Annotated in this window: 42 protein-coding genes and 1 other RNA gene (1 of these 43 running past the window's edge); 30 read left to right on the top strand and 13 right to left on the bottom strand. The window is 70.6% G+C overall.

Annotated elements, in window-relative coordinates; all coding sequences use genetic code 11:
* The 5 genes from mtrB to ACIP8W_RS27660 all read left to right on the top strand — a co-directional run.
* Positions 1–1,858 carry the 3' portion of an MtrAB system histidine kinase MtrB gene (mtrB, locus tag ACIP8W_RS27680; RefSeq protein ID WP_401952170.1) on the top strand. The gene continues 182 nt to the left of window position 1, outside the view, so 1,858 of the gene's 2,040 nt are visible here — the last part of the coding sequence; its start codon lies beyond the left edge, outside the window; its stop codon occupies positions 1,856–1,858.
* Positions 1,848–3,689, top strand: a complete 1,842-nt coding sequence (locus tag ACIP8W_RS27675; protein WP_401952173.1) for an LpqB family beta-propeller domain-containing protein — start codon at positions 1,848–1,850, stop codon at positions 3,687–3,689. Before mtrB ends, ACIP8W_RS27675 begins: the two co-directional genes overlap by 11 nt.
* 104 nt (positions 3,690–3,793) lie before the next feature.
* The gene (locus ACIP8W_RS27670) at positions 3,794–4,516 is read left to right on the top strand and encodes a ComF family protein (protein ID WP_402205046.1); all 723 of its coding nucleotides are present in this window, start codon (positions 3,794–3,796) and stop codon (positions 4,514–4,516) included.
* A gap of 327 nt (positions 4,517–4,843) precedes the next feature.
* Positions 4,844–5,533 (top strand): ribosome hibernation-promoting factor, HPF/YfiA family, encoded by a 690-nt coding sequence (gene hpf, locus ACIP8W_RS27665; protein WP_401952179.1) that lies wholly within the window; start codon positions 4,844–4,846, stop codon positions 5,531–5,533.
* A 209-nt stretch (positions 5,534–5,742) separates the two neighbouring features.
* Complete coding sequence (locus ACIP8W_RS27660) at positions 5,743–6,486, top strand: response regulator (protein ID WP_401952182.1); 744 nt, start codon at positions 5,743–5,745, stop codon at positions 6,484–6,486.
* Between the two features lie 56 nt (positions 6,487–6,542).
* On the opposite strand, the gene ACIP8W_RS27655 is transcribed toward ACIP8W_RS27660, so the two are convergent.
* Together ACIP8W_RS27655 and ACIP8W_RS27650 are read right to left on the bottom strand one after the other, a co-directional pair.
* On the bottom strand, positions 6,543–7,739 hold the full coding sequence (locus tag ACIP8W_RS27655; protein WP_402205044.1) for a winged helix-turn-helix domain-containing protein: 1,197 nt from the start codon (positions 7,737–7,739) through the stop codon (positions 6,543–6,545).
* Positions 7,740–7,809: 70 nt separating this feature from the next.
* Positions 7,810–8,382, bottom strand: a complete 573-nt coding sequence (locus tag ACIP8W_RS27650; protein WP_401952187.1) for a GNAT family N-acetyltransferase — start codon at positions 8,380–8,382, stop codon at positions 7,810–7,812.
* A gap of 240 nt (positions 8,383–8,622) precedes the next feature.
* Here ACIP8W_RS27650 and secA point away from each other — a divergent pair, with 240 nt between their 5' ends.
* Positions 8,623–11,448, top strand: coding sequence for a preprotein translocase subunit SecA (gene secA / locus ACIP8W_RS27645; RefSeq protein ID WP_401952189.1), 2,826 nt, complete (start codon positions 8,623–8,625; stop codon positions 11,446–11,448).
* 123 nt (positions 11,449–11,571) lie between these two features.
* Here secA and ACIP8W_RS27640 read toward each other — a convergent pair whose 3' ends face one another.
* A complete protein-coding gene (locus tag ACIP8W_RS27640) occupies positions 11,572–11,997 on the bottom strand; it encodes an Rv3235 family protein (RefSeq protein WP_401952813.1) in 426 nt (141 codons plus the stop codon).
* Between the two features lie 384 nt (positions 11,998–12,381).
* Between ACIP8W_RS27640 and ACIP8W_RS27635 the strand changes: the two genes are divergently transcribed.
* Together ACIP8W_RS27635 and ACIP8W_RS27630 are read left to right on the top strand one after the other, a co-directional pair.
* Complete coding sequence (locus ACIP8W_RS27635; protein WP_401952192.1) at positions 12,382–12,885, top strand: DUF6912 family protein; 504 nt, start codon at positions 12,382–12,384, stop codon at positions 12,883–12,885.
* 35 nt (positions 12,886–12,920) lie between these two features.
* Entirely contained in the window at positions 12,921–13,592 is a 672-nt protein-coding gene (locus tag ACIP8W_RS27630; protein WP_402150183.1) for an HAD family hydrolase, read from the top strand.
* 110 nt (positions 13,593–13,702) lie between these two features.
* Here the strand turns inward: ACIP8W_RS27630 and ACIP8W_RS27625 are convergent, their stop codons facing one another.
* The gene (locus ACIP8W_RS27625; RefSeq protein ID WP_401952198.1) at positions 13,703–14,260 is read right to left on the bottom strand and encodes a DJ-1/PfpI family protein; all 558 of its coding nucleotides are present in this window, start codon (positions 14,258–14,260) and stop codon (positions 13,703–13,705) included.
* Between the two features lie 538 nt (positions 14,261–14,798).
* On the opposite strand from ACIP8W_RS27625, the gene ACIP8W_RS27620 reads away from it, so the two are divergent.
* Complete coding sequence (locus ACIP8W_RS27620) at positions 14,799–19,715, top strand: NAD-glutamate dehydrogenase (protein WP_402150181.1); 4,917 nt, start codon at positions 14,799–14,801, stop codon at positions 19,713–19,715.
* A gap of 126 nt (positions 19,716–19,841) precedes the next feature.
* On the opposite strand, the gene ACIP8W_RS27615 is transcribed toward ACIP8W_RS27620, so the two are convergent.
* Together ACIP8W_RS27615 and ACIP8W_RS27610 are read right to left on the bottom strand one after the other, a co-directional pair.
* Complete coding sequence (locus tag ACIP8W_RS27615) at positions 19,842–20,570, bottom strand: ABC transporter ATP-binding protein (RefSeq protein WP_401952816.1); 729 nt, start codon at positions 20,568–20,570, stop codon at positions 19,842–19,844.
* Positions 20,571–20,703: 133 nt separating this feature from the next.
* Positions 20,704–21,624: an ABC transporter permease gene (locus ACIP8W_RS27610; RefSeq protein WP_401952203.1), complete on the bottom strand. Its 921-nt coding sequence runs from the start codon at positions 21,622–21,624 to the stop codon at positions 20,704–20,706.
* 196 nt (positions 21,625–21,820) lie between these two features.
* Here ACIP8W_RS27610 and ACIP8W_RS27605 point away from each other — a divergent pair, with 196 nt between their 5' ends.
* Entirely contained in the window at positions 21,821–22,456 is a 636-nt protein-coding gene (locus tag ACIP8W_RS27605; RefSeq protein WP_401952205.1) for a TetR/AcrR family transcriptional regulator, read from the top strand.
* A 59-nt stretch (positions 22,457–22,515) separates the two neighbouring features.
* Here the strand turns inward: ACIP8W_RS27605 and ACIP8W_RS27600 are convergent, their stop codons facing one another.
* The 4 genes from ACIP8W_RS27600 to ACIP8W_RS27585 all read right to left on the bottom strand — a co-directional run bounded on the left by ACIP8W_RS27600 (position 22,516) and on the right by ACIP8W_RS27585 (position 30,073).
* Entirely contained in the window at positions 22,516–23,397 is an 882-nt protein-coding gene (locus ACIP8W_RS27600; RefSeq protein ID WP_401952208.1) for a carbohydrate ABC transporter permease, read from the bottom strand.
* Entirely contained in the window at positions 23,394–24,797 is a 1,404-nt protein-coding gene (locus ACIP8W_RS27595) for a carbohydrate ABC transporter permease (protein WP_401952211.1), read from the bottom strand. Before ACIP8W_RS27595 ends, ACIP8W_RS27600 begins: the two co-directional genes overlap by 4 nt.
* A gap of 4 nt (positions 24,798–24,801) precedes the next feature.
* Entirely contained in the window at positions 24,802–26,127 is a 1,326-nt protein-coding gene (locus ACIP8W_RS27590) for an ABC transporter substrate-binding protein (RefSeq protein WP_401952214.1), read from the bottom strand.
* Positions 26,128–26,470: 343 nt separating this feature from the next.
* Complete coding sequence (locus tag ACIP8W_RS27585) at positions 26,471–30,073, bottom strand: FtsK/SpoIIIE domain-containing protein (RefSeq protein WP_402205039.1); 3,603 nt, start codon at positions 30,071–30,073, stop codon at positions 26,471–26,473.
* A gap of 541 nt (positions 30,074–30,614) precedes the next feature.
* Here ACIP8W_RS27585 and ACIP8W_RS27580 point away from each other — a divergent pair.
* From ACIP8W_RS27580 to ACIP8W_RS27565, 4 genes are all read left to right on the top strand, one after another.
* Positions 30,615–32,345: a serine/threonine-protein kinase gene (locus tag ACIP8W_RS27580; RefSeq protein ID WP_402205037.1), complete on the top strand. Its 1,731-nt coding sequence runs from the start codon at positions 30,615–30,617 to the stop codon at positions 32,343–32,345.
* Between the two features lie 141 nt (positions 32,346–32,486).
* Positions 32,487–33,677, top strand: coding sequence for a serine/threonine-protein kinase (locus ACIP8W_RS27575; protein WP_402205035.1), 1,191 nt, complete (start codon positions 32,487–32,489; stop codon positions 33,675–33,677).
* Between the two features lie 72 nt (positions 33,678–33,749).
* Positions 33,750–34,856: a peptide chain release factor 2 gene (prfB, locus tag ACIP8W_RS27570; protein ID WP_401952225.1), complete on the top strand. Its 1,107-nt coding sequence runs from the start codon at positions 33,750–33,752 to the stop codon at positions 34,854–34,856.
* 272 nt (positions 34,857–35,128) lie between these two features.
* Entirely contained in the window at positions 35,129–35,962 is an 834-nt protein-coding gene (locus ACIP8W_RS27565; protein ID WP_402205034.1) for a hypothetical protein, read from the top strand.
* Between the two features lie 126 nt (positions 35,963–36,088).
* Here ACIP8W_RS27565 and ACIP8W_RS27560 read toward each other — a convergent pair whose 3' ends face one another.
* On the bottom strand, positions 36,089–36,292 hold the full coding sequence (locus ACIP8W_RS27560; RefSeq protein ID WP_401952230.1) for a hypothetical protein: 204 nt from the start codon (positions 36,290–36,292) through the stop codon (positions 36,089–36,091).
* Positions 36,293–36,578: 286 nt separating this feature from the next.
* Between ACIP8W_RS27560 and ftsE the strand changes: the two genes are divergently transcribed.
* From ftsE to ACIP8W_RS27510, 10 genes are all read left to right on the top strand, one after another.
* On the top strand, positions 36,579–37,268 hold the full coding sequence (ftsE, locus tag ACIP8W_RS27555) for a cell division ATP-binding protein FtsE (protein WP_401952232.1): 690 nt from the start codon (positions 36,579–36,581) through the stop codon (positions 37,266–37,268).
* Positions 37,269–37,305: 37 nt separating this feature from the next.
* Positions 37,306–38,223 carry a permease-like cell division protein FtsX gene (gene ftsX / locus ACIP8W_RS27550; protein ID WP_402205032.1) on the top strand — a complete coding sequence of 306 codons (918 nt, stop codon included), beginning with the start codon at positions 37,306–37,308 and terminating at the stop codon, positions 38,221–38,223.
* A gap of 67 nt (positions 38,224–38,290) precedes the next feature.
* Positions 38,291–39,508: a S41 family peptidase gene (locus ACIP8W_RS27545; RefSeq protein WP_402205030.1), complete on the top strand. Its 1,218-nt coding sequence runs from the start codon at positions 38,291–38,293 to the stop codon at positions 39,506–39,508.
* Positions 39,509–39,542: 34 nt separating this feature from the next.
* Positions 39,543–40,022, top strand: coding sequence for an SsrA-binding protein SmpB (gene smpB, locus ACIP8W_RS27540; RefSeq protein WP_401952241.1), 480 nt, complete (start codon positions 39,543–39,545; stop codon positions 40,020–40,022).
* A 201-nt stretch (positions 40,023–40,223) separates the two neighbouring features.
* Positions 40,224–40,610, top strand: a transfer-messenger RNA (tmRNA) gene (ssrA, locus tag ACIP8W_RS27535).
* 402 nt (positions 40,611–41,012) lie between these two features.
* Positions 41,013–41,738, top strand: a complete 726-nt coding sequence (locus ACIP8W_RS27530; protein WP_401952243.1) for a hypothetical protein — start codon at positions 41,013–41,015, stop codon at positions 41,736–41,738.
* A 62-nt stretch (positions 41,739–41,800) separates the two neighbouring features.
* Entirely contained in the window at positions 41,801–43,942 is a 2,142-nt protein-coding gene (locus ACIP8W_RS27525) for a bifunctional polysaccharide deacetylase/glycosyltransferase family 2 protein (RefSeq protein WP_401952246.1), read from the top strand.
* Between the two features lie 38 nt (positions 43,943–43,980).
* Complete coding sequence (locus ACIP8W_RS27520; protein ID WP_402205049.1) at positions 43,981–45,273, top strand: acyltransferase; 1,293 nt, start codon at positions 43,981–43,983, stop codon at positions 45,271–45,273.
* A 268-nt stretch (positions 45,274–45,541) separates the two neighbouring features.
* A complete protein-coding gene (locus ACIP8W_RS27515; protein WP_401952248.1) occupies positions 45,542–46,921 on the top strand; it encodes a nitrate/nitrite transporter in 1,380 nt (459 codons plus the stop codon).
* A gap of 119 nt (positions 46,922–47,040) precedes the next feature.
* Positions 47,041–48,183, top strand: a complete 1,143-nt coding sequence (locus ACIP8W_RS27510; RefSeq protein ID WP_402205027.1) for a uroporphyrinogen-III synthase — start codon at positions 47,041–47,043, stop codon at positions 48,181–48,183.
* A 110-nt stretch (positions 48,184–48,293) separates the two neighbouring features.
* Here ACIP8W_RS27510 and ACIP8W_RS27505 read toward each other — a convergent pair whose 3' ends face one another.
* Together ACIP8W_RS27505 and ACIP8W_RS27500 are read right to left on the bottom strand one after the other, a co-directional pair.
* Positions 48,294–48,485, bottom strand: a complete 192-nt coding sequence (locus ACIP8W_RS27505; protein WP_401952252.1) for a hypothetical protein — start codon at positions 48,483–48,485, stop codon at positions 48,294–48,296.
* 22 nt (positions 48,486–48,507) lie between these two features.
* Entirely contained in the window at positions 48,508–49,356 is an 849-nt protein-coding gene (locus tag ACIP8W_RS27500) for a helix-turn-helix domain-containing protein (protein WP_401952254.1), read from the bottom strand.
* Between the two features lie 273 nt (positions 49,357–49,629).
* Between ACIP8W_RS27500 and ACIP8W_RS27495 the strand changes: the two genes are divergently transcribed.
* The 6 genes from ACIP8W_RS27495 (at position 49,630) to ACIP8W_RS27470 (ending at position 57,573) form a co-directional block, all read left to right on the top strand.
* The gene (locus tag ACIP8W_RS27495; RefSeq protein ID WP_401952257.1) at positions 49,630–50,142 is read left to right on the top strand and encodes an ATP-binding protein; all 513 of its coding nucleotides are present in this window, start codon (positions 49,630–49,632) and stop codon (positions 50,140–50,142) included.
* A gap of 179 nt (positions 50,143–50,321) precedes the next feature.
* Positions 50,322–50,987, top strand: coding sequence for an FG-GAP repeat domain-containing protein (locus tag ACIP8W_RS27490; RefSeq protein ID WP_402205024.1), 666 nt, complete (start codon positions 50,322–50,324; stop codon positions 50,985–50,987).
* 713 nt (positions 50,988–51,700) lie between these two features.
* Positions 51,701–52,297, top strand: coding sequence for a sigma-70 family RNA polymerase sigma factor (locus ACIP8W_RS27485; RefSeq protein WP_401952263.1), 597 nt, complete (start codon positions 51,701–51,703; stop codon positions 52,295–52,297).
* On the top strand, positions 52,294–53,118 hold the full coding sequence (locus ACIP8W_RS27480) for an anti-sigma factor family protein (RefSeq protein ID WP_401952266.1): 825 nt from the start codon (positions 52,294–52,296) through the stop codon (positions 53,116–53,118). The genes ACIP8W_RS27485 and ACIP8W_RS27480 overlap by 4 nt, the downstream gene beginning before the upstream one ends.
* A gap of 62 nt (positions 53,119–53,180) precedes the next feature.
* On the top strand, positions 53,181–55,664 hold the full coding sequence (locus ACIP8W_RS27475; protein WP_402205021.1) for a HelD family protein: 2,484 nt from the start codon (positions 53,181–53,183) through the stop codon (positions 55,662–55,664).
* Between the two features lie 502 nt (positions 55,665–56,166).
* Entirely contained in the window at positions 56,167–57,573 is a 1,407-nt protein-coding gene (locus ACIP8W_RS27470; protein ID WP_401952271.1) for an NAD-dependent malic enzyme, read from the top strand.
* The last annotated feature ends 98 nt before the right edge of the window (positions 57,574–57,671 follow it).

Genomic DNA, 57,671 nt, shown 5'->3' with positions numbered 1-57,671 from the left:
GCTGTGGCGGCGCAATATCCAGCTGCGGATCATCGCGACCACGCTGCTGATGTCGCTCGGGGTGGTGCTGCTGCTGGGGTTCGTCGTCATCGGGCAGGTGCGCAACGGTCTTCTGGAGGCCAAGGAGAAGGCGGCCCAGAGCCAGGCGGCCGGTGGCTTCACCGTGGCGAAGGAGAAGGCCGACGCGCCCGCGGCGCTCGGCGGCCGGGAGGGCGACGGCACGGGCGGCCGGGCGAGGAACTCGGTCAACTGGCGATCCGATCTGGTCGAGCAGCTCGCCAGCGGCGGCCCCGGGGCCTTCAACGTGGTGGCGCTGAGCCCCGATTCGGTGGACGCGGCGTCCACCAGCCGTGCGCCACGGGTCTCGGGCGGGGTGGACTTCTCCAGCGTGCCCGTGGACCTGCGGTCGGCGGTCGCGGACGGCACCGGCACGTTCGAGAGATACGCGCAGATCCGGTACACCGGGGCCACCGAGGACCGGGAGCCGGAGCCGGGGCTGATCGTCGGCAAGCGGCTGAACGATGTCGACGGCAACCCGTACGAGCTGTACTACCTCTTCCCGCTGACGCAGGAGGAGCAGTCGCTGAACCTGGTCAAGGGCACGCTCGCCACGGCGGGGCTGTTCGTGGTCGTCCTGCTCGGGGCCATCGCCTGGCTGGTGGTGCGGCAGGTCGTCACGCCCGTACGGATGGCGGCGGGTATCGCCGAGCGACTGTCCACCGGCCGTCTCCAGGAGCGGATGAAGGTCACCGGCGAGGACGACATCGCCCGGCTCGGTGAGGCTTTCAACAAGATGGCACAGAACCTCCAGCTCAAGATCCAGCAGCTGGAGGAGCTGTCGAGGATGCAGCGGCGCTTCGTCTCCGACGTCTCGCACGAGCTGCGTACGCCGCTGACGACCGTACGGATGGCGGCCGACGTCATCCACGACGCGCGCAGTGACTTCGATCCGGTGACGGCGCGGTCGGCGGAACTGCTCGGCGATCAGCTCGACCGTTTCGAATCGCTGCTGTCGGATCTGCTGGAGATCAGCCGGTTCGACGCGGGCGCGGCGGCGCTGGAGGCCGAGCCGATAGATCTGCGGCAGGTCGTGCGCCGGGTGATCGGCGGCGCGGAGCCGCTGGCCGAGCGCAAGGGGACCCGGATCCGGGTCATCGGGGACGAACAGCCGGTGGTCGCGGAGGCCGATGCCCGCCGGGTCGAGCGGGTGCTCCGCAACCTCGTGGTCAACGCCGTCGAGCACGGTGAGGGCCGGGACGTCGTCGTACGGCTGGCGGTGGCGGGTGGCGCGGTCGCGGTCGCGGTACGCGACTACGGCGTGGGGCTCAAGCCGGGCGAGGCGACCCGGGTGTTCAACCGTTTCTGGCGGGCCGATCCGGCGCGTGCCCGTACGACCGGGGGCACCGGGCTCGGGCTGTCCATCGCGGTCGAGGACGCGCGGCTGCACGGCGGCTGGCTCCAGGCGTGGGGCGAGCCGGGCGGCGGCTCCCAGTTCCGGCTGACACTGCCGCGTACGGCGGACGAGGCGCTGCGGGGCTCGCCCATACCGTTGGAGCCCGAGGACTCCCGGCGCAACCGCGAGCGGGCCGAGGCCGAGGGGCTCAAGGAGAGCGAGCACCGGCTGGCGAGCGTGCCCGTCCAGCTCGGGGCGGACCGTTCCGCGCTGACCGGACCGTCCGGGGTGCCCGCCCCGCCGCGTGCGGCGGCGGTGGATCCGGCGGCGCTGCCCGGCAGCGGCGCCCGGGTCGTGGCACGGACCTCGGGGGAGAGGCCCCCCGAGAGCGGGGGCGACGACAGCGAATCCAAGGACATCGCGGGCCCGGCTCCGCGGCGGGAGGACACGATCCGTGGGCGCTGACCGCCGTTACGGTCTGGTACGAGGGGCGCGGGTGTCGGCGGTGCCGGCGGCTCTCGCCGTGCTGCTGGCGGGGTGCGCGTCGATCCCCGACAGCGGCGATGTGGAGCCGGTGAAGGCGTCGCCGCAGGGCGAGTCCCAGGTGCGGGTGTACGCCGTACCACCGAGGGACAAGGCACAGCCCGACGAGATCGTCGACGGCTTCCTGGAGGCGATGACCAGTGATGACCCGGACTTCGCGATGGCCAGGAAGTATCTGACGAAGAACGCGTCCGCGTTCTGGCAGCCGGGGGCCGGTACGGCGGTGCTGCGCGCCGCGCCCGATCCCTCGGGCCCCAAGGAGGCCATCGCTTCGGGGGCGGGGCTCACTTATCCGCTGTACGGCGACCAGATCGCCGATGTGGACTCCGCGCACGCCTATGAGCCGATCGAGCCGACCAAATACGACGGCGATATCCATCTGGTGCGGGAGACCATCGGGGGTACCAAGGAGTGGCGTATCGACAGCCTGCCGCAGGGACTGGTGCTCGGTGAGTCGGACTTCCAGCGCAATTACCGTTCCGTCAATAAGTATTACTTCGCCTCCGGTGAGAACTGGCTGGTCGCGGACCCCGTCTATATCCGTCAGCGCATAGACCCCACGACCCGGATGGATCCGGTCACCCAGGCGGTCAAGGTGCTGCTCGACGGGCCGACGAGCTGGCTGAAGCCGGTGGTGGATTCGCCGTTCCCGGCCGGTACGGCGCTTCAGAAGGGCGTCACCTCACTGGAGTTCGACGACCGGAACGCGCTGAAGGTGCCGCTGAACGAGAAGGCGTCGAAGGCGGGGCGCGCCCAGTGCCGGAAGATGGCCGCGCAACTGCTCTTCACGCTGCGGGATCTGACGTCCACCCCGGTCGGACAGGTGGAGCTGCTGGCGGACGGCTCCTCGCTCTGTGCGCTGAGCGGGGACCAGGCCGAGGAGTTCGCGCCCGACCGTACGACCGGACGCCCCGTCAACCCGTACTTCGTGGACGACCGCGGACGGCTGGCGCTGCTTCAGGCGGGCGGTGGCGAGACCGCCGGCCGGATGCATGTCATCGGTCCGTTCGGTACGGGCTCGGTGAAGCTCGGGGCGGTCGCGGTGGCGCGCGACGAGAAGCACGCGGCGGGCGTCACGGACGACTCGAAGTCGCTCTACGCGGCGTCGATCCTCTCGGAGAGCGAGCTGGGCGAGCCGCTGGTGACCAGTGAGGGCAAGGGTGCCGAGAACCGGCTGTCCGCGCCGAGCTGGGACGGGCACGGCGATCTGTGGATCGCCGACCGTGATCCGGCCGCGCCGCGTCTGCTGCGGTTCGCGGATGGCGTAGGACCGGCACAGACGGTCACGGTCGAGGGGCTGGACGGCGCGCACGTCAAGGCGTTGCGGATGTCCGCCGACGGGGTGCGGATCGCGCTGCTGCTGACGAAGGGCGGGCGGACCACCTTGCAGATGGGCCGGGTCGAGCGGCGGACCACGGCGACCGGCCAGAAGGTGTCCGTCACGGCGCTCCAGTCGGTGGCCCCGCAGATGGAGACGGTGACAGCGGTGTCCTGGGCCGGGCCGAGCAGGCTCGTGGTGGTCGGCAAGGAGACGGGCGGTGTGCAGCAGGTGCGCTACCTCCAGACCGACGGGTCGACCTCGGCCGCGAGCGTGCTGCCCGGACTGAACCAGGTCACGGCGATCGCGGCGGCGGACGACGACCGGCAGCCGCTGGTGGCGGATTCGCAGGACGCCGGGATCGTGCGGCTGCCCACCGGGGCGAACTGGCAGACGATGGTCGAGGCGGGGACATCACCGGTCTACCCCGGCTGACCGGGAATCCGGCGGTAATCAGGCGTACCACCCGGTCACAGGTTCGTCGCGACGAGTTTTCCACAGGGGTGGCCCGGTGGGGCCGACATTGGCACAGTGTGACCATGCGGGCGTGGTGGCGGGAGATCACCGGGTTGGTGCTGCCGGTGGCCTGTGGCGGCTGCGGCAGCCCCAGGACACCCTTGTGCAAAGACTGTGGCAGAGCGCTGTACGGCACCTGGCCGTGCCGGGTGCGGCCGGTGCCCGAGCCGGCCGGGCTGCCGGCGGTGTACGCGGCGGCGCCGTACGAGGACGCGGTACGCGCCGTCCTGCTGGCGCACAAGGAGCGCGGCGCGCTGGGCATGGCCGGTCCGCTGGGATGCGCCCTGGCGGGGGCGGTGCGGGCCGCCGCGCCGCCGGGTACGGGGGTCGGCCCGCTGCTGCTCGTACCGGTGCCGTCGACCCGGCGCACGGTCGGGGCGCGCGGGCACGACGCCGTCCGCCGGATCGCGCTGGCCGCCGCCGGTGAGCTGCGGCGGGCGGGCCGGCAGTGCCGGGTCCTGCCGGTGCTGCGGCAGCGGCGCGTGGTGGCCGACCAGGCCGGTCTGGGCGCCCGCCAGCGGCTCGTGAACCTGTCGGGGGCGCTGGAGGTCGCCGTCGGGGGCGCGCGGCTCCTGGCGGGCGGCAGGGTGGTGCTGGTGGACGATCTGATGACCACCGGGGCCTCGCTGGTCGAGGCGGCACGGGCGGTACGGGCCGCCACGGGCCCCGGCATTTCCGGGTTCGTCCAGGTGAGCGCCGCCGTGATCGCCGCTCCGGCGCTCTCTTTCGAAATTAACCGGAACTGATTAACCGGAACTGACCGGGACCGCGCATCGTTGCAGCTAGACAGGGCAGGAGAACAGCGGAACAGAGGTACCTACCGGTAGCGGGTGCCGACACCCGCCTCGGAGGTCTATGTTCGGTTATGAGGAATGGCGTGAGCCATGACTCGATGAATGCACTGCTGCGCTCCGGCGGTTTTCAGACCTTGATGTTCGGAGGGATGGGGATCTCGCCGATGGGGGAGGAGGAGGTGAAAGTCGCCAAGTCCGAGGCTCCGGTGATAACCGGGGTCTGGTGCAACAGGGAGTAACTCCGCAGCGAGGCGGAGTCATCCGGGAACGGAGTTCTGCGTGGACATCGTCGTCAAGGGCCGCAAGACAGAGGTACCCGAGCGGTTCCGCAAGCACGTGGCCGAGAAGCTGAAGCTGGAGAAGATCCAGAAGCTCGACGCCAAGGTGATCAGCCTCGACGTCGAGGTGTCCAAGGAACACAACCCGAGGCAGGCCGACCGGAGCGACCGGGTGGAGATCACGCTCCATTCCCGGGGACCGGTGATCCGCGCGGAGGCGGCTGCCGCCGATCCGTACGCGGCGCTCGACCTGGCCACCGGAAAGTTGGAGGCGCGGCTGCGCAAGCAGCACGAGAAGCGCTACAGCCGACGGGGCAACGGCCGGCTGTCGGCAGCGGAGGTCGCCGATGTCGTTCCCGGCGTGGCCCGGTTGAACGCGAACGGCGGTACCGAGGCGGAGGAGACCGCCGAGGCGGTTCCCACCACCAGGGTCGGCTCTCTCGAGGTGCAGGGCGAAGGACCCCTGGTGGTCCGTGAGAAGACCCATGTCGCCGCCCCGATGACGCTCGATCAGGCGCTCTACGAGATGGAGTTGGTCGGCCACGACTTCTATCTGTTCGTCGACTCCGACACCAAGGAACCCAGCGTCGTCTACCGGCGCCACGCCTACGACTACGGCGTCATTCATCTGAGGACGGACCCGTTCGCGGGCTCGGAGGCGGGCGGCGCCGGCGGCGCTCTCGGCGGCTGAGACCCGAAGAGGAAACAGTCCGGAATCCATGCTCCCGCGGTGCCCCTGAGCGGCCTTCGTGCCCTCGGGGGCGCCGCCCTGCGGGTCCGAGCACCCCCGATCCGCCGTCCGGGCATGAAATCATGGGGTCGCAAGCCAACAGGTGGTCTGCGAAGTGCGGTTGGCCGGCTCTCAGGAATTCGGGCCCGCGGCCTTCAGGGGAGGGAACGATGGCGGACAGCTTCGGGCCGGTGTGTCACGCGGACGACGCCGACGACACGACCGTCGGCGCGGAACGCGGCGGCTCCGGGAAGGAGCCGATCCGGGTCCTTGTCGTGGACGACCACGCGCTCTTCCGCCGTGGGCTGGAGATCGTCCTCGCACAGGAGGAGGACATCCAGGTCGTCGGAGAGGCGGGTGACGGCGCGGAAGCCGTCGACAAGGCCGCCGATCTGCTGCCGGACATCGTGCTGATGGATGTGCGGATGCCCAAGCGCGGTGGGATCGAGGCCTGCACCTCCATCAAGGAGGTGGCCCCCAGCGCCAAGATCATAATGCTGACGATCAGTGATGAGGAGGCCGACCTCTACGACGCGATCAAGGCGGGCGCCACCGGCTATCTCCTCAAGGAGATCTCCACCGACGAGGTGGCCACCGCGATCCGCGCCGTGGCCGACGGGCAGTCACAGATCAGCCCGTCCATGGCGTCCAAGCTCCTGACCGAGTTCAAGTCGATGATCCAGCGCACCGACGAGCGCAGGCTCGTGCCGGCGCCCCGGCTGACCGAGCGCGAGCTGGAGGTCCTCAAGCTGGTGGCCACCGGGATGAACAACCGCGATATCGCCAAGGAGCTGTTCATCTCCGAGAACACCGTGAAGAACCATGTGCGCAACATCCTGGAGAAGCTCCAGCTGCACTCCAGGATGGAAGCGGTGGTCTACGCGATGCGGGAGAAGATCCTGGAGATCCGCTGACTGGTTGACCGGCTCGACGGCTGACGCGGGCGAGCCGGGGAGCGCGCCCGGACGCCTCAGAGCGAGGCGAGCGCCTCGGCCAGCGGTCCGCGCAGCTCCGGCGCGTCGACCCGCTCCACCCGTACGTCCGAGCAGCCGACCCACTCCGCGGCCTCCCGCAGCGCCCGCGCCATCGGGCCCACGGCCCCGGGGGTCTCCAGGGACACCTGCTTGGCCACCAGGGTCTTCCCCTCGCGCGCCGGGTCGACGCGGCCCAGCAGCCTGCCGCCGGACAGCAGCGGCATCGCGAAGTAGCCGTACACCCGCTTGGGCTTGGGGAGGTACGCCTCCAGGCGGTGGGTGAAGCCGAAGATCCGCTCGGTGCGGGCGCGCTCCCAGATGAGGGAGTCGAACGGGGACAGCAGTGTCGTACGGTGACGTCCCTTCGGGGCGGTCGCCAGCGCCTCCGGATCGGCCCAGGCGGACTTGGCCCACCCTTCGACCGTCACCGGCACCAGGCCCGACTCCGCGATCGCCGCGTCGACCTGCTCGCCCCTGAGCCGGTGGTAGTCCGCTATGTCGGCGCGGGTGCCGACGCCGAGCGCGCGGCCCGCGAGCCGGACGAGACGGCGCACGCACTCCATGTCGTCCAGGTCGTCGCGGAGGAGGGCGTCCGGGATGGCGCGCTCCGCGAGGTCGTAGACCCGCTTCCAGCCGCGCCTGCCGGTGCACACGACCTCGCCGTACATCAGCGCGCGCTCGACGGCGACCTTCGCCTCGGACCAGTCCCACCACGGGCCGCCGTTCTTGGCGCCGCCCAGCTCCGTGGCGGTCAGGGGGCCTTCCGTACGCAACTGCTTGATCACCGCTTCGTACGCGCCGTCCGCCAGCTCGTGGTGCCAGCTCGGGCGGGCGCGGTAGGCGCGGCGGCGGAAGGCGAAGTGCGGCCACTCCTCGACGGGCAGGACGCAGGCCGCGTGCGACCAGTACTCGAAGGCGTGCGGGTCCTTCACGGACGACCCGGCGGGCGCGGGCGTCCAGTACGCCTCCTCGACCGGTCTGCGGCCGACCGCGCCCAGGCGCGCGTACGGAATCAGCTCGTGGGACCGCGCCAGCACCGAGATCGTGTCCAGCTGGACGGCGCCGAGGTGGCGCAGCACGCCCCGGACCCCGCCGCGCCGGTCCGGGGCGCCCATGAATCCCTGGGCGCGCAGCGCTATGCGGCGGGCCTCGTCGGCGGACAGGTCGGCGGTGGAAGGCGGCGCGGTCGTCATGGTCGGCACGATAGACGGCGGCACTGACAATCGGCCCCGAGCAGCGGGTGACCTGCGATGACGCGCCCGCTCAGGCCGGGGCGGGCAGATACGGATGGGTGCCGGGCAGCCCCAGATCGTGCGGCAGCAGCCCGCCGATCCAGCAGTCACGCACCGTGCCGCGGTGGAGCAGCCCGCCGCGCAGGGTGCCCTCCACCACGAAGCCGGCCTTCTCCGCGACGGCCCGCGAGCCCAGGTTGCCCGCCTCGGCGCGCCACTCCACCCGTACCGCGTCCAGGGTGGTGAAGGCCCAGTGCGAGACCGCCCTGACGGCCTCGGTCATATAGCCGCGCCCCCGGTGCTCCCTGGCCGTCCAGTAGCCGACCTCCCAGGTGCCGGAGCGGGGGAACTGGAGCGAGACCGAGGCGATCAGGGGCCCGCCGCCGAGCGGTCGTACACCGAAGGTGTACGCGGTGTCGCCGCGCCAGCCGTCCGGGACCAGCCGTTCGACGTAGTCCTCGGCGTGTCGGCGTCGGTACGGGGACGGCACCGTGGTCCAGCGCTGGGTGTCGGGGTCCTGACAGGCCGCGTACACGGTGTCGATGTCGTCGGAGGCGGGGACGCGCAGCAGCAGGCGCTCGGTGGTGAGGGTGACCGGTTCCATGAGGGGATTGTCGTGAGCCCGGTCGCGCACGACGAGTGGTTTTCCCGTCCCCCCGGCACCTTCCGCGGGTTCCGCGCGTTCTTGATACGGGTGCCAGCGGGGCCCGCGTGGCAGCGGCCTCCCGGCGTGGGCGCGTCCTCGCTTACGATGGCCGTTGCGGTGGGGCCCGCCTGCCGTGCCCGCGCCCGTGTCCGTACACGACCCACGTGCCAGGCCCGACCGGCAAGGAGACCAGCCTCAGTGTCCGTCTTCCACAAGCTCATGCGTGCAGGCGAAGGTAAGGTCCTGCGCAAACTGCACCGCATCGCGGACCAGGTCAACTCCATCGAAGAGGATTTCGTCAACCTCTCCGACGCCGAGTTGAGGGCCCTCACCGCCGAGTACAAAGAGCGGTACGCCGACGGTGAGAGCCTGGACGACCTGCTCCCCGAGGCCTTCGCGACCGTCCGTGAGGCGGCCAAGCGCGTCCTCGGCCAGCGTCACTACGACGTCCAGCTGATGGGTGGCGCCGCGCTGCACCTCGGCTATGTCGCCGAGATGAAGACCGGTGAGGGCAAGACCCTCGTCGGCACGCTGCCCGCGTACCTCAACGCGCTGTCCGGCAAGGGCGTCCACCTGATCACGGTGAACGACTACCTGGCCGAGCGCGACTCCGAGATGATGGGCCGGGTCCACAGCTTCCTGGACCTCAAGGTCGGCTGCATCCTGGCGAACATGTCGCCCGCGCAGCGCCGCGAGATGTACGCGTGCGACATCACGTACGGGACGAACAACGAGTTCGGTTTCGACTACCTGCGCGACAACATGGCGTGGTCCCAGGACGAGCTGGTCCAGCGCGGCCACAACTTCGCGATCGTCGACGAGGTCGACTCGATCCTGGTCGACGAGGCCCGTACCCCGCTGATCATCTCCGGCCCCGCCGACCAGGCGACCAAGTGGTACGGCGACTTCGCCAAGCTGGTCACCCGGCTGACCAAGGGCGAGGCCGGCAACCAGCTCAAGGGCATCGAGGAGACCGGCGACTACGAGGTCGACGAGAAGAAGCGCACCGTCGCCATCCACGAGTCGGGTGTCGCCAAGGTCGAGGACTGGCTGGGCATCGACAACCTGTACGAGTCGGTGAACACCCCGCTCGTCGGTTACCTGAACAACGCGATCAAGGCCAAGGAGCTGTTCAAGAACGACAAGGACTATGTCGTCATCGACGGCGAAGTCATGATCGTCGACGAGCACACCGGCCGTATCCTCGCGGGCCGCCGCTACAACGAGGGCATGCACCAGGCGATCGAGGCGAAGGAAGGGGTGGACATCAAGGACGAGAACCAGACCCTCGCCACGATCACCCTCCAGAACTTCTTCCGCCTCTACGGCAAGCTCTCCGGCATGACCGGTACGGCGATGACCGAGGCCGCCGAGTTCCACCAGATCTACAAGCTGGGCGTCGTGCCGATCCCGACGAACCGGCCGATGCAGCGCGCGGACCAGTCCGACCTGATCTACCGCACCGAGGTCGCCAAGTTCGCGGCGGTCGTCGACGACATCGCGGAGAAGCACGAGAAGGGCCAGCCGATCCTGGTCGGCACCACCTCGGTCGAGAAGTCCGAGTACCTGTCGCAGCAGCTCAGCAAGCGTGGCGTCCAGCACGAGGTGCTCAACGCCAAGCAGCACGACCGGGAGGCGACGATCGTCGCCCAGGCCGGCCGCAAGGGCGCTGTCACCGTCGCCACGAACATGGCGGGACGCGGTACGGACATCAAGCTCGGTGGCAACCCCGACGACCTGGCGGAGGCGGAGCTGCGCCAGCGCGGCCTCGACCCCATCGAGCACGTCGAGGAGTGGGCGGCGGCGCTGCCCGCCGCGATGGAGAAGGCCGAGCAGGCCGTCAAGGCGGAGTTCGAAGAGGTCAAGGAGCTCGGCGGGCTCTATGTCCTGGGCACCGAGCGCCACGAGTCGCGCCGCATCGACAACCAGCTGCGCGGCCGTTCCGGACGCCAGGGCGACCCGGGCGAGTCCCGCTTCTACCTGTCGCTCGGTGACGATCTGATGCGCCTGTTCAAGGCCCAGATGGTCGAGCGTGTCATGGCGATGGCCAACGTGCCGGACGATGTCCCGATCGAGAACAAGATGGTCACGCGCGCCATCGCCTCCGCCCAGTCGCAGGTCGAGCAGCAGAACTTCGAGACCCGCAAGAACGTCCTGAAGTACGACGAGGTCCTCAACCGCCAGCGCGAGGTCATCTACGGCGAGCGCCGCCGCGTCCTGGAGGGCGAGGACCTCCAGGAGCAGGTGCGCCACTTCATGGACGACACGATCGACGCGTACATCCAGGCCGAGACCGTCGAGGGCTTCGCCGAGGAGTGGGACCTCGACCGGCTGTGGGGCGCCTTCAAGCAGCTCTACCCGACGAAGGTCACCGTCGAGGAGCTGGAGGACACGGCGGGCGACCGCGCGGGGATCACCGCCGAATTCATCGCGGAGTCCATCAAGGACGACATCTACGCGCAGTACGAGGAGCGGGAGAACCAGCTCGGCTCGGACATCATGCGCGAGCTGGAGCGGCGCGTGGTGCTGTCCGTGCTGGACCGCAAGTGGCGTGAGCACCTCTACGAGATGGACTATCTCCAGGAGGGCATCGGCCTGCGTGCCATGGCGCAGAAGGACCCGCTGGTCGAGTACCAGCGCGAGGGCTTCGACATGTTCAACGCCATGATGGAGGGCATCAAGGAGGAGTCCGTCGGCTACCTGTTCAACCTGGAGGTCCAGGTCGAGCAGCAGGTCGAGGAGGTGCCGGTGCAGGACGCCGCGGAGCGTACGTCGCTGGAGAAGGGCGACGCGGTGCCCGCCGTCACGGCGCGTCCGGAGATCCGCGCGAAGGGGCTCGACGCCCCGCAGCGGCCCGACCGGCTGCACTTCTCCGCTCCCACGGTGGACGGGGAGGGCGGCATCGTCGAGGGCGACTTCCAGAACGCGGACGGGCCGACACGGTCCACGTCGGACGGTATGACGCGCGCCGAGCGCCGGAAGGCCCAGAAGGGCACGACCACCGGGCGTCGCCGCAAGAAGTAGACGCGGCTGGACAGCCGGACAGCGGTACGGGCCGGGGCGCGCGCTTTCACAGCGTGCGCCCCGGCCCGTACGCGTTTCCATCCGTCTCCTTTCGCCTGTGGCCCTCGGCCCGGGGGCCTTCGTTCAGGTGTCGGCGGGGATCCGTTCGCCGCCCAGCTCCACGGCGGCGCAGCGCCAGCGCTGGTCGGCGCTCAGCTCCAGCCGGAAGGCCATGGCGCGCACCTGTTCGCCCGCCGCGATGCTGGCGGCGGCCTCGACCACGCCGGGACGCGGCTGGAAGCCGCGGCAGGTGCGGACGACGGGCCGGGCGCCCCTGGCCCTGAACGGGGTGCCCGGTGCGAGGTGGACGAGCTGTTCGTACGCCTCTCCCACGGTCTGGCCGAGCATCCAGTGCACCGGGCGGTCGCCGCTGAGGACGGCCAGGAGCCGTTCCGCGAAGAGCTGGTGCGGCGGGAGGTACGGGCGCCGCCGCGGGCGTGCGGCGGGGGGCCTGCGCTGGTCCCGGCGGCCGGGCGGCCCGGCCGTGGCGGCGGTCCTGCTGGCCGCGATGGTCCTGGCGGCGGCCCGGTCCTTCGCCGTGGCGGTGGGAGTGGCGGTGGGAGTCGTGGTGGGAGTCGTGGTGGTGGGAGTGGTGGCCGTGACGTTCGTTTGCACGCAGATCGCCCCCGTTCTGCCCGTCCGGTCCGATACCGGTCGGTAACTTGTGTTGGGGGATCTTTTACGGGCCCTTGGGGGACCGCCGCAAGACGGGTGCGCGGACGGTGCGCGGAACGCCGGAATCACCTATCCGAGTGAAGAAGGGGCGGTACGAGGCCCGACGTCGGGGCCGGGCGCGGTTCGGGGTGGACGCCGGGGGCTGCGATGAGCGTCACCCCGAAGAGGGACTCCCGCACGTATCCTTGGGTGCTCTCCTCCTACGAAAGCGGCCATCCCATGCGCGTCTACGTCCCCCTGACCCTTCCCGGTCTCGCAGAGGCGCACAAGACGGGGGAAGTGGGCCCCGGACCGCTGATCGCGTACGCGGTGACCCCCGGGCTGCGCGAGTGGTACGTCTCCGACGACATCGAGGAGCTGGAGTACGCGGCGCTCAACCGCGCGGCGGCCGCCTCGCTGCGGCTGCTCGCCGCCGATCCGGGCGCCGGACGGCGCAGGGTCGTCGTCGCGGCCGACGTACCGGACCGGGAAGCGGTGGCCGACCCGGACCGCGGGCCGGACTCGGCCGGGCTCGGTGAGGTGCGTATCGCCTCGGCGATCACGCTGGCCGAAGCCGCCGCCGTGCACGTCGACTCCGACGAGGCCGAGGGTGACGTGTCGGCCGCGGCGGACGCGCTGGGGGCCGCGGACCACGGGGACGACGACGCCCAGTTCACGGTCGACGGCGCCGAGGACCACGAGCTGCTCTGGTACGGGATCCAGGAGATCCCGAACCTGATCTGAGCCCGTTGTCGGACCCGGCCGGTACGGTTTCGGGCATGGGGAAGCACACCACGCATCTGGTCTGGGACTGGAACGGGACCATCCTCGATGACATCCAGGCGGTCATCGGGGCGACCAACGCCGCCTTCGCGGACATCGGCCTGGAGCCCATCACGCTGGACCGCTACCGCGAGCTGTACCGCGTGCCGATCCCGCGGTTCTACGAGCGGCTGATGGGCCGTCTGCCGAGCGACGACGAGTGGGCCGTCATGGACGCGGCCTTCCACCGGCACTACACCGAGCGACGGGTCGGCTGCGGGCTGACGGCGGGCGTCGAGGAGCTGCTCACGCAGTGGGCGCTGGACGGCGGGAGCCAGTCGCTGCTGAGCATGTACGCCCACGAGGAGCTGGTGCCCGTGGTGCGGACGTTCGGGATCGAGCGCCACTTCGTCCGGATCGACGGGCGTACGGGCCCCTCCGGCGGCAGCAAGGCGCTCCATCTGGAGCGCCATCTGACCGAGCTGGCGGCGGCGGGCGGAATAGCCCCCGGCCGTACGGTGGTGATCGGCGACGCGGTCGACGACGCGGTGGCGGCGGCGCATGTCGGCGCGCGGGCGGTGCTCTACACCGGCGGCTCGAACAGCAGGGCCAGTCTGGAGGCGGTCGGCGTCCCGGTGGTCGACAGCCTCGCGGAAGCGGTCGCGACGGCGCGGGAGCTGACCTCCTGACCCGGCCCGGGGGCCCGATCCGACCCGACCCGGGCAGGCGGGCCGGGCGGGCGGGACGCGGCCCGAGCCCCGCCCACTCCCGCCCCGCCCGCGCCCGCCCGGACGCGGCGTCAGCCCGCCGCGCGCAGCACCTTCAGGAACTCGCGCATCCAGGCCGAGTGGTCGGGCCAGGCGCGGGCGGAGACCAGGGCGCCGTCGACCACCACCTCCGTGTCCTCGAAGGCCGCGCCCGCCGTCTGCATATCGATCTCCAGGGCCGGATAGGCCGTGACCCTGCGCCCGGCCAGCCCGCCGATCGCGGCCGTCAGCAGGGGGCCGTGACAGATCTGGGCCACCGGCTTGTCGGCGTCGAAGAAGGATTTGAGGATCTTGCGCAGCTCCGGGTCGCCGCGCAGATATTCGGGGGCGCGCCCGCCGGGGATCACCACGGCGGCGTACTGCCCCGGCTCGACCTCGGAGAACGCCAGGTCGGCGGGGAAGGTGTAACCGGGCTTCTCGGTGTAGGTGTCGAAGCCCGGCTCGAAGTCATGGACCACGAACCGGAGCGTCTTGCGGGAGGGAGCCGCGATATGGACCTCGTACCCCTCCTCGCGCAGGCGTTGGTACGGATAGAGGACTTCGAGGGATTCGGCGGCGTCGCCGGTGACGATCAGGATCTTGGCTGTCATGGCTTCTCCGGGAGATATCGGCCGGCCGGGGTGGGCCGGAAGCAGGAGCGGTGCCGGATACGGCTGTGTGACTTCTTGATGACGTCTGGCTTTCGAGGGCGGCGTGGACCGGGGCGAGCGGAACGCGCCGGTCTGTCCGCTTCGGCCAGTCTGCCGCCGTATGGCCGCCGCTGTACGGGCCCGTGGAGGTCTCACACGTACGTGTCACTGTCCGGAGCGTCCAAAGTGTCCAACTCGCGGCCGCGTTCCACGCCGAACCGGCTCGTGACGGTCCTCCGCCGGGGAGAGATAGCCTGGTGCTCGTGATCAGCGCGATACGCCGTGGGGGCAGCGAAGCCCCCGGCCTGCGCCCGGAGCGCCTCCGCGACCGGGCGGTCGATGATCCCTTCACGCCGGGCCGGCCGAACCTGGTCGATAAGGCCCCGGACATCTCTCATGGCGGCATAACGTCGAGTCAGACCGGAAACCCCCGCGTCGTGGCGTTGTGTCGCTTCCTTCACCTACGTCACGCAACGGCGCGCGACAGGAGCCAGAGGACATGCAGACCAAGCTGGACGAAGCCAAGGCCGAGTTGCTCGCACAGGCGGCCCGATCCGCTGAGAATGACGGTCCGGGCGGCCCCGGCCGGGACGCGTTGCTGGCGTACCTCCAGCGCTACTACCTGCACACCGCCCCCGAGGATCTGACGGGCCGCGATCCCGTCGATGTCGTCGGGGCCGCGCTCTCGCACTACCGGCTCGCGGGGAACCGCCCCCAGGGCACGGCCAACGTGCGGGTCCACACGCCGACGGTCGAGGAGAACGGGTGGACGTGCAGCCACTCCGTGGTCGAGGTCGTCACGGACGACATGCCCTTCCTCGTCGACTCCGTCACCAACGAGCTGTCCCGGCAGAACCGCGGGATCCATGTGGTGATCCACCCGCAGATCGTGGTGCGCCGTGATGTCACCGGCAAGCTGATCGAGGTGCTTCCCGAGGGCGCCGCCTCGGCGGAGCGCCCGCACGACGCGGTCACCGAATCGTGGATCCACGTCGAGACCGACCGCGAGACCGACCGCTCCGACCTCCAGCAGATGGCCTCCGACCTGCTGCGCGTCCTGTCCGACGTCCGGGAGACCGTCGAGGACTGGGAGAAGATGCGCGGCGCCGCGCTGCGGATCGCCGAGGAGCTGCCCGGCGAGCCGACCGCGGACGATCTGCGTGACCAGGAGGTCGAGGAGGCCCGTGAGCTGCTGCGCTGGCTCGCCGCCGACCACTTCACCTTCCTCGGCTACCGCGAGTATCAGCTGACGGACGGCGACGCCCTGACCGCCGTGCCCGGCACCGGGCTCGGTGTGCTGCGCTCCGACCCGCTCCACGGCCAGGGCGACGACCACCCGGTCAGCCCCTCCTTCAGCCGGCTGCCCGCCGACGCGCGCGCCAAGGCCCGTGAGCACAAGCTGCTCGTCCTCACCAAGGCCAACAGCCGGGCCACCGTCCACCGGCCCAGCTATCTCGACTACGTCGGGGTGAAGAAGTTCGACGCCAAGGGCAACGTCATCGGGGAGCGGCGCTTCCTGGGCCTCTTCTCCTCGGCCGCGTACACCGAGTCCGTCCGGCGTGTCCCGGTGATCCGGCGGAAGGTCGCCGAGGTCCTGAAGGTCGCGGGCTTCCTGCCCGACAGCCATGACGGCCGCGATCTGCTCCAGATCCTGGAGACCTACCCGCGCGACGAGCTGTTCCAGACGCCCGTGGACGAGCTGTGCGCGATCGCCACCAGCGTGCTCTACCTCCAGGAGCGCCGGCGGCTGCGGCTCTACCTCCGGCAGGACGAGTACGGGCGCTACTACTCGGCCCTGGTCTATCTGCCGCGCGACCGCTACACCACCGGGGTGCGGCTGCGGCTCATCGACATCCTCAAGGAGGAGCTGGGCGGGACCAGCGTCGACTTCACCGCCTGGAACACAGAATCGATTCTCTCCCGGCTGCACTTCGTCGTCCGGGTCCCCCGGGGTACCGCGCTGGTCAAGCTCACCGACGCCGACACCGACCGGATCGAGGCCCGGCTCGTCGAGGCGGCCCGCTCCTGGGCCGACGCCTTCGGCGAGGCGCTGAACTCGGAGTGCGGCGAGGAGCGCGCGGCCGAGCTGCTGCGGCGGTACGGATCGGCCTTCCCCGAGGGCTACAAGGCCGACCACACCCCGCGCGCGGCAGTGGCCGACCTGGCCCATCTGGAGGCGCTGAGCACCTCCGAGGCCGACTTCTCGCTCTCCCTGTACGAGCCGGTCGGCGCGGGCCCCGGCGAGCGCCGCTTCAAGATCTACCGATCCGGCGAGCAGGTCTCCCTGTCCGCCGTGCTCCCGGTGCTCCAGCGGCTCGGGGTCGAGGTCGTCGACGAGCGCCCGTACGAGCTGCGCTGCGCCGACCGTACCCACGCCTGGATCTACGACTTCGGGCTGCGGCTGCCCCCGACCGGATCCGGCGGCGACTACCTGACCGAGGACGACCGCGAGCGCTTCCAGAACGCCTTCGCCGCCGTCTGGACCGGGGCCGCGGAGAACGACGGCTTCAACTCGCTCGTCCTGCGGGCCGGTCTCGACTGGCGGCAGGCGATGGTGCTGCGCGCGTACGCCAAGTACCTGCGCCAGTCCGGCGCGACCTTCAGCCAGGACTACATGGAGGACACCCTCCGGGACAACGTCCACACCACCCGGCTGCTGATCTCCCTCTTCGAGGCCCGGATGTCGCCGGAGCGCCAGCGCGCCGGCACGGAGCTGACGGAGGCCATGCTGGAGGAGCTGGACGGCGCCCTCGACCAGGTCGCGAGCCTGGACGAGGACCGGATCCTGCGGTCCTTCCTCACACTCATCAAGGCCACGCTGCGGACCAACTTCTTCCAGCGTGCCAAGAGCGGCACGCCGCACTCCTACCTGTCGATGAAGTTCGACCCGCAGGCCATCCCCGACCTGCCCGCGCCCCGTCCCGCGTACGAGATCTGGGTGTACTCCCCGCGTGTCGAGGGCGTCCATCTGCGCTTCGGCAAGGTCGCCCGCGGTGGTCTGCGCTGGTCGGACCGGCGCGAGGACTTCCGTACGGAGATCCTCGGCCTGGTCAAGGCGCAGATGGTCAAGAACACCGTGATCGTGCCGGTCGGCGCCAAGGGCGGCTTCGTCGCCAAGCAGCTGCCCGACCCGGCCGCGGACCGGGACGCCTGGCTCGCCGAGGGCATCGCCTCGTACAAGATCTTCATCTCGGCGCTGCTCGACATCACCGACAACATGGTCGCGGGCGAGGTCGTGCCCCCGGCCGATGTGGTCCGCCACGACGGGGACGACACCTATCTCGTCGTCGCCGCCGACAAGGGCACCGCGAGCTTCTCCGACATCGCCAACGACGTCGCGGTCGCGTACGACTTCTGGCTCGGGGACGCCTTCGCCTCCGGCGGCAGCGCGGGCTACGACCACAAGGGCATGGGCATCACGGCGCGTGGCGCCTGGGAGTCCGTGAAGCGGCACTTCCGCGAGTACGGCCACGACACCCAGACCGAGGACTTCACGGTCGTCGGCGTCGGCGACATGTCCGGTGACGTCTTCGGCAACGGGATGCTGCTCTCCGAGCACATCCGGCTGGTCGCGGCCTTCGACCACCGGCACATCTTCCTCGATCCGCACCCGGACGCGGCCACCTCGTACGCCGAGCGCCGCAGGCTGTTCGAGCTGCCGCGCTCCTCCTGGGCCGACTACGACAAGACGCTGCTGTCCCAGGGCGGCGGCATCCATCCCCGTACCGCCAAGTCGATCCCCGTCAACGCGCATGTCCGCGAGGCCCTCGGCATCGAGCCGGGCGTCACCAAGCTGACCCCCGCCGAGCTGATGAAGGCGATCCTCCAGTCGCCGGTGGACCTGCTGTGGAACGGCGGCATCGGTACGTACGTGAAGGCGTCCACCGAGTCCAACGCCGATGTCGGCGACAAGGCCAACGACGCGATCCGGGTCAACGGCGAGGATCTGCGGGCCAAGGTCGTCGGCGAGGGCGGCAACCTGGGGCTGACCCAGCTCGGCCGGATCGAGTTCGCCCGGCGCGGGGCGGGCGGCGAGGGCGGCAAGGTCAACACCGACGCCATCGACAACAGCGCGGGCGTGGACACCTCCGACCACGAGGTGAACATCAAGATCCTGCTCAACGCGCTGGTCACCGAGGGCGACATGACCGTCAAGCAGCGCAACAAGCTGCTCGCGGAGATGACCGACGAGGTCGGCGCGCTCGTCCTGCGCAACAACTACGCGCAGAACACCGCGCTCGGCAACGCCCAGGCCCAGGCGCCGTCGCTGCTCCACGCGCACCAGCGGTTCATGCGCCGGCTGGTGCGGGACGGGCATCTCGACCGGGCACTGGAGTTCCTGCCGGCCGACCGGCAGGTCCGCGAGCTGCTCAACTCCGGCAAGGGGCTGTCCCAGCCCGAGCTGGCCGTGCTGCTCGCCTACACGAAGATCACGGCGGCGGACGAGCTGATCCACACGGAGCTGCCGGACGACCCGTATCTGCGCAAGCTGCTGCACGCGTACTTCCCGCAGCAGTTGCGCGAGCGGTTCGCCGAGCAGATCGACGCGCACGCGCTGCGCCGCGAGATCATCACGACGGTGCTGGTCAACGACACCGTCAACGCCGGTGGCTCGACCTTCCTGCACCGGCTGCGCGAGGAGACGGGGGCCTCGATCGAGGAGATCGTCCGGGCGCAGACGGCGGCCCGGGAGATCTTCGGGCTGAACGCGGTCTGGGACGCGGTCGAGGCGCTGGACAACCAGGTCGACGCCGCCGTCCAGACCCGCATCCGGCTGCACTCGCGCCGACTGGTCGAGCGCGGGACGCGCTGGCTGCTGGGCAACCGGCCGCAGCCGCTGGAGATCGCCGGGACCATCGAGTTCTTCGCGGCGCGCGTGGAGCGGGTCTGGGCGCAGCTCTCCACGATGCTGCGCGGTACGGAGCTGGAGTGGTACCAGGGGATCCTGGACGAGCTGACCGCCGCGGGCGTTCCGGAGGAGCTGGCGGTGCGGGTGGCCGGGTTCTCCTCGGCCTTCCCGACGCTCGACATCGTGGCCATCGCGGACCGTACGGACCAGGATCCGCTGGACGTCGCCGAGGTGTACTACGACCTCGGTGACCGGCTGAAGATCACTCAGCTGATGGACCGGATCATCGATCTGCCGAGGGCGGACCGCTGGCAGTCCATGGCCCGCGCCTCCATCCGCGAGGACCTGTACGCGGCACACGCGGCCCTCACGGCGGATGTGCTGGCGGTGGGTGACGGCAGCTCGACACCGGAGGAGCGCTTCGCGGCCTGGGAGCTGAAGAACGCGGCGATCATCGGGCGCTCGCGCACCACGCTGGACGAGATCCGGAGCTCGGACGCGTTCGATCTGGCGAACCTGTCGGTGGCGATGCGGACGATGCGGACGCTGCTGCGTACACACAGCTGACGGCTTGCGCAGCCTTGTACGGGCCGCACGGTACGGGCTTGTACGGCCGCCGGTACGACGAGGGGCGCCCCGCTCAGCACGAGCGGGGCGCCCCTTCGCGTACCGGTACGCGCGTACCGGCCGGTGCTACTTCTTCCGGTTCGTGAACTCGTCGTACGCCGCGACGACCTCCTCCGCCGGGCCGTCCATCCGCAGCGTCCCCGACTCCAGCCAGAGCGCCCGGTCGCAGGTTTCGAGGATGGACTGATTGCTGTGGCTGACCAGGAAGACCGTGCCCGCCTCCTCGCGCAGCTCGGCGATGCGCTGCTGGCTGCGCCGCTGGAAGCGGGCGTCGCCGGTGGACAGCGCCTCGTCGATCAGCAGGACGTCATGGCTCTTGGCGGCGGCGATGGAGAAGCGCAGCCGGGCGCCCATGCCCGAGGAGTAGGTGCGCATGGGCAGCGAGATGAAGTCGCCCTTCTCGTTGATCCCGGAGAAGTCGACGATGTCGTCGTAGCGGTCCTTGACCTGTTCGCGTGACATGCCCATCGCCAGCCCGCCGAGGATGACATTGCGTTCGCCGGTGAGATCGCCCATCAGCGCGGCGTTCACGCCCAGGAGCGAGGGCTGGCCCTGGGTGAAGATCCGGCCCCGGGTCGGCGGCAGCAGCCCCGCGACGGCCTTGAGCAGGGTCGACTTGCCGGACCCGTTGGAGCCGATGAGGCCGATGGCCTCGCCCTTGTACGCGGCGAAGCTGACGCCCTTGACGGCGTGCACCTCGCGTACGCCGGGCGCGGGCTTCCGCGAGACGATCCGGCTGAGGGCGGCGGTGGCGCTGCCCCGGCCGCCCTTGGTGCCGTGCACCTGATAGGTGATGTGGACGCCGTCGACGACGACGGTGGGGGTGGGCTCGGGGGTGTTGTCCGGGGTTCCGGTGGGGGTTTCCCGGGTTTCGGGGGCGGTTTCCCGGGTTCCGGTGGTGTTCTCCGGGGTCCCCGGGGCGGTTTCCTCAGCCACGTCCGTACTCCTCCTCGGCCTTCCAGAAGAACAGGAATCCGCCGACGCTCGCGAGCACGGCCCAGCCGAGCGCGACGGCCCAGACGTGCGCGGGGAGCTGGGCGGCGGTGAAGCTGTCGACGAGCGCGAAGCGCATCAGATCGATGTAGACGGCGGCCGGATTGCACTCCAGGGCCACCGTGACGACGCGCGGCAGATGGTCGCCGCTGGTCACCCTGTCGACACTCCACATCACACCGGACACGTACATCCAGGTGCGCAGGAGGAACGGCATCAGCTGCGAGATGTCCGGGGTCCTGGCGGCGAGCCGCGCCACCGCGAGCGAGACCCCGGTGTTGAACAGCGACTGGAGCAGCAGGGCGGGCACCGCGAGCAGCCAGACGGGCCGCGGGTACTGGCCCAGGCAGACCAGGATCACCACGAGCGCGCCCATCGAGAACAGCAGCTGCTGGAGCTGCTGGAGGGCGAGCCCGATCGGCAGGGCGGCGCGCGGGAAGTGCAGCGCCCGGACGAGTCCGAGGTTGCCGGAGATGGCGCGGGTGCCCGCCATGATCGAGTTCGCGGTGAAGGTCCAGATGAAGACGCCCGTGACCAGGAACGGGATGAAGTCGGAGACCCCGCGCTTGGTGTTCAGCAGCACGCCGAAGATGAAGTAGTAGACCGTCGCGTTGAGCAGCGGGGTCATGATCTGCCAGATCTGGCCGAGCTTCGCCTGGCTGTACTGGGCGGTCAGCCGTGCGGTGGCGAACGCGGTGATGAAGTGCCGGCGCGACCAGAGCTGTCCGGTGTAGACGGACAGGGTCGGGCGGGCGCCGCTCACGGACAGGCCGTGCCGCAGGGCGAGGGCGCTGAGATCGGTCTCGGCCGGGTGCTCCGGGACCGGTGTGGTGGTCGGTGCGATCGTCTGGCTCACAGGTGTCGCTTTCGACGGGTGTGATGGGCGCTGATGCGGGACGGGACTGAACGCGGGTACGGGAGGTGCGGGAGGGACATGCGGTACGGCGGGGTACGCGACCCCTGACGCCGGAACGATCCCGTACCGTCGTAACGCCAAAGGTAGATCCAGTTACGTCGCAACGCAACCGTCCCGTCGTGACGTCGATGGCGTTATGCTCGCGGTGATGACTACGGAACCCGGCCCCCCGACGGCCCCCCGCACCCCCCGCCGCGTCCCGGCGGGCGCCGCTGTACTGCGGGAGGATGTGACCGACGCCATCCGCGCGGCCGTCTTCGAGGAACTGGCCGCGGTCGGGTTCGCGCGGATGTCCATCGAGGGCATCGCGCGCCGGGCCGGGGTCGGCAAGACCGCCGTCTACCGCCGCTGGAAGTCCAAGCTGGAGCTGGTCCTCGACCTGCTCTCGGCCTTCGCCGCGCAGGGGCTGCCGGCCCCGTCGACCGGTTCGCTGTACGGGGACGTGCGCGCCCTGCTCGAAGTCGCCTCCCACGCGCTGCGCCACCCGGTCGCCTCGCAGGTCATCCCGGATCTGCTGGTGGAGGCGGCCAGACAGCCCGAGATCTCCGACGCGATCAGGTCGGCGCTGCTCGACGGTCAGCGGGGCATCGCCGCGGTGATCGTCCGGGAGGCGGTGGAACGCGGCGAGCTGCCCGAGGGGGCGGACGCGGACCGGGCCCTGGACCTGATCGTGGGGCCGCTCTACTGGCGGCTGGTGGTCGTGCGCAGCCCGCTGCCCCGGGGGTATCTGGACGATCTGGCGGCCTCGGCGGTCGCCGCGCTGGGCAGGTAGGGGCGGGCCGGTCGGGCCCGGCCCACCCGTACCAGCGCTTGCGCGCGCCTATTCCGGGGCTATTTGACGGCTCCGGCCATCACTCCGGAGACGAACTGCCGCTGGAACGCGAAGAACACGACCAGCGGGATCACCATCGAGACGAACGCGCCCGGCGCCAGTACGTCGATGTTGTTGCCGAACTGCCGTACCTGCTGCTGGAGCGCGACCGTGATCGGCGGGTTCTTGGAGTCCGCGAAGATCAGCGCGACCAGCATGTCGTTCCAGACCCAGAGGAACTGGAAGATGCCGAGCGAGGCGATGGCCGGACCGCCGAGCGGCAGGACGACCCGGGTGAACAGCCGTATCTCGCCCGCCCCGTCGAGCCGGGCGGCCTCCAGCAGCTCGCGCGGGATCTCCGCGAAGAAGTTGCGCAGCAGGAAGACCGCGAACGGCAGGCCGAACGCGACATGGAAGAGGATCACCCCGAAAGTCGTCTCGAAAATACCGATCGCGCCGAAGAGCTTCGCCACCGGAACCAGCGCCACCTGCACCGGAACCACCAACAGCCCCACGACCACCAGGAACCACCAGTCCCGGCCGGGGAAGTCCAGCCAGGCGAAGGCGTACGCGGCCAGCGAGCCGAACGCCACGACCAGGACCGTCGACGGGACGGTGATCATGATCGTGGAGAACAGCGAGTGGGTGATCGTGTCGTTCTCCAGCAGCCGCGCGTAGTTGTCGGTGGTCAGCTGGGCGGGCGCGGTGAACACTTGCCACCAGCCGCTCGCGCTGATGTCCGCCGGGTCGCGCAGCGACGAGATCAGCAGGCCGATCGTCGGCATCAGCCAGAACAGGCCGACCAGGATCAGGAAGATCCGTACCGCGCCACCGCCCGCCCGCGCCGCGATCCGGGCGCCGAGGGACTCCTTCGCCACGGCCGTGGCGTTCCGGGCGGTCATCGGCGGGTCTCCCTTCGCGTCCTGCGCACGTTGATCAGCATCATGGGGATCACGAGCAGGAGCAGCAGTACGGCGATGGCGCTGCCCACCCCGAGATCCGCGTCGGTGCCGAACGACGAGCGGTACAGCTGGAGCGCCAGTACGTTCGCGTCGGCCTGAGAGGAGCCGGGCGGAATGATGAGGACCAGGTCGAAGATCTTCAGCACATTGATCATCAGCGTGACCATGACGACCGCGAGGACCGGCGCCAGCAGCGGCACGGTGATCCGCCGGAAGACCTGCCACTCCCCGGCGCCGTCCACCCGCGCCGCCTCCAGCAGCTCGCGGGGCACGCTCGCCAGACCCGCGGCGATCAGCACCATCGCGAACCCGGCCCACATCCACAGATAGCTGCCGATGATCGCCGGGGTGACCAGGGCCGGGCCGAGCCACTCCACCCCGTTGTACGGCTCCCGGAAGTTGGACTCCGGGAGCCGGAGCAGGGCGCCGTCGGCGGCCGCGGGCAGGCTGAACGTACCGTTCGCGGAGGCGGTGGCGGAGGCGACGACCTCGCCGTCCCTGACCGCCTCCACCACGAGCCCCCCGAGGCCGCGTTCGCCCGGGTCGATGGCGTTGGGTCTCCCGCCGCCGCCCGGGGTGAAGTCCAGCCAGGCCGTCCCGGTGACCCGGTCCCCGTCCGGCCGCGCGGCCTCGGCGGGGAGCGCGTCGGCGGGCATCTTCGCCGGGGCGACACCGACCAGGGGCAGCGGCACCTGCGTACCGGCGCGCACCGGCCGCTCGGTGACGAAGCCGCCGTCGCCGTCCGGCTCCAGCGGATGGACGGGCAGTGGATGCGCCTTCGGGTAGCCCGCCGACTCGCTGAACGTGTCGTGCACCCCGACCGCGACCGCGTTGGCGATGCCGCGGCTCGGATCCTGCTCGTACACCAGCCGGAAGATGATGCCCGCGGCGAGCATCGAGATCGCCATGGGCATGAAGACGATCAGCTTGAACGCCGTTCCCCAGCGCACCCGTTCGGTGAGGACGGCGAAGATCAGACCCAGCGCGGTGGCGACGGTCGGCGCGACGGCCAGCCAGATCGCGTTGTTCTTGACGGCGGTCAGGATGGTGTCGTCGGTGAAGAGTTCGATGTAGTTGTCCAGCCCGGCGAAGTGGTCGCCGGACTTGTCGAAGAAGGAACGGTAGACCGAGAACCCGATGGGGTAGACCACGAGCGCGCCCAGCAGCACCAGCGCGGGCAGCAGGAATCCGGCCGCGATGGTTTTACGGGTGGCTGTCACGCTCCGACGTGTGGCCGGCGCGCTCCGGCGTGCGTTCGGCGCGCTGTGACGTGTGTCCGGCGCGCTTGTGCGCGTGTCCGGTACGGGAGGCACGGCGCCTCCCCTGTCCGCCGCACTCATCCCATCAGCTCTTGTACGCCTTGGCCGCGCCCTCTTCGAGCTGCCGCTGGACACCGGCGATGTCCTTCGGGTTCTTCAGGAAGTCCTGGAGGGCCTTCCACTCGCCCTTGCCGGGCGTGCCGCCGAACGACTGCGGCATCTGGTCCGACATGTCGAAGCGGAAGTCGTCGCCCGCCGCGATCAGCGCCTCGGCGATGTCGCGCTGGATGTCGTCCGGATACGCGGCCACGTCCAGGGACTTGTTCGGCGAGACGAAACCACCGGACGCCGCCCAGATTCGCGCGGCGTCCGCCGAGGCCAGGAAGGTCAGCAGGGCCTGCGCGCCCTTGGTGTCCTTGAGCGCCACGGCCGCGTCGCCGCCCGTCACTACCGGGGAGTCGGCGCCGACCGCCGGGAACGGGAAGACCTTCGCGTCCGTACCGATCTTCGCGTCGGTCTCCCCGATGTTGACGGCGACGAAGTCCCCCTCGAAGACCATCGCGCCCTTGGGCTGGTCGCCGCCGGTGAAGGTCTGGGTGACGGACGCCGGGAACTCCGTCTGGAGCGCGCCGTCCGTGCCGCCCGCGATCAGCTCCGGCCTGCCGAAGAGCTGGCCGAGCGTGGCCAGCGCGTCCGTCACGGACGCGTCGGTCCACTTGATCTCGTGCCGGGCCAGCTGGTCGTACTTCTCCGGGCCCGCCTGGGAGAGATAGATGTTCTCGAACCAGTCGGTGAGGGTCCAGCCGTCCGCGCCGCCGACCGAGACCGGGGTGACACCCGAGGCCGAGATCGTCTCGGCCGTCGCCAGGAAGTCCTTCCAGGTGGCCGGGGCGGAGGCGCCCGCGTTCTCGAACGCGGCGTTATTGTACCAGATCAGCGACTTGTTGGCGGCCTTGAAGTACACGCCGTACTGCGTGCCGTCGACCGCGCCGAGCTCCCGCCAGCCCTTGCCGTAGTTCTTCTCCAACTGGGCCGTGGCCTCCGGGCCGACCGGCTTGGCCCACTTCTTCTCGACCGCCTGCTGGACCGCGCCGACCTGCGGGAGCATCGCCACGTCCGGGGGAGCGCCGCCCGCGATCTTCGTACCGAGGAAGTTGACGATGGGGTCCTGCGCGGGCACGAAGGTGACCGTCGCGCCGGTGCGCTTCTCGAACTCGGTCAGCACCTTGGTGAAGTTCTTCTGCTCGGCGCCGGTCCAGACGGCCGCGACCTGGATGTTCTCCCCGTCGAGCTTCGGCAGTACGACCGTGGCGCCGGGGGCCGCGCCCGTCGGATCCTTGGCCTTGGGGTCGTCCTCGGAGCCGCCGCCGCAGCCGGTGAGGGCCAGCGCGCCGACGGTGAGCAGAGCCACGGCGGCCCGGCGCCCGCCCCGGCCGGTGCTTATCCGTGTGCCCGGTTGGCCGGTGTGTGCCTGGCTGGTGGCTGTTTGGCCGGTTCGTGCCTGGCCGGTGTCCGTTGTGCCAGTGCTCGTTGTGCCGGTGCCGAGACTCCTGTGTCCCGTGCGAGTGGTGCGCATCACTGCCCCGTCTCTCCTGTTGTGCATACGTATCAGCGTGTACGGAACCGGCAGCGCGGCCATCTGCCGGGGGCCGCGCTGCACTTGTCCGTGCGCACAGTCCTACGCCGGGTGGCCGAGGGCCGCAATACCGGTCAGGGGGCCGACTCGCTGATCGTGATGGGCTCGTGACGTGTGGTCATCCGCCCTGGGAGTGGGCCGGGGTCAGTGGGGCGACCGGGACGGCGTCGACGGAACGGGCCGCCCGTTCCAGCGCGCTGGCGAGCAGGGCCAGGTCCGTCGGACCGTTCCCCAGCTCCCTGACCGGGCGGCGGGCGGGCGGGTCGCCCATCCGCTCCCACTCCAGGACGGCCACGGTGGGCCGCAGCGTCGCCGTACGCGGAATGCGGCCGGTGACCCTGCCGCCCTGGAACAGGGTGACCCGGCCGTCCGGATGGCCCAGCCTGCCCCGGCCGGGGGCCGGTTCGCCGGGGGCGGGCGCCGGCGGCGGCGCGTCCAGCACGACCCGCAGCCGCGCGCCGTGCGCCAGCTCCGTGTCGACCGTACGGTCGGGGCGGGCCGAGGCGGCCACCAGGTGGACGCCGAGCCGCTCGCCGTCCCGCGCCACCGCCTCCAGCGCGCGCACGACGGAACCGGCGGCGGGACGGCCCGGGCTCCCGAGCGCGGGCGCGATCAGCGCGTCGAAGTCGTCCACGAGCACGACGAGCCGGGGCAGCGGGGGCGGTGGCGCGCCCTGCTCCCGGCCCTGGACCTGGCCCTGCTCCCGGCCCTGGCCGGTGGCCGAGGCGCTGGGCCGGATCCGGAGGCTGCCGCTGGCCTGCGACTCCACATCGCCGCGCTGGTCGGAGCGGTGCGTGTCCGTGCGGTGGGTGTCGGAGCGGTGGGTGTCGCCGCGCTGTGTGTCGCCGCGCTGTGTGTCCGCGCGGTGTTCTGTACGGAACGGGTCGGGGCGCGGCTCGCCGCGTCGGGCCGCCCGCTGTTCCGCGCCGTTCGGCGCGCGCTGCCCGATCATCCGGTCCGCCACCTCCTGACGGCTGTGCCACTCGCTGAAGTGCAGCCGCCCCAGCAACTCGGCGCGCCGCTTCAGCTCCCCGCCCAGCGCCTGGGCGAACTGGCGCATCCGCACCGGGTCGGAGGCGACCAGATGCTCGGTGGCGTGCGGCAGCTCCGTACAGACGGAGAGCCCCTCGCCCCGCTCGCCGCCCGCGCCGTCGACCAGCAGCAGCCCCAGCCGGTCGGGGCGGGCGGCGGCGGCCAGCGAGGCGGCGATGGAGCGGAGCAGTTCCGTACGGCCGCTGCCGGCCGGGCCCTCGATCAGCAGATGCGGGCCCTCCTCCAGCAGATCGACGCTCACCGGACCGCGCGGGCCCGCGCCGAGCACCGCCGTACAGTCGCCCGTACGGTCCGCGGCCGACGCCCAACGGGCCATCAGGGAGGCCGGGGTGGCCCTGGCCAGCCCCAGCTCGTCCAGCAGCCGGGACGAGCGCGGCAGCGCGGCGGCGGGCCGTCCGCGGTCGCTGCCCACCGCCTCGCGCAGCGGCGCCAGCGCCCGGCCGAAGCGCTCGGCCCAGGCGGGGGAGACGGCGTCCACGACGGCCAGCGAGCCCTGCCCGGCGGGCTGCCCCACCGCCGTACGCGACAGGCGCAGCGAGGTCGCCACATCGCCGCTCAGCAGGGCGACCGCCCCGCACTCGCGGAAGGGGAGCGAGGCCGCGCACGCCGTCTCGTACGTCGCGGCGACCGGGGAGTCCGGCGCGGCGGACGGCGTCTCGGCGAGACAGACCAGATGGATACCGGCGGCGGCCCCGCCCGCGGCCAGCCGCGCCGTCGTCTCGCGCAGCGCCGCGGAGCCCGCGTCGCCGTCGACGATCACCAGGGTGTACGGGCCGTCGTGGCGGGCCGCCGCCTCCGCGACCGTCCACGGATCGGCCGATGCCCAGCCCGCGCCGAGCGGTCCCTCGGCCAGCCGGCGGGCCAGCTCGGCGGTCCTGGCCTCGGCCTGCTCGCGGTCGTACGCCAGCAGCAGCCGGCAGTCCTGGCCGTGGGCCGGGCGGGTGTGGGGGAGCCAGCCCAGCCAGCCCCACTCCCGCTTGCGCTGCCCCAGGCTCCTCGACCGGTCCGCGCTGATCAGCACGATCTCCAGATCGGTGGGGGAGTGCAGCGCGGCGAGCTGCGACACCGTCCAGCGGGCCAGCCCCGTCAGTCGCTCGCGCGGGCCCGCGAGCCCCAGCGAACCGGCCTCGCGCAGCCCGACCGTCACCGGCACGAGGGGCAGCGGCCCCGTCCCGTCGGCCGCCGGGCGGTCCGCCGTGCCCAGCCGGACGGCGAGTGCCTCGGCGTGGCCGCCGCCACGCTCCCACAGCCGGGGGCCGGGACCGAGCGCGGTCAACAGCACCGTCGCCGGATCGGGCCAGCTCTCCGCGCGGGGCGCGCGGCCGGGGGCCCCGGCGGGGCTCAGGGGGCCGGGGACGGCCTCCGGGAACTCCTCGGCGCGGCCGCCCGCCAGCCGCCGCGCCCAAGCGCCTATCCCGCCCCGGCAGCGGGCCGCGGCGTCGGACGGCTCGGTGCCCCGGGGCGCCGTCTCCTGGCGCCGCGACTTCGTGGTCCTGCTGTGCTCACCGGCCGCGTCGCGGTCGCCCGCGCCGCCGTCCGCCGCCGCCCTGCTGTGCGTCCGGTGCGGACCCCCGCTCTCGTCGGGGGCCCCGGCAGCCGGGGGGCGCGCGCCCCCGTAGTGCGTGTCCGTGTCGCTGCGGGGGGCATCGTCGCTGTAGTGGGTGTCCGAGCTGCGCGGGTCGGGGACCCGGGGGGCGCCGGGCGGGGAGCCGTACTGGGTGGAGCCGAACCGCGGGCTGCCGAACTGCGGCCCGGGGATCCGGCCCGACGGCCCCGTCCGGTACGCCTGGACGGTGCGGCCGTCGCCGCCCCGGGGCTCGCCCGAGGGGGCGCCGCCGTACTGCGGGCCCGCCGGGGCGCCCGCGCCGTAACCCCCCGCGCCGTACGCGCCGGTCGGGCGGGCGCCGCCCTGGGGGGCGCGGGGCTGTCCCGGGGCGGCGCCCTCCGCGCCCGTACCACCGCTGTCCGCGCCGGTCTCCGGGCCGTACGCCGACGGGCCCGCGTCCGGGGACGGCTCGGCGGGAGCGGCCGGGCGGGCGACGCGCAGATGGCCCTCGCCGTCCGGCGCGGTCTCCAGCGCGGCCGTACGCGCCCCGGAGGCGAGCCGGAGCGCGGACTCGCCGAGCCGCAGCAGCGCGCCGGGGGCCAGCCTGACCGGGCGCTCGCCGACCCGGACGCCCTCCAGGATCGTCCCGTTCGTCGAGCGGAGGTCGGCGACCGTGACGCCGCCGTCCTCCGCGACCGTCACCGCGCAGTGCAGCCGGGACACGTCCGGGTCGTCCAGCGGGACATCGGCGTCGCCGGAGCGGCCGATCCTGATCTGCCCGCCGTGCAGCAGGTGCACCCCGCCCGCGTCGGGGCCCGCGACCACATGGAGCTGGGCGGGAGCGTCCTCCGTGGGGATGTCGTCCTCCCCGGGGAACTGGAGGGAGAGCACCGCTCCGTCGATCAGCGGCGGCTCCCCGAGGGCGCAGCGCTGCGCGTCGAGGCGCTCCCGGCCCGCGTACAGGACGACGGTGCCGGAGGCGTCCGGTCCCGCGGCCGCGGTGGCGAGGCCGGAGGCGACGGCGACCAGCGCCGTCCCTGCCGGGGCGGTGACGAGCACGTCACACGAACGCCCGGCGGCATGGCCGCCGCGCGGCGCGAGGACGGTCAGCCGGATCTGCATCGCCGTCAGCGGTCCCTTCTGCGCGGGGTGCCCGGCAGGGGAGAAACCCTGTGATTCCCCCCCACCACGCACGGACGCGTCGTCCGGTACAGGTCGGCACGGACGGTGTGATTCCCCACTCCGCACAGTCACGTGCTGGGGGCATCCTCGCACCTGCCGCTGACAACACGCCCGGCGACCGGCGACAAGTGATCTTGAATGGTCGGGGGTTGGCGCAAAAGTGCCTGCTTGGGTACCGGTTCGCTACGGCTTGGGATCGTGTGTGATGTTCGGCGGCGGCGCGGCCCGGCAACCATCCGTACGATGCCAGCGTCTCTGTTTCGAACGCGACCACGACGCGACCACGACGGGACCACGACGGGAACCGGGCGGGAACCGGGCGGGAGCGCGGAGGGATCGGGTGGACGGCGGAAGATGACCGACCGGTGACCCGACCGGTCGGTCTAAAGTGGGTCGGAAACCCGGCCGCGACCGGGACCGCCGGGTGGTACCGGGACCACGACGGACCAGTGAAGACCACGATCAGCAGGGAGCGCATGACGTGCGGCCCGTAGGCAGCAAATACCTGCTCGATGAGCCCATCGGACGCGGCGCCACCGGCACCGTCTGGCGGGCGCGTCAGAGAGAGGCCGCGGGCGCCGAGGCGGCCGTGACCGGCCAGCCCGGCGAGACCGTCGCGATCAAGGTCCTCAAGGAGGAGCTGGCGAACGACGCGGATGTCGTGATGCGCTTCCTGCGCGAGCGCTCCGTACTGCTGCGCCTCACACACCCCAACATCGTGCGCACCCGCGACCTGGTCGTCGAGGGCGATCTCCTCGCCCTCGTCATGGACCTGGTCGAAGGCCCCGACCTGCACCGCCATCTGCGGGAGAACGGCCCCTTCACCCCGGTCGCCGCGGCTCTGCTGACCGCCCAGATCGCGGACGCGCTCGCCGCGAGCCACGCCGACGGCGTCGTCCACCGCGACCTCAAGCCCGCCAACGTCCTGCTGCGGACCATCGGCGACCAACTGCACCCGATGCTCACCGACTTCGGCATCGCGCGCCTCGCCGACTCCCCGGGCCTGACCAGGACCCACGAGTTCGTCGGCACCCCCGCCTACGTCGCGCCCGAGTCCGCCGAGGGTCGCCCGCAGACCTCCGCCGTCGACATCTACGGCGCGGGCATCCTGCTGTACGAGCTGGTCACGGGCCGCCCCCCGTTCGCCGGTTCGACGGCGCTGGAGGTGCTCCACCGCCATCTCAGCGAGGAGCCCCGGCGCCCCGCCGACGTGCCCGAGCCGTTGTGGACGGTCATCGAGCGCTGCCTGCGCAAGGAACCCGACCAGCGCCCCAGCGCCCAGAACCTGGCCCGCGCCCTGCGGACCGTCGCCGCCGGTGTCGGCGCCCACGCCACGCCCGCCCAGGCCGACGCCGCCCTCGGCGTCGCCGCCCTCCTCGTACCGGACCCGGCGCCCGCGCCGGTGCCCACGGACGGGCAGGCGGGCGCCGACGCGGCCATGACCCAGGTCCTGCCGACCAACGCGGCCTCGTACGACCCCGGCGCGGCGACCAGCGTCCTGCCGTCGGCCGGCCCCGGACACCCCCCGGGCGCCCCCGGAGCCCCCGGCGCCGATCCGACCGCGATGATGCCGCCCGTACCGCAGGATCCCGAGGGCCCGCACCCCTGGCAGGGGCAGCTCCAGGCCGCCCGCGACCGCAACGAGCAGACCCAGGTCCAGTACCTCGACCCGGGCCAGGACCCGCTGCGCCGCCGCCCGCAGCGCCAGCAGCCGCCGCCGGTGGCGCCGTACCCCCGGCAGGGACCGCCACAGGGGCAGCCGCAGGGGCCGCCGCGCCAGCAGTACCCACCCCAGCGGCAACAGCAACAGCAGCCGCCCCAGCAGCAGCCCCAGCCTCAGCAGCGTTACGCGCCTCCGCCGCCCCAGCAGCAGTACGCGCCCCCGCCGCCCGCACAGCAACAGCAGCCCCAGCGGCCCGCCCCCCGGCAGGCCGCGCCGCCGCGCGAGCCCCGCGAACCCCGGCAGCGCAGCGCCAACCCGATGAGGATCCCCGGCCTCGGCTGTCTCAAGGGCTGCCTCTTCACCCTCGTGCTGATGGTGGTGGCGGGCTGGCTCATCTGGGAGTTCACCCCGCTCCAGAGCTGGATCGCCGAGGGCAAGAGCTACTGGCAGGCGATCGGTGACGGGATCTCGACGGTGTCGGGCTGGTTCTCGGAACTGAGCGGTTCCGGTTCGGGTTCGGGCTCGGGTTCGGGCTCGGGTCCCGGTTAAGGGCGGTAGCGCCACCCGGGGCGAAACCCCCGGGGCGGGACAATTCCCCCGCCGAGGAGGGGAACCACCGGGTATCGAGGCGTCCAGCGCCCCGATACCCGCGTACTTTGATGGGCAACGCCAGCCGCTGAGGGAGCAGTCTTGGCACGGAATATCGGCAGCCGGTACACCGCCCATCAGATTCTGGGGCGGGGCAGCGCCGGCACGGTGTGGCTCGGTGAGGGACCCGAGGGTGCCGTCGCCATCAAACTCCTGCGCGAGGACCTCGCGTCCGACCAGGAGCTGGTGGGGCGCTTCGTCCAGGAGCGCACCGCCCTGCTCGGCCTCGACCACCCCCGGGTGGTCGCCGTCCATGACCTCGTCGTGGACGGCAACGACCTGGCGCTCGTCATGGAACTGGTCCGGGGTACGGATCTGCGCACCCGCCTCGACCGCGAGCGCAGGCTCGCCCCCGAGGCCGCGGTCGCGATCGTCGCCGACGTCGCGGACGGGCTCGCCGCCGCGCACGCCGCCGGGATCGTCCACCGCGACGTCAAGCCGGAGAACATCCTGCTGGACATGGAGGGCCCGCTCGGCCCCGGCGGGTCGCACCCCGCACTGCTCACCGACTTCGGCGTCGCCAAGCTGATCGACACCCCCCGGCGCACCAAGGCGTCCAGGATCATCGGGACCCCCGACTACCTGGCGCCCGAGATCGTCGAGGGCCTGCCGCCGCGCGCGGCCGTCGACATCTACGCGCTGGCCACCGTCCTGTACGAGCTGCTGGCCGGCTTCACACCGTTCGGCGGCGGCCACCCCGGCGCCGTACTGCGCAGGCATGTCACCGAGACCGTCGTCCCGCTGCCCGGCATCCCCGAGGAGCTGTGGCAGCTCCTCGTCCAGTGCCTGGCGAAGGCCCCCGCCTCCCGGCTGCGCGCCTCCGAGCTGGCGGCCAGGCTCCGCGAGCAGCTCCCCGGACTCGCGGGCATCCCGCCGCTCGACGTGGACGAGCCCGAGGGGGAGCCCACCGAGCAGCCGTACGAGGACCCGGGCACCGCCACCCCCGACGCACCCCGCCGCAGGGGCGCCGTCCCGCTCGTCCCCGGCGCGGCCCCGGACTCCAACCGGGACACGCATACGAGCATGCGGGTCCCGGCCCCCGACGAACTGGCCGGCGGCGCCCGGGGCACCGCCCGAGCCCCCCGCTCCGCGGGCCAGCGCCGCCCCGGCTCGGCCCGCCACAAGGCGGAGGCGGTGCGCAAACGCCGTATCACCCTGGCGGTCCTCACGATCCTGCTGCTCGCGGCCCTGGGCGCGGCCGGCTGGCTGGCCGGGGGCGGTTTCTTCGCCTAGGGCCCGGCTCTCCCACGGTTCCGGAGAGCCGGGCGAACCGAGCCTTCAAAGAACACGCGTTAGGCTGGGCCCGTGGCAGTCGTCGATGTATCCGAAGAGTTGAAGTCCCTCTCCTCGACCATGGGGTCGATCGAGGCCGTCCTGGACCTCGACAAGCTGAGGGCCGACATCGCCCTGCTGGAGGAGCAGGCAGCCGTCCCGTCCCTCTGGGACGACCCGGAGGCGGCGCAGAAGATCACCAGCAAGCTGTCGCATCTCCAGGCGGAGGTCCGCAAGACCGAGGCGCTGCGCGGGCGCATCGACGACCTGGGCGTGATGTTCGAGCTGGCGGAGGACGAGGCCGACGCCGACGCCCTCGCCGAGGCCGAGGCCGAGCTGGTGTCCGTGCGCAAGGCGCTGGACGAGATGGAGGTCCGCACCCTCCTCTCCGGCGAGTACGACGAGCGCGAGGCCCTGGTCAACATCCGCGCCGAGGCGGGCGGCGTCGACGCCGCCGACTTCGCCGAGCAGCTCCAGCGCATGTATCTGCGCTGGGCCGAGCGGCACGGCTACGGCACCGAGGTGTACGAGACGTCGTACGCGGAGGAGGCCGGCATCAAGTCGACCACCTTCGTCGTCAAGGCGCCGTACGCGTACGGCACGCTCTCCGTGGAGCAGGGCACGCACCGGCTGGTCCGTATCTCGCCCTTCGACAACCAGGGCCGTCGCCAGACCTCCTTCGCGGGTGTCGAGGTCCTTCCGGTCGTGGAGTCCAGCGACCACGTCGAGATCGACGAGACCGAGCTGCGCGTGGATGTGTACCGCGCTTCGGGCCCCGGCGGGCAGGGCGTCAACACGACGGACTCCGCGGTCCGTATCACGCATATTCCGACCGGCATTGTCGTTTCCTGTCAGAACGAGCGCTCCCAGATCCAGAACAAGGCGAGCGCCATGAACGTCCTCCAGGCGAAGCTGCTCGAACGCCGCCGCCAGGAGGAGCAGGCCGCGATGGACGCCCTCAAGGGCGACGGCGGCAACTCCTGGGGAAACCAGATGCGTTCGTATGTTCTGCACCCTTACCAGATGGTCAAGGACCTGCGTACCGAGTTCGAAGTCGGTAACCCGCAGGGCGTACTCGACGGGGAGATCGACGGTTTCCTGGAAGCCGGAATTCGCTGGCGTAAGCAGCGGGAGCGGTAAATTCACGCTTTGTCGACAAGGGAACTGCCGCCCTCGGGGTGGCAGTTCCCTTTTATGTCACAGTTGCATCCTCCCAGGTCGGGCAAGTGTCGCGATTGCGGACATCGCGCGCGCAACGACCTTGACGGGTTTTTGAAAAACCGTAACCCTGACGCTTGGCACGCGTAATTCCGGGACGCGTGGAACCGGGGGCGGAGCAACAGAACCCCCAGCGGCCGTGATCCCGGAACGCTGCACCACATGACGAATGAGCTACTGGGGGTAGCAACCAGATGACCAAGAAGACGCGGATGCGCGTGGCTCGTATCGCGGCCGGCGCGGTGATCGCCGCGGGTGCTTCGCTGACGATCGCGGGCGTTGCTCAGGCTGTTTCCGTCAATGACACCTCGGTGATCGGCGAGATCGGCGGTAACACGACCACGGACGGTGGCACCACCACCGACGGCGGTACGACGGGCGGCGACAACACGATCGTCGGATCGACTCAGGGTGCTACTGACGGCGGTACGACGACCGAGGGTGGTACGACGACGGACGGTGGCACGACCACCGACGGTGGCACCACGACCGAGGGTGGTACGACGACGGACGGCGGTACCACGACGGACGGTGGCACCACGACCGATGGCGGTACCACGACGGACGGTGGCACGACCACCGACGGCGGGACCACCACCGACGGTGGTACCACCACGGACGGTGGCACCACGACCGATGGCGGTACGACGACCGAGGGTGGTACGACGACGGACGGCGGCACGACCACCGACGGTGGCACCACGACCGAGGGTGGTACGACGACGGACGGCGGGACCACCACGGACGGTGGCACCACCACCGACGGCGGCACCGGCGCGGCCGGTGCCTCCACGGGTGGGGACACCGCTTCCACCGGTGGCAGCGCGCTCACCACGGGCGGCACCGGCACGGAGACCGACAGTGTCGGTTCCCAGCCGGTGCAGCAGGGCGTGGTCAAGGAGGAGCTGGCCGAGACCGGCGCAGCCGAGACCACGTACCTGCTGCTCGGTGCCGCGACCATGATCGCGGGTGGCATCGGCTTCCGGATGCTGCCGCGTCTGGTCGCCGGTGGCCGTACCGCCGCCTAGACACGTACGCCACGTACATCAGGTACGTAAGGAAGGGCCCGGTCGCAAGATCTCAGCGACCGGGCCCTTTCCGGCTCGGTGTGCGGGACACGGCGCCCGGCGTACCGAGTGTGTCCGATGTCACGTTTAGGCGGGCTGGTGGGCTGCCGCCAGCGCTACCGTCGCCACGAACAGGACAAGCAGCGCAAGCAGTGTCAGCAGCGCCGCCGGGGTCAGGCCACCCAGGGGGCCCTGCTGCTGGAGACGCTCCCTGTTGGCGCGGCATACGCGGCATCTGCCCTCGGCGACCGGGCCCGCGCAGTTGGCGCACACCAGTCGGTCGTAGGTCATGCGCATTCCTCCTCACCGCGCGGCGGAGCCGCTGTCAATGTCACTCCGCTCAACGCTCGGGGGAACTCGGCCGTTCCCCCACTCCACTGTGCCAGTTTCCGGAGCGTTCGGCTCGCGTGGCCGAATTCCGGCCGAACGGCCCTGGCCGGTGTCCCCCGCGTATCCGTGATAAATCGCCCAAGCGGGTCCCCGGCCCGGGGGACAACGGCGGACGCGGACTGCGCGGGTCAGTCGCGTTCGCGTAAGGTCTCGCTCACCTACTCCCGGCCGACCGTGGTGCATCCCCGTGATTCGATTCGACAACGTCTCCAAGACCTACCCGAAGCAGAACCGCCCCGCCCTGCGCGATGTCTCCCTCGAAATCGAGAAGGGGGAGTTCGTCTTCCTGGTCGGCTCGTCCGGCTCCGGCAAGTCGACCTTCCTCCGGCTGCTCCTGCGCGAAGAGCGCACCAGCACCGGTATGGTGCACGTCCTCGGAAAGGATCTCGCGCGCCTGTCGAACTGGAAGGTGCCGCAGATGCGCCGTCAGCTCGGCACGGTCTTCCAGGATTTCCGGCTGCTGCCGAACAAGACCGTCGCGCAGAACGTGGCGTTCGCGCAGGAGGTCATCGGCAAGCCGCGCGGTGAGATCCGCAAGGCCGTTCCCCAGGTCCTCGACCTCGTCGGTCTCGGCGGCAAGGAGGACCGGATGCCCGGCGAGCTGTCCGGTGGTGAGCAGCAGCGCGTCGCCATCGCGCGGGCGTTCGTCAACCGCCCGATGCTGCTGATCGCGGACGAGCCGACCGGCAACCTCGACCCGCAGACCTCCGTGGGCATCATGAAGCTCCTGGACCGCATCAACCGCACCGGTACCACTGTGGTGATGGCGACCCACGACCAGAACATCGTCGACCAGATGCGCAAGCGCGTGATCGAGCTCGAAGGCGGCCGTCTGGTCCGCGACCAGGCGCGCGGCGTCTACGGCTATCAGCACTGAACGCCGAGCATTGAGTATCAAAAGCTGAAAGGACGCCATGCGCGCCCAGTTCGTCATGTCGGAGATCGGCGTCGGTCTCCGCCGTAATCTCACGATGACTTTCGCGGTCGTCGTCTCGGTGGCCCTCTCGCTCGCCCTGTTCGGCGGCGCGCTGCTCATGAGTGAGCAGGTCAGCGTGATGAAGGACTATTGGTACGACAAGGTCAACGTATCGATCTTCCTCTGCAACAAGAACGACGCGTCGACCGCGCCCAAATGTGTCAAGGGCGCGGCCACCGGCCAGCAGAGGGATCAGATCGAGACCGATCTGAAGAAGATGGACATTGTCGAGAGCGTCCATTACGAGACGTCCGACGAAGCGTTCAAGCATTACAAGGAGCGGTACAGCGACAGCCCCATCGCCGCCACCATCACCCCGGACCAGATGCCGGAGTCCTTCCGCGTCAAGCTCAAGAACCCCGAGAAGTACAAGGTGGTGGCGACGGCCTTCGCGGGCCGGGACGGGGTGGAATCCGTCCAGGACCAACGGAACATCCTCCAGAACCTCTTCGATCTGATGAGCGGTATGAGAATCGCCGCGCTCTGTGTGATGGCGCTGATGCTGGTGATCGCGTTGATGCTGATCGTGAACACCGTGCGGGTGTCGGCGTTCAGCAGACGGCGGGAGACCGGGATCATGCGGCTGGTCGGCGCGTCCAGCTTCTACATCCAGATGCCGTTCATCATGGAGGCGGCGTTCGCCGGACTGATCGGTGGCGCGGTCGCCTGTGGACTGCTGCTGGTGGGGCGGTACTTCCTGATCGACCACGGGCTCGCGCTCTCCGAGAAGATGCAACTGGTCAACTTCATCGGCTGGGACGCGGTGCTCGCCAAGCTTCCGCTGGTGCTCGCGATCGGTCTGCTGATGCCCGCCATTGCCGCTTTCATCGCGCTGCGCAAGTACCTCAGGGTGTGACGAGCGCCCTTGGCGTGCTGTCGACAAGCACCGTTCGGCCGTCCGGCGTTGTCCTACACTCAACGCCATGTCGGGCTCCGAGTCATACCGAAGACCCCGTGGCTTAGGCCGCGGGGCGGTCCTGACCTTGGTCTTCGCGAGCGTGCTCGCCACGGCCGCGGCGACCGACTCCCTGCCGCACAGCGAGGAGAAGACGCCCCGGCCCCCCGTCAGTTCGGCCGGTCCGGCCGGCTCGACGGCCGACCGCGAGGAGGTCGCCAGGGCGGCCGCCGAGGCCATGGCGGACGGCAAGTCCGGCACGGAGGCGGCGGAGGAGGTCGTCAGCCGCAGCGGCGACCGCTGGGGCGCGGTCTACGACAAGCGGGAGTACGAGGAGTTCCGGCAGGCCCTCGACGGCGAGTACACCGGCGTCGGCCTCTGGGCCAGGCGCACCGCGGGCGGCCTGGTCGAGGTCACCCGCGTCCAGGCCGCGGGCCCCGCGCGGAAGGCAGGTATCGGCCCCGGTGACATCATCAGGTCGATCGACGGTACGAGCGTGGCCAAGCGGCCCGTCACCGAGGTCATGGCGCTCCTGCGCGGCGACAGGGGCAGCGCGGAGGACGCGAGCGGCGCGAGCGGCGCGGGCTCCGGCTCCGCCGTCGGTACGGAGGTCGCGCTCGTCGTCGAACGGGACGGTGAGCGCCGGACGGTGAGCGTGCGCCGGGCCAGGATCGGTACGGAATCGGTGACGGTCGACGCGATCGGCGGCGGCGCGCGGCAGATCAAGGTCAGCGCGTTCACCAAGGGATCGGGCGAGCGGGTACGGAACGCGGTGAAGGACGCCCCGAGGGGCGCCGGTGTCCTGCTGGACCTGCGGGGCAACGCCGGAGGGCTGGTCACCGAGGCGGTCACCGCCGCCTCCGCGTTCCTCGACGGCGGCCTGGTCGCCACGTACGACGTGAGGGGCGAGCAGCGCGCCCTCTACGCGGACCGGGGCGGGGACACCGGCCGGCCCGTGGTGGTGCTGGTCGACGGCGGCACGATGAGCGCGGCCGAACTGCTCACGGGCGCCCTCCAGGACCGGGGCCGGTCCGTCACCGTCGGGTCGCGGACCTTCGGCAAGGGCTCCGTCCAGATGCCGAGCAGTCTCCCCGACGGTTCCGTCGCCGAGTTGACGGTCGGCCACTACTCCACGCCGGCCGGACACGGGGTGGACGGCCGGGGCGTCACCCCGGATCTGCTGGTCGGCAAGCGCGCCCAGGAGCGGGCCAGGACGGTGCTGAGCGGGCTCGGGGGCACAGAGTAAAGGAGTTGCGCCGGGGTGCGAAAATGGCGGGACTATGGCTAAGGAAACAGGGCGCAAACTGATCGCGCAGAACAAGAAGGCGCGGCACGACTACCTCATTCTCGACACCTATGAGTGCGGTCTTGTGCTGACGGGCACCGAGGTGAAGTCCCTGCGCCAGGGCCGGGCCTCACTGGCGGACGGCTTCGTCCAGATCGACGGGCACGAGGCATGGCTGCACAACGTGCACGTGCCCGAGTACAGCCAGGGCACCTGGACCAATCACACCGCGCGCCGCAAGCGGAAGCTGCTGATGCACCGGGCGGAGATCGACAAGCTGGAATCGAAGTCCCAGGAGTCGGGTCATACGATCGTGCCGCTGGTCCTGTACTTCAAGGACGGCCGGGCGAAGATCGAGATCGCGCTGGCGAAGGGCAAGAAGGAGTACGACAAGCGTCAGACGCTCCGCGAGAAGCAGGACCGCCGGGAGACGGACCGCGCGATCTCGGCGGCGAAGCGGCGCCAGCGCGGCTGAGTACGACCGGAGCCCGCCCGGCCCGGGAGGCCGCGGGGCTGTTGGGGCGGCGGGGGTTGTGGCGGGGGTAATGCGCTGGCCCTGCCGGGCATGGGTCACGTACGATGGGTACCGCACCTCACAGCGGGTGCGCGTAGTCCGTCCGGGCAGTTTTCGAGGGGCGTTTTCTCGGGGATCCGGACACATTTGAAAAAACAACATGGGGATGATCGGTTTCGACAGCGGATGTCGAAGCAGGGGAAGCGAGCCGAGGAAGCGGCAATGATCTCGTTAACCATATGTCGCAAACTATAATCGCCAATTCCAAGCGCGATTCCTCCACCTTCGCCCTCGCTGCCTAATTAGCAGCTAGCGAAGACTCCGTGGAGTGTCAGCCCGGGGGTGTTCCCGACCCGGTTCCTGGCATCAATAAGGGAACTAAACCTCTGAGTCCGGTCACGGGTCGCAGAGGGAAATCAAACAGTGACTGAGCCCGTCGGAGACTTGTCCGTGAGATTTCCGGGGCCGAGAAAAACGTAACGGACTGCGCTCGGAGAAGCCCTGGTTCCGCACCGTTGGACGCGGGTTCGATTCCCGCCATCTCCACAATTCCCATGTTATGTACGACGACGAAGGCCCCACCGCTCAGGCGGTGGGGCCTTCGTCGTCGTGTGCCCGGTCCCCAAAGGTCCGGAACATACCTCAAGATCGTAGCTTGTCAGGTCCCTGCCCTGAATGTGAATCGCCGGGGTAACTGGGAACGTTCACAGAGTCGTTCTCTCTATCACCGTCACCGCATTGATGCGTGGCAACGCGGAAAGCGGAACTTCGCGGTCTTCGGCGTGCGCTACATTCTTGGTCCGGGTGCAGTGTGGTAAGGGGGCGCTCGGTTCGGGTGGGGACCCGGCCGGCGATAAGTTCCGACCAGCTGCGATACGCCCATTTGTCATAAATGGTGGGGGAAGTGCGTCCTGCGTGGATAACTGGCGAGAAAATGCCCGAACCGGGCATATGCATGAGCCGAACGACGTCACCGTCGAATTGGACGGTCTAGGACGTCAGCTGTCCGAACTGCCCGCCGGGGCACGTCCCGGCGCGGCGTCGGCGGCGGTGCGGGAAGCCGGGCCCGAGGGGTCCGAAGGGCCGGTGTTCGTCGACGAGACCGGCCGCAGGAGCAGGAAGCTCCGCAGGGCGGGCTGGGTCGTCGCCCTCGCCTGTGCCTGTTACGCGGTGACGGTGGTGGCCGCCCTGATCGGGGGCGACTCCAACGCCCCGTGGCTCCCGATACCGGGCCTCGCGGACAAGAGGAAGACCGACACCGTCGAGATACAGCCGGCGGCCACGGTCAGCGAGGGCCCCTCCGAGAGCCCCGAACCGACCGCCGAACCCACGGCGACGGAGACCGACGAGGTCGTACCCCGGAGCACGGGCGCTGTCGCCACGGGCGCCACGGGTCTGCCCGTCCTGGTGGTTCCGGTCCCCGAGATACCGCCCGAGGCTCCGGCCGTCGCGGATCCGGACCCCGCCCCGGTGATCCCGACCGACCCCGGCGTGGACCCCGGAGTGGACCCCGGCGGCACCGGCGCCCCGCCTACCGAGACCGAGACGCCGACCGAGCCGACCGAGCCGACCGCGCCCACCTCGGTCGAGCCCAGCCCGCCCGCCGAGTCCCCCATGGATCCTGTTGTCGGCCAGCCCTGGCCCTGGCCCTGGCCGTGGAAGGCGCAAGCTGAATGACTCCCACCGGCAGGCGGGCCCGTAAGCGGAATCGCGGGCGCGCCAGGCGGCGCAGGCTGCCCATGCGTCTTCTGGTGCCCTCTCTCATCCTTGTCGCGCTGCTCGCGATGCTCATGCTGCGCGGCTATGTCCACAGCGAGATCCTGGCCGATCACCGGGTCCGGCCCCCGGCCCCGACCGACCAGGTGCCCGACCACATCCTCAGCGGCGGCCCGGTCGTCGACGCGCGCGGCTCCGGTGAGGCCGAGGGGCTGAGCATCCCCGACCGCAAACTCGTCCTGACCTTCGACGACGGGCCCGACCCGGAGTGGACCCCCAAGGTCCTGGACGAGTTGAAGAAGTACGACGCCCACGGGGTCTTCTTCGTCACCGGCACCATGGCCTCCCGCTATCCGGCGCTGGTCGAACGCATGGTGGACGAGGGCCACGAGCTGGGCCTGCACACCTTCAACCACCCCGACCTCTCGTACCAGACCCGGTCCCGCATCGACTGGGAGATGTCGCAGAACCAGCTGGCGCTGGCGGGCGCGGCCGGGATCCGCTCGTCGCTCTTCCGGCCGCCGTACTCCTCGTTCTCGGGCGCCATGGACAACAAGTCCTGGCCGGTCACGCGGTACATCGGGCGCCTCGGCTACATCACCGTGCTCAACAACACCGACAGCGAGGACTGGAAGCGCCCCGGGGTGGAGGCGATCCTCAAGCGGGCCACGCCCAAGGGCACCAAGGGCTCCATCGTGCTGATGCACGACTCCGGCGGCGACCGCTCGCAGACCGTCGAGGCGCTCGGCCGCTTCCTGCCCGACATGCAGAAGCGCGGCTACACCTTCAGCAACCTCACCGAGGCGCTCGGCGCCCCCAGCGCCCACACCCCGGTCACCGGACCCGACCTGTGGAAGGGCAAGGCATGGGTCGGCGCCGTCGCGCTCTCGGAGAATGTCACCGGGGTCCTGGTCGTCGGCCTCTCCGTGATCGGCTTCCTGGTCATCACCCGGTTCGGCCTGATGCTGCTGCTCTCCTTCGCCCACGCGCGCAAGGTCCGCCGCCGCGACTTCAGCTGGGGCCGTACGGTCACCGAACCGGTCACGGTGCTGGTGCCGGCGTACAACGAACGCGAGTGCATCACCAACACGGTGAACTCGCTGATGGAGAGCGACCATCCCATCGAGGTCATCGTCATCGACGACGGCTCGACCGACGGGACCGCCGACCTCGTCGAGAAGCTCTGGCTGCCCAACGTCTATGTCGTACGGCAGCCCAACTCCGGCAAGCCCGCCGCGCTCAACAACGGCATCGCGCACGCCGGCCACGACATCGTCGTGATGATGGACGGCGACACCGTCTTCGAGAAGTCCACCGTCCGCGAACTGGTCCAGCCCTTCGGCGACCCGCGCGTCGGCGCCGTCGCCGGAAACGCCAAGGTCGGCAACCGCGACAGCCTCATCGGGGCCTGGCAGCACATCGAGTACGTGATGGGCTTCAACCTCGACCGCCGTATGTACGACACGCTCGGCTGCATGCCCACCATCCCCGGAGCGGTGGGCGCCTTCCGGCGGGAGGCGCTGAAGCGGGTCGGCGGGATGAGCGAGGACACCCTCGCCGAGGACACCGACATCACCATGGCCATCCACCGCGACGGCTGGCGCGTCGTCTACGCCGAGCGCGCCCGCGCCTGGACCGAGGCGCCCGAGTCCGTACAGCAGCTGTGGTCCCAGCGCTACCGCTGGAGCTACGGCACGATGCAGGCGATCTGGAAGCACCGGGGCGCCCTCGTCGAGCGCGGCCCCTCCGGCCGCTTCGGCCGGGTCGGGCTGCCGTTGGTCTCGCTGTTCATGGTGCTGGCACCCCTGCTGGCGCCGCTGATCGATGTCTTCCTGCTGTACGGCCTCGTCTTCGGCCCCACCATGAAGACCGTCGTCGCCTGGCTCGGCGTCCTGCTCATCCAGGTTGTCTGCGCGGCGTACGCCTTCCGGCTCGACGGCGAGAGCCCGAAGTATCTGATCTCGCTGCCACTCCAACAGATCCTCTACCGGCAACTCATGTACGTGGTGCTGCTCCAGTCCTGGATCACCGCTCTCACGGGCGGCCGGCTGCGCTGGCAGAAGCTGCGCCGTACGGGAGTGGTGGAGGCGCCGGGCTCCGTCCCGAGCCCGCGGGACAAGTCCGCCGGGAAGACCTCGGACAGCGACCGGAGGCCCGTCGCGTGAGCGGCTATTCCGTTGGTACGGGTACGGGTGGTGCCGGCGTGGGTGCGGGTGCCGGTGCGGGTGCCGGTGCGGGGCACGGTGTGCGGGGGTACGTCACCGAACCGGCGGCCGAGCCCGCGCCGCCCGCCGGGACCGTCGCGCCCGCCGGGGGGCCGCCCGGCCGTGACCGCTATCTGGATCTGCTGCGCGCGGTCGCGCTGGTCCGGGTCGTGGTCTTCCACATCTTCGGCTGGGCCTGGCTGACGATCGTCTTCCCGTCCATGGGCGTGATGTTCGCGCTGGCCGGATCGCTGATGGCCCGGTCGCTGTCGAAGCGGACCCCGTGGAGCGTCATCCGCGGCAGGCTGCGGCGACTGCTGCCGCCGATGTGGGCGTTCGGGCTGGTCGTCGTACCCCTGATGTTCGCGATGGGGTGGAAGCCGGTCGGGGAGGAGGGGGTGTGGTGGTTCCTCAAGCTGGCCAACTACCTCCTACCGATCGGCACTCCGCCGTATCCGTACGAGAACGGCAGCGGGTCCGGCTGGCTGGACACCGCCTGGGCCGAGCAGGCCGCGGGGCCGCTCTGGTACCTCCGCGCGTATCTGTGGTTCGTGCTGCTCTCGCCGCTGCTGCTGCGGGCGTTCCGCCGGCTGCCGTGGGTGACGCTGCTCTTCCCCGTCGCCCTCACGGCCGTCGTCGGTACGGGACTGGTCACCGTCCCCGGCGAGATCGGCCAGGTCATCGGCGACTTCGCGGTCTACGGCGCCTGCTGGATCCTGGGCTTCGCCCACCACGACGGCCTGTTCGAGAAGGTTCCGCGCTACATCACGGTCTCCATGGCGACCTTCTTCATGGCCTTCGCGCTGTGGTGGGCCTCCGGCCATCTCACCGACGAGGGCTGGAACTTCGACGAGATCCCGCTCGCCCAGGCGACCTGGTCGCTCGGCTTCTGCGCGATCCTGCTCCAGTACTCCCCGTCGTGGCGCACGTTCCCGGGCCGGCTGGCTCAGTTCGATTCGGTGATCACCCTCGCCAACAACCGTGCCGTGACGATCTATCTCTGGCACAACCTGCTCATCATGGCGACGATCCCGATCATCGACCAGCTCTGGAACATCCCCGGTATCGACGCGTACGCGGCCCAGTTGGACGCGGCGTACAACGGTCTGGCCCTGGTGCTGGTCTGGCCGCTGATTGCGCTGATGATCCTCGCGATGGGCTGGGTCGAGGACGTGGCGGCCAAACGGCGGCCACGGCTGTGGCCGAACGGTGCGAAGGGGCGCGGCGGTACGGAGGGCGGTGACGGTACGGAGGGCGGCGACGGTGCGAAGGGGCGCGCGGCCGGCTCGTAGCGGATATGACGTCGCCTCAGGACCTTGATATGATCATCGTGTTACTTCGGTTCGCCCCGAAAGAACATGCGTCTGTGGTCCAAGGAAAGACGCCCACCTGCCGGTGGGAAATGTAGGTGCAAGGCCTGCCGGGCGCTCCACACGAGAGGGGCCCTCCTCATGACGAGGAGGGCCCCTCTCGCTGTTGCCCGGCGGTCGTTTTGAGGCGCGGGGGCGGAACGCTACGTATCAACGGTCGGGGACACCGTCCGAGCCCGTCCGTGGAGGCATGATGACTGCCCCGACCACCACCACCGCCGTACGCAAGGGGGACCGCTGGATCGAGCAGTGGGATCCGGAGGACGAGACCTTCTGGCGGCGGACGGGCGAGCGGATCGCCCGGCGCAACCTCCTCCACTCCGTGCTCTGCGAGCACATCGGGTTCTCCATCTGGACCCTGTGGTCGGTCATGGTCCTGTTCATGGGGCCCGAGTACGGCGTCGACCCGGCCGGAAAGTTCTTCCTGATCGCCACGGCGACGGTGGTCGGCGCGCTCGTGCGCGTCCCGTACACCTTCGCCGTCGCGCGGTTCGGCGGGCGGAACTGGACGGTCTTCAGCGCGCTCCTGCTGCTCCTGCCGACCGGGGCCGCGTTCGCCGTGACGGAGCCGGGGACCTCGTACCCGACCTTCCTGCTCGTCGCCGCGCTGACCGGGGTCGGCGGCGGGAACTTCGCCTCGTCGATGACGAACATCAACTCCTTCTTCCCGCTGCGCAGGAAGGGCTGGGCGCTCGGGCTCAACGCGGGCGGCGGCAATCTGGGCGTACCCGCCGTGCAGCTCGCCGGGCTGCTGGTGATCGGGACGGCCGGGGCCGCGCACCCGCGGATCCTGCTGGGGGTGTACCTCCCGCTGATCGTGATCGCCGCGGTGTGCGCCGCGCTGTTCATGGACAATCTCGCGCCGGTGAAGAACGACACGGGCGCGGCGAAGGAGGCCGTGCGGGACCGGCACACCTGGATCATGTCCGTGCTGTACATAGGGACGTTCGGGTCGTTCATCGGATACGGCTTCGCCTTCGGACTGGTCCTCCAGACGCAGTTCGGCCGTACACCGCTCCAGGCCGCCTCCCTGACCTTCCTCGGCCCGCTGCTCGGCTCGCTGGTCCGGCCCGTCGGCGGCATGCTCGCCGACCGTTACGGCGGCGCGCGGATCACCCTGTGGAACTTCGCCGCGATGGCCGCCGCGACCGGTGTGGTCGTCCACGCCTCGGTGATCGAGTCGCTCGACGTCTTCCTCGTCGGGTTCGTCGCGCTGTTCCTGCTGACCGGGCTCGGCAACGGATCGACGTACAAGATGATCCCGGGCATCTTCCACGCCAAGGCGCTGGGCAAGGGGCTGACGGGCGAGGCGGCCGCCGCGTACGGGCGTCGGCTCTCCGGGGCCTCGATGGGGCTTATCGGGGCCGTGGGCGCGCTCGGCGGGCTCGGCATCAACCTCGCCTTTCGGCAGTCCTTCCTGACCTCGGGTACGGGGACCTCGGCGTTCGTCGTGTTCCTGCTCTTCTACGCCGTGTGTTTCTGCCTCACCTGGGCGGTATACCTTCGCAAGGTGCCCGCGCAGGCGGTGTCGGCGGAGGCCGCGCCCAGGATCGGCTATGCCGAGGTGTGAGCGGGCCGGCGCTCCGTACACACAGGGCACTCGGCGTAACAGCGCAGAAATGATGGTGAACCGGGCCTGTCGCCCGTTCTTGGCAGGCTCGGGCTTTCCGGTCAGCAGCAGGGAGAGGCATGGACGGCTCGCAGCACGGTCCTCTGGCGGGTTTCACGATCGGCGTCACCGCCGCCCGGCGCGCCGACGAGCTGGGCACGCTGCTCAAGCGGCGCGGCGGCTCGGTCGTACACGCCCCCGCCCTGCGGATCGTGCAGCTCGCCGATGACGCGGAGCTGCTCTCCGCCACCAAGGAACTGATCGCCCGCGCCCCCGATGTCGTCGTGGCGACGACCGCGATCGGCTTCCGCGGCTGGGTGGAGGCCGCGGACGGCTGGGGGCGCGGCGAGGAGCTCCTCACCTGCCTGCGCGGGGCGGAACTGCTCGCGCGCGGGCCCAAGGTGAAGGGCGCGATCCGGGCCGCCGGGCTCATCGAGGAGTGGTCGCCCACCTCCGAGTCGATGGCCGAGGTCCTCGACCGGCTCCTCGGCGAGGGCGTCGAGGGCCGCCGGGTCGCGCTGCAGCTGCACGGCGAACCGCTGCCCGGTTTTGTGGAGGCGCTACGGGCCGGGGGCGCCGATGTCGTCGTCGTGCCCGTCTACCGCTGGATGCCGCCCGAGGACATCGCCCCCGTGGACCGCCTGATCGACGCGACCGTGGCCCGCGCGGTGGACGCCGTGACCTTCACCAGCGCGCCCGCCGTCGCCTCGCTGCTCGCGCGCGCCGAGGAACGCGGCCGCCTCCCCGACCTGCTCGCCGCCCTGCACCACGACGTCCTGGCGGCCTGCGTCGGGCCCGTCACCGCGCTGCCGCTGCAGACGCGGGGCATCGACACCGTCCAGCCGGAACGCTTCCGGCTGGGCCCGCTCGTACAGGTGCTCTGCCAGGAACTCCCGGCGCGCGCCCGCCCCCTGCCGGTCGCCGGCCACACCCTGGAGATCCGCGGCCACGCGGTCCTGGTCGACGGCGTCCTGCGCCCCGTACCGCCCGCCGGAATGGCCCTGCTGAAGACCCTCGTACGCCGCCCCGGCTGGGTCGTCCCCCGCGCCGAACTCCTCCGCGCCCTCCCCGGCGCGGGCCGCGACGAGCACGCCGTCGAAACCGCCATGGCCCGCCTCCGCACGTCCCTGGGCACCCCCAAACTGATCACCACCGTCGTCAAACGCGGCTACCGCCTGGCCCTGGACCCCTCGGCCTCGGCGGACTCCACGTACGGGGGGTGAGGGGTGAGGGCGCCGCCACGCTGATGGACCGGTTGTCGAACGTACGGGAGTCGGTCGCGTGACCCGCGCGATTTCGATCTCGGACAGGTCCGTCGTCACACCTACAGGAACTACAGGAGATGGTCGGCCTTGCCGGCCTTGATGTCGCGGATCATGGTCCGCAGGGCGTCCTGGCTGTCGGTGAGGAAGCGGTCCTCCTGCCCGGCGACGGCGATGTAGGCGTTGCCGTCGTTGTCGGTGCCTATGCGGAAGCAGTTGGAACTCTCCGCGCAGAACGGCTCTTCCCAGTTGATGTCGGTCACGATCCGTCTCCTGTCAGTTGCGTCAGTTGCGGCTGATGGCGAGTATGAAGTCCCGTGACGCGACCGGACCGAGCGAGGCGCCCCGCATCCAGTCCAGTTGTGAGCGGTACTTGTCGAGCTGCTCGGGTACGTGGGTGAACAGCGGCCCATGAGCGGAGTCCAGCTGGATCGTGTCCAGTTGGGGCACGACGCCCTCCGCGAGGAGCAACGCCTGTCCGGCGCCGGGAAATCCCCCGGCCGCGTTGGGGACCACTCGTACTTCCACGTTGTCCCGCTCGCTCACCTCGCACAGGTGATTTAGCTGGGTACGCATGATCTTCGCTCCGCCGAACTCGATGCGCAGGGCCGCCTCGTGGATGTACGCGGTGTACGTGATCGGGTGTTCCCGATGGAGTACCTGCTGACGTTGCATCCGTAGGGCGACCCGGAGTTCGACCGCATGGGCCGACAGGGGCGGCAGCGCCGCGTTCCCCACCGCGCGGATGTAACCGTCCGTCTGGAGCAGACCGGGGATGTGAAGGAAGACGCCTGCCCGGACGGTCGTGGCGTGCCATTCCAGCTCGGTGATGTCGAGCAGCCCCATCGGGAGTTGACCGCGATAGGTCTCCCACCAGTCCTTGTTCCTGCTGCCCGCCATGTCGGCCAGCGCGTCGACGTACGGGCGGTCCTGGCAGCCGTAGCTGTCGGCCAGGGTCCGCACCCGCTCCGGTGTGATGACGCGGACGCCGGACTCGATGTTCGAGATCTTCATACGGTCCAGCCCGAGCAGTCCGGCCGCGAACTCGGTGGTCTTCTTCGTGCTCAGCCGTATGGCGCGCAGCTCGGCGCCGAGTCGCTTCTGACGCGCGGTGGGTGTGTTTCTCGGCGGCATGTATCGCTTCCTCCGGCCGGTGTCGGGCGTCAGTCTGCCTGCCCAGGGTCGCCTTGGTCCACTCGAATGAGGGCAATTTAGTGATGTGGATGGTAATTGCCACCATGGGATGCGTACCTTCAGTAGCGCGTCGCTCACGCACGGCGAGATGGAAGTGCATCGCGCGGGCCTGCCCGTTGCCCTCCTGCCCCGGAGGGGCGGGCCCGCGCAGGGGAGACAAGGCCACCGCGCGCCGTGCGTACACCGCATCCGTTGCTCTGTGAAGGAGTTGCCATGACTGGGTTCAATCACTTGCGCGCGTCCGCCGACCCCATGCGTTGGACGCAGTGCCCGCCCCCGCCGCCCGATATCGATGACCCCTGCCCCGGGAACCTCGCCTACGGCCTCACTCTGCCGTCGGCCCTGGTGTCACCCGCCATCGCCCGCGAAACAGCGGAACTTGTCCTGGACGCCCACGGCTTCGGTGATCTCAGCGGTGCCGCGCTCCGTGTCGTTCACGAACTGGCCGTCTACGCCTGCCACTTCACCCCCGGCGGCCAGGACGTCCACCTCACCCTGCGCTACCGCGACCACGGCCTCCGTATCGCCGTCTACGACACCCACCGGCCGCACACCCACCCCCGCCTCGCGGAAGCCTGCACCAACCGCCGCCACGCCCAACTCCGCGATCTGCCCCGCCTGGCCGAAACCCACGAGGGCGCCTGGGGGATCGAGACCATCGATTACCCCGGTGCGGCTACTCGTACCTGGTTCACGCTCGCGCACACTCCGGATGAAGCTGTCTGACGGGCTGCGGCGTGCGTGCCCTGTGCGGTACGTGCCCCTGGCTCCGTGGAGATGGTACGCGGGGGCGGGCGGTGGTGGCACGGTGGCCCCGGCCCAGATGCTCTCCACCGATGGTTCCTGGAGCGGAGCTCAGCTCACCCACCGGGGGGACTGGACCCGAGGACGGATACGAGGACCTGGTGGCCAGGCACGCCGACGGGACGGTGCGGCTGTACTCCAATGACGGCCTCGGCCAGGTGAGCGCGGTCACGCGGAAGAGCGTGAGCGTCTTCGAGGACCCGGAGACAGGCGTGCCGACCGATATCTCCAAGGCCCGGCAGATCGTCTCCCTCGGTGATCTCTCGCCCGGTACCGATGGCTCCACGCCGGATTTCATGGCCGTCATCGGTGACCAGCTCTGGTTCCTGCCCGGTTATACGGGTGGCACCCTGGAATCCGGTTATCCGATCGGCGACAGCGGCTGGGCCAACAAGACCCTGGTCGCGCCCGGCGACATGGACGGCGACGGACTGACCGACCTGCTGGCCAGGGACACCTCCAACGGTCAGGTCTGGCTGTACCGGGGCAAGGCGCTCGACATGGACCTGGAGAGCGAACCCGGTACCGATCCCGCCTCGCTCGGCGACGCGGCCAACCGTGTCCAGTTCGCGACCGGTTGGACCGTCGCCGCCCGGCCGCTGATCACCGCGCCCGGTGATGTGAACGGTGACGGGGTGCCGGATCTGTGGTCCACGACGGCCAGTGCGACGGCGGGACTTGAGTTTCTGCCGGGGCGGGGGAGAGGCGTCGGGGCGGCTGTTGTCGTGGGCACCGGGGGGTGGCAGGCGGTCAGGGCCATCGCCTGACGTACGGATCGACTCGCCTCGGCCGGGGTCCGGACTCTGTCCGGGGCCCGGCCGGGGTGCGTTTGCGGGGGTGCGGGGGTGCTCGTTGTTGGCTTGTGGGGCTTTGGTGGGTGGCTGATAGGCGCCGGTTTGGTGGTGGGCGGGGGGCTGGGGATGGGGTGGGGGTGGTGCGCGGTGGGGGGTGGGGTGGTGTGGTGCGGGGTGGGGGTGCGCGGGCGGCTCCGGGGTGGCCTCGGGGGATGGCGCTGGTTCTGGGGGCGCGGGGTGGTGAGGGCGGCTGTGGCCAGGGGGGCCGTGGGGCGTTGGGCGTTTCTGTGTGCTCCTGTGGGGGTGTGGGGGCGGGGGTGGGGAGGGAACGGGAGAGAGGGATTTCGGGGTGGGGGGTGTTCGGGATGGGGGTGGTCGAGAGGTGGGGTTTCTGTGGGGTGAGGGGGCGTCAGGTGCGTACATCCGTTCTTCAAACGAAAATCGACCACAGTTCTTAGGCGATTTTCGGCCAACTGTGCACGGCGTCTGCGCGGCTTCTGGACATGTCCTCCACATGTCCTTCGCGAGTCCTTCTCGGGGTTCGGATCGGCGCGAACCCGCTCAGGCCACCTGTCCCTTCTTCTAAAAGATCTTGAAAGATTCTTGGCTGGTGTTGAGTGCGGGGCTCGTGGCATCCGTAGTGATGAGGGAGAAGCAGCCAAGAAGGTCTCGACCGGGAGGTTTAGGTGCGCAAGGATGCGGCGGTGGCCGATGACCGCCCTCACCGGGCCCGACACCGGAGCGCGACACACCGCGCCGAAACTCCCGCTACTCCCGCTCCCGACGAGGAGTTGATGCGAGCTCTCTACCGGGAACATGCCGGACCGCTGCTCGCCTATGTCATGCGACTCGTCGCGGGTGACCGCCAACGGGCCGAGGACGTTGTGCAGGAGACGTTGATCCGTGCCTGGAAGAACGCCGGACAGCTCAACAGGGCTACCGGCTCTGTCCGACCCTGGCTGGTGACGGTCGCCCGACGCATCGTCATCGACGGACACCGCAGCCGGCAGGCCCGGCCGCAGGAGGTCGATCCGTCACCGCTGGAGGTCATGCCCGCGGAGGACGAGATCGACAAGGCGTTGTGGCTGATGACGCTCTCTGATGCGCTGGAAGATTTGACCCCCGCCCACCGGGAAGTACTCGTGGAGACGTACTTCAAGGGGCGGACGGTCAATGAGGCTGCCGAGACGCTCGGCATACCCAGCGGGACCGTGCGTTCCCGTGTGTTCTACGCACTCCGTTCGATGAAGCTCGCGTTGGAGGAAAGGGGGGTCACGGCATGACCACGCACGAGCAGTACGGACTGGGCGACGAAAGTACTGTGCACGAAGCCGTCGGAGCGTATGTGCTCGGAATTCTGGACGATGCCGAGGCGACGGCCTTCGAGGCGCATCTGGCCGGATGCCGGATCTGCGCCGTCCACCTGGAGGAGTTCTCCGGGATGGAACAAATGCTCGCCATGCTGGGGGATCAGCCCGATTCCCTGGTCTCGCCGATCCAGTCCAACTCGCCCGTCGTGGTGCCCCTGGCACAACTGCCGACGCCCTCCGTCTCCGTACAGCCGAGTCCACAACTGCTCGGCAGGCTGGTCGACGAGGTCGCGGTCAAGCGCGCGAAGCGCAAGCGTCGCGGGCTGTATCTGGTCGCGGCGGCCGCCGTGCTGATCGTCGGGGCTCCGGTGGGGGCGGTCGTCGCCACCTCCGGGAACACCGATACGGGCAACATCGCGCAGCCGCAGACCCCGGCCGACAGTTTCCAGACGATGGCCGGCAAGGTCGAGGCGACGGACCCCACCAGCGGGATCAGCGCCACCGTCGCCACGGTGGACAAGGTGTGGGGCACGGAGACCATGGCGGAGATCAGGAACGTCAAGGGCCCGCTGGATTGCCGGCTGGTCGTCGTCTCCAAGGCCGGTGAACAGCAGGTCATCGGTTCCTGGTCGGTTCCCGAGCGGGGGTACGGCATCCCCGACAGCCCGACGAAGGAGGGCAAGCAGCCGCTCTACGTCCAGGGTGGTACATCCGTCGAAACGAACAACATCGACCACTTCGAGATTCAGACCCTCGACGGCAGCAAGCGGTTGGTGACGATTCCGGGCGCCTGACAGACCCGCTCCCTTCGCGTACGGTTGACGGCTGCCCAACGCACGTCATGAAGGGGGCCTCGGTGGCCGCGCAGGATGCCGCTGTTGAATCGGCTGGACCCGCCGTCGATCCCGCCCGCGACACGGGAAACGACTCCGTACGCGACCGCGAGATCGGCGTCGAACAGCACCATCTCGACCAGGTGTACCGCCGCCTTGAGGAGAAGATCCACGAGGCTGAGTTCCTTATGAGCGACGCCGCCAAACGGGGACAGGTCGGCACCCCGGGAGCCCTGGCCGAGCGGGATGCCCAGGTCTTCCGGGCCGGCATCCACCTCAACCGGCTCAACAACGAGTTCGAGGACTTTCTCTTCGGCCGGATCGACCTCCTCCGGGGGAAGGACGGCAAGAAGGGCCCGGACGGGGCGTACACCTCGGTCGAACCGGCCGACGACGCCATCGCCGACGACCGCACCGCGGGGATCGGCGAGACGCTGCACATCGGCCGTATCGGCGTCCTCGACTCGGACTACTCGCCGCTGGTCATCGACTGGCGCGCGCCCGCAGCCGCGCCGTTCTACCGCGCCACCCCGGTCGATCCGGGGCGGGTCGTACGGCGCCGGGTCATCCGCTCCAAGGGGCGCAGGGTCCTCGGGGTCGAGGACGACCTGATGCGCCCCGAGCTGACCGCCTCGCTGGACGGCACACCGCTGGCCGTCATCGGGGACGGCGCGCTGATGGCCGCGCTCGGCCAGGCACGCAGCCACACCATGCGGGACATCGTCTCCTCGATCCAGGCCGAGCAGGACCTGGTGATCCGGGCCCCCGCCGCCTCCGTGACCGAGGTCTCGGGCGGTCCGGGCACCGGCAAGACCGCCGTGGCGCTGCACCGGGCCGCGTACCTGCTCTACCAGGACCGGCGCCGGTACGCGGGCGGCATCCTGATCGTCTCGCCGACGCCGCTGCTCGTGGCGTACACCGAGGGCGTGCTCCCCTCGCTCGGCGAGGAGGGGCAGGTCGCGATCCGCGCGGTCGGGTCGCTGGTGGACGGCGCGGAGGCCACCGCGTACGACGAACCGGCCGTGGCGCGGATCAAGGGCTCGGCCCGGATGTCGAAGATCCTGCGCAACGCGGCCAGAGGGGCGCTGGAAGGGGCCTGCGGGCCGTCCGGCGCCGCCGGCGCCCGCGGGGGCTCCCCGCGGGGGCGCGGCGGCTCCCAGGGCGGCCAGACGGGTCAGCTGGCCTTCGGGGAGGAGGAAGAGGGCACGGAGGACGACGCCGTACAGCCGTCGGCGGCGGTACGGACCGACCGGCTCCGGGTCGTCGCCTTCGGCCGCAGGCTGGAGCTGGAGGCCGACGAGCTGAACCGGATCCGGCAGTCCGCGCTCAGCGGCACCGCGCCGGTCAACCTGCTCAGACCCCGGGCCCGCAAGCTGCTGCTGGACGCGTTGTGGACGCGGTCGGGATCGGCGGGCCGGCACACCGACCCGGAGCTGGCGGCGGAGCTGCGCTCGTCGTTCGACGAGGACGTCACCGCGGAGGACAGCTTCCTGGAGTTCCTGAACGCCTGGTGGCCCGAGCTGACCCCGCGTGCCGTGCTCGCCGCGATGGCCGACGAGCGGCGGCTCGGCCGCTGGTCCCGGCGCATCCTCAACCAGGGCGAGAGCCGCAGGCTGGCCCGCTCGCTGCGGCGCGTCGGCGCCGACGGCAAGGGGCCGCTCTCCGTCCACGACGTGGCGCTCCTCGACGAGCTGGAGACGGTCCTCGGCGCGCCGCCGCGCCGGCGCAGGCGCCGCGACCTCGATCCCCTGGATCAGCTCACCGGCCTGGAGGAGCTGATGCCGCAGCGCGAGGAGTCGCAGCGCGAGCGCGCCGAGCGGCTGGCGGCGGAGCGCACGGAGTACGCGCACGTCATCGTCGACGAGGCGCAGGACCTGACGCCCATGCAGTGGCGGATGGTCGGCCGCCGGGGCCGCCAGGCCACCTGGACCGTCGTCGGTGACGCGGCGCAGTCGTCCTGGTCGGACCCGGACGAGGCGGCCCAGGCCCGTGACGAGGCGCTCGGCACCCGCCCGCGCCGCCGCTTCACGCTGACCGTCAACTACCGCAACCCCGCCGAGATCGCCGCGCTCGCCGCCAAGGTCCTCGCGCTCGCCATGCCCGGCATGGAGTCGCCGCGGGCGGTGCGCTCCACCGGCGTACGGCCACGGTTCGCGACCGTACGGGACGGCGATCTCGCCGGGACGGTACGGGAGGAGGCGCGCCGGCTGCTGGAGCGTGTGGACGGCACCGTGGGCGTCGTCGTCGCCATGCACCGGCGCGAGCAGGCGGCGCGCTGGCTGGCCGGGCTGGGCGACCGGGTGGTGGCGCTGGGCAGCCTGGAGGCCAAGGGGCTGGAGTACGACGCGACGGTCGTGGTCTCCCCGGCGGACATCGCGGACGAGTCCCCTGCGGGGCTGCGGGTGCTGTACGTGGCGCTGACCCGGGCGACACAGCAGCTCACGGTGGTCTCGTCGGCCAAGGACGACCCGGACGCGGACGCGGTGCCCGACCTGCTGCGGGACTGACCTGCTGCGGGACCGATCGCGGGCCGGCCGGGGGCGGGGGAGCGGAGAGGGAGCGTGAGGTGGCTCACGGGTCAACTCGTGGGTCAACTTGCGGCGGAGGAATCACTTTCCGGGGTGGTTTGTTAGCCTGGGTGTGGCACCGACCCGATCCAAGCCCCCGGGCCCAACCTTCGTCGCTTCGAGCGACCACTTGCCGCGAGGCGAGCATGGCGGGTCGGTGCCGCTTTCTTCCCCGCCCGGTCTTCTCCGCCCGGCGGTTGTACGTTCAGCGGGCCTTCACCTCTCGTCGGTGGGGGCCTGCTTCCGTGTGGGCGGGCGAGCCGCCCGACAGTGCCCCGCACGGGCCGCTGTGGTGAACTATCTCGAAATGTGGAAAATACTTTCCACCAATGGCCCTCTTTACCTGCTACCCGCAGGTAGGTGCGACCATCTGAATGTCTCTTCGGTCCAGCGGGCCGGACGAGGCCGGCAATGTGGCTAGGGAAAGAAGAGGAACACGGTCATGGCAACGGCGCCCAGCGTCTCGTACTCGATGACGGTCAGGCTGGAGGTGCCCGCGAGCGGTACAGCGGTCTCCCAGCTGACCACGGCCGTGGAATCCTCCGGTGGCTCGGTGACCGGTCTGGACGTGACCGCTTCCGGCCACGAGAAGCTGCGGATCGATGTCACCATCGCCGCCAGCTCCACCGGCCACGCGGACGAGATCGTCGAACAGCTCCGGGGAATCGAGGGCGTCACCCTCGGAAAGGTCTCCGACCGTACGTTCCTGATGCACCTCGGCGGCAAGATCGAGATGCAGTCCAAGCATCCCATCCGCAACCGTGACGATCTCTCGATGATCTACACGCCGGGTGTGGCCCGGGTCTGCATGGCCATCGCGGAGAACCCCGAGGACGCCCGCCGGCTGACCATCAAGCGCAACTCCGTGGCGGTCGTCACGGACGGCTCCGCCGTCCTCGGCCTGGGCAACATCGGCCCGATGGCCGCGCTGCCCGTCATGGAGGGCAAGGCGGCCCTCTTCAAGCGCTTCGCCGGCATCGACGCCTGGCCGATCTGCCTGGACACCCAGGACAGCGACGCCATCGTCGAGATCGTCAAGGCGATCGCCCCCGGCTTCGCGGGCATCAACCTGGAGGACATCTCCGCGCCCCGCTGCTTCGAGATCGAGGCGCGGCTGCGCGAGGCCCTCGACATCCCCGTCTTCCACGACGACCAGCACGGCACCGCGATCGTGGTGCTGGCCGCGCTGACCAACGCCCTGCGCGTGGTCGACAAGGGCATCGGCGACGTACGGGTCGTGATGTCCGGCGCGGGCGCCGCCGGTACGGCCATCCTGAAGCTCCTGATCGCGGCGGGCGTCAAGCACGCGGTGGTCGCCGACATCCACGGAGTGGTGCACGCGGGCCGCGCGGACCTGGTCGAGGCCGCCCCCGGGACACCGCTGCGTTGGATCGCCGACAACACCAACCCCGAGGGCGTCACCGGCACCCTGAAGGAGGCCGTGGTCGACGCGGACGTCTTCATCGGTGTCTCGGCCCCGAACGTCCTCGACGGCACCGATGTCGCCGCCATGGCCGACAAGGCGATCGTCTTCGCACTCGCCAACCCGGACCCCGAGGTCGACCCGGCCATCGCCCGCGAGACGGCCGCCGTGGTGGCCACGGGACGCTCCGACTTCCCCAACCAGATCAACAACGTGCTGGTCTTCCCCGGCGTCTTCCGCGGTCTGCTGGACGCCCAGTCCCGTACGGTCAACACGGAGATGATGCTCGCGGCCGCGGCCGCGCTCGCGAACGTCGTCGGCGAGAACGAGCTGAACCCGAACTACATCGTGCCGTCCGTCTTCAACGACAAGGTCGCGGGAGCGGTGGCGGGCGCGGTGCGCGAGGCCGCGAAGGCGGCGGGCTAGTCACAAGGCCGTGAAGTTTGCGGGTTGGGTTGGGTTGTCAAGGGCCTGCGGGCGCGAGGATTTCGATGCGGGTGGTGGCTTTGTAGCTGGTCCGGTCG

Source organism: Streptomyces sp. NPDC088554 (assembly GCF_044752945.1).
Lineage (GTDB): Bacteria > Actinomycetota > Actinomycetes > Streptomycetales > Streptomycetaceae > Streptomyces.
Note: the sequence above shows the minus strand (reverse complement) of the source record. Positions and strands in the feature narration are given on the sequence as shown.

Bases quoted from the DNA above. Each gene is read 5' to 3' on its own strand.
- ACIP8W_RS27585 (WP_402205039.1), bottom strand. From the start codon at position 30,073: ATGCAGATCCGGCTGACCGTCCTCGCGCCGCGCGGCGGCCATGCCGCC.
- ACIP8W_RS27655 (WP_402205044.1), bottom strand. From the start codon at position 7,739: ATGACGACCGCGCCGCCTTCCACCGCCGACCTGTCCGCCGACGAGGCC.
- ACIP8W_RS27565 (WP_402205034.1), top strand. From the start codon at position 35,129: ATGACCAAGAAGACGCGGATGCGCGTGGCTCGTATCGCGGCCGGCGCG.
- ACIP8W_RS27530 (WP_401952243.1), top strand. From the start codon at position 41,013: ATGCATGAGCCGAACGACGTCACCGTCGAATTGGACGGTCTAGGACGT.
- ACIP8W_RS27600 (WP_401952208.1), bottom strand. From the start codon at position 23,397: ATGACCGCCCGGAACGCCACGGCCGTGGCGAAGGAGTCCCTCGGCGCC.
- ACIP8W_RS27510 (WP_402205027.1), top strand. From the start codon at position 47,041: ATGGACGGCTCGCAGCACGGTCCTCTGGCGGGTTTCACGATCGGCGTC.
- ACIP8W_RS27650 (WP_401952187.1), bottom strand. From the start codon at position 8,382: ATGGAACCGGTCACCCTCACCACCGAGCGCCTGCTGCTGCGCGTCCCC.
- ACIP8W_RS27625 (WP_401952198.1), bottom strand. From the start codon at position 14,260: ATGACAGCCAAGATCCTGATCGTCACCGGCGACGCCGCCGAATCCCTC.
- ACIP8W_RS27620 (WP_402150181.1), top strand. From the start codon at position 14,799: ATGCAGACCAAGCTGGACGAAGCCAAGGCCGAGTTGCTCGCACAGGCG.
- ACIP8W_RS27470 (WP_401952271.1), top strand. From the start codon at position 56,167: ATGGCAACGGCGCCCAGCGTCTCGTACTCGATGACGGTCAGGCTGGAG.
- ACIP8W_RS27630 (WP_402150183.1), top strand. From the start codon at position 12,921: ATGGGGAAGCACACCACGCATCTGGTCTGGGACTGGAACGGGACCATC.
- ACIP8W_RS27660 (WP_401952182.1), top strand. From the start codon at position 5,743: ATGGCGGACAGCTTCGGGCCGGTGTGTCACGCGGACGACGCCGACGAC.
- ACIP8W_RS27500 (WP_401952254.1), bottom strand. From the start codon at position 49,356: ATGCCGCCGAGAAACACACCCACCGCGCGTCAGAAGCGACTCGGCGCC.
- ACIP8W_RS27595 (WP_401952211.1), bottom strand. From the start codon at position 24,797: ATGAGTGCGGCGGACAGGGGAGGCGCCGTGCCTCCCGTACCGGACACG.
- ACIP8W_RS27480 (WP_401952266.1), top strand. From the start codon at position 52,294: ATGACCACGCACGAGCAGTACGGACTGGGCGACGAAAGTACTGTGCAC.
- ACIP8W_RS27525 (WP_401952246.1), top strand. From the start codon at position 41,801: ATGCGTCTTCTGGTGCCCTCTCTCATCCTTGTCGCGCTGCTCGCGATG.
- smpB (WP_401952241.1), top strand. From the start codon at position 39,543: ATGGCTAAGGAAACAGGGCGCAAACTGATCGCGCAGAACAAGAAGGCG.
- ACIP8W_RS27545 (WP_402205030.1), top strand. From the start codon at position 38,291: ATGTCGGGCTCCGAGTCATACCGAAGACCCCGTGGCTTAGGCCGCGGG.
- ACIP8W_RS27635 (WP_401952192.1), top strand. From the start codon at position 12,382: ATGCGCGTCTACGTCCCCCTGACCCTTCCCGGTCTCGCAGAGGCGCAC.
- ACIP8W_RS27605 (WP_401952205.1), top strand. From the start codon at position 21,821: ATGCTCGCGGTGATGACTACGGAACCCGGCCCCCCGACGGCCCCCCGC.
- ACIP8W_RS27560 (WP_401952230.1), bottom strand. From the start codon at position 36,292: ATGACCTACGACCGACTGGTGTGCGCCAACTGCGCGGGCCCGGTCGCC.
- ACIP8W_RS27670 (WP_402205046.1), top strand. From the start codon at position 3,794: ATGCGGGCGTGGTGGCGGGAGATCACCGGGTTGGTGCTGCCGGTGGCC.
- ACIP8W_RS27515 (WP_401952248.1), top strand. From the start codon at position 45,542: ATGATGACTGCCCCGACCACCACCACCGCCGTACGCAAGGGGGACCGC.
- ftsX (WP_402205032.1), top strand. From the start codon at position 37,306: ATGCGCGCCCAGTTCGTCATGTCGGAGATCGGCGTCGGTCTCCGCCGT.
- ACIP8W_RS27495 (WP_401952257.1), top strand. From the start codon at position 49,630: ATGACTGGGTTCAATCACTTGCGCGCGTCCGCCGACCCCATGCGTTGG.